Source organism: Candidatus Edwardsbacteria bacterium, from assembly GCA_018821925.1.
In the GTDB taxonomy this organism is placed as follows: Bacteria; Edwardsbacteria; AC1; order AC1; family EtOH8; genus UBA2226.
On sequence record JAHJLF010000072.1, the window covers coordinates 57672 to 98469 of the forward strand.

42 protein-coding genes and 1 riboswitch (1 of these 43 running past the window's edge) are annotated in these 40798 nt (G+C 53.0%); of the genes, 41 read left to right on the forward strand and 1 reads right to left on the reverse strand.

Going from position 1 to position 40798, the window contains the following annotated elements:
- The 38 genes from KJ869_08835 to KJ869_09020 form a co-directional block, all read left to right on the forward strand.
- Window positions 1-1985 carry the 3' portion of a TonB-dependent receptor gene (locus tag KJ869_08835; GenBank protein ID MBU1577296.1) on the forward strand. The gene continues 724 nt to the left of window position 1, outside the view, so the window shows 1985 of its 2709 coding nt (coding positions 725-2709); its start codon lies beyond the left edge, outside the window; it ends in the stop codon at window positions 1983-1985.
- Between the two features lie 11 nt (window positions 1986-1996).
- Window positions 1997-3232: a PEGA domain-containing protein gene (locus KJ869_08840; GenBank protein ID MBU1577297.1), complete on the forward strand. Its 1236-nt coding sequence runs from the start codon at window positions 1997-1999 to the stop codon at window positions 3230-3232.
- Window positions 3233-3395: 163 nt separating this feature from the next.
- Window positions 3396-6920: a chromosome segregation protein SMC gene (gene smc / locus KJ869_08845; protein ID MBU1577298.1), complete on the forward strand. Its 3525-nt coding sequence runs from the start codon at window positions 3396-3398 to the stop codon at window positions 6918-6920.
- A gap of 17 nt (window positions 6921-6937) precedes the next feature.
- Complete coding sequence (locus KJ869_08850) at window positions 6938-7852, forward strand: magnesium transporter CorA family protein (protein ID MBU1577299.1); 915 nt, start codon at window positions 6938-6940, stop codon at window positions 7850-7852.
- Between the two features lie 2 nt (window positions 7853-7854).
- Window positions 7855-8760 carry a signal recognition particle-docking protein FtsY gene (gene ftsY / locus KJ869_08855; GenBank protein ID MBU1577300.1) on the forward strand — a complete coding sequence of 302 codons (906 nt, stop codon included), beginning with the start codon at window positions 7855-7857 and terminating at the stop codon, window positions 8758-8760.
- A 177-nt stretch (window positions 8761-8937) separates the two neighbouring features.
- Window positions 8938-9133, forward strand: a riboswitch (FMN riboswitch).
- Window positions 9134-9233: 100 nt separating this feature from the next.
- The gene (gene ribD / locus KJ869_08860; GenBank protein MBU1577301.1) at window positions 9234-10349 is read left to right on the forward strand and encodes a bifunctional diaminohydroxyphosphoribosylaminopyrimidine deaminase/5-amino-6-(5-phosphoribosylamino)uracil reductase RibD; all 1116 of its coding nucleotides are present in this window, start codon (window positions 9234-9236) and stop codon (window positions 10347-10349) included.
- Window position 10350: 1 nt separating this feature from the next.
- Window positions 10351-10941, forward strand: a complete 591-nt coding sequence (locus tag KJ869_08865) for a riboflavin synthase (GenBank protein ID MBU1577302.1) — start codon at window positions 10351-10353, stop codon at window positions 10939-10941.
- Window positions 10938-12164, forward strand: a complete 1227-nt coding sequence (locus KJ869_08870; GenBank protein ID MBU1577303.1) for a bifunctional 3,4-dihydroxy-2-butanone-4-phosphate synthase/GTP cyclohydrolase II — start codon at window positions 10938-10940, stop codon at window positions 12162-12164. The genes KJ869_08865 and KJ869_08870 overlap by 4 nt, the downstream gene beginning before the upstream one ends.
- Before the next feature lie 37 nt (window positions 12165-12201).
- Window positions 12202-12666 carry a 6,7-dimethyl-8-ribityllumazine synthase gene (ribH, locus tag KJ869_08875; GenBank protein MBU1577304.1) on the forward strand — a complete coding sequence of 155 codons (465 nt, stop codon included), beginning with the start codon at window positions 12202-12204 and terminating at the stop codon, window positions 12664-12666.
- 7 nt (window positions 12667-12673) lie between these two features.
- Window positions 12674-13093: a transcription antitermination factor NusB gene (nusB, locus tag KJ869_08880; protein ID MBU1577305.1), complete on the forward strand. Its 420-nt coding sequence runs from the start codon at window positions 12674-12676 to the stop codon at window positions 13091-13093.
- Window position 13094: 1 nt separating this feature from the next.
- The gene (locus KJ869_08885; GenBank protein MBU1577306.1) at window positions 13095-13835 is read left to right on the forward strand and encodes a metallophosphatase family protein; all 741 of its coding nucleotides are present in this window, start codon (window positions 13095-13097) and stop codon (window positions 13833-13835) included.
- Between the two features lie 17 nt (window positions 13836-13852).
- On the forward strand, window positions 13853-14881 hold the full coding sequence (locus tag KJ869_08890; protein MBU1577307.1) for a glycosyltransferase family 2 protein: 1029 nt from the start codon (window positions 13853-13855) through the stop codon (window positions 14879-14881).
- Between the two features lie 6 nt (window positions 14882-14887).
- Window positions 14888-15877, forward strand: a complete 990-nt coding sequence (locus KJ869_08895; protein MBU1577308.1) for a flippase-like domain-containing protein — start codon at window positions 14888-14890, stop codon at window positions 15875-15877.
- A complete protein-coding gene (gene fmt / locus KJ869_08900) occupies window positions 15868-16812 on the forward strand; it encodes a methionyl-tRNA formyltransferase (protein MBU1577309.1) in 945 nt (314 codons plus the stop codon). The genes KJ869_08895 and fmt overlap by 10 nt, the downstream gene beginning before the upstream one ends.
- A complete protein-coding gene (locus KJ869_08905) occupies window positions 16809-17564 on the forward strand; it encodes a DUF116 domain-containing protein (protein ID MBU1577310.1) in 756 nt (251 codons plus the stop codon). The genes fmt and KJ869_08905 overlap by 4 nt, the downstream gene beginning before the upstream one ends.
- Complete coding sequence (gene rsmB, locus KJ869_08910) at window positions 17565-18893, forward strand: 16S rRNA (cytosine(967)-C(5))-methyltransferase RsmB (GenBank protein MBU1577311.1); 1329 nt, start codon at window positions 17565-17567, stop codon at window positions 18891-18893.
- A 20-nt stretch (window positions 18894-18913) separates the two neighbouring features.
- Entirely contained in the window at window positions 18914-19648 is a 735-nt protein-coding gene (locus tag KJ869_08915; protein MBU1577312.1) for a PASTA domain-containing protein, read from the forward strand.
- A gap of 3 nt (window positions 19649-19651) precedes the next feature.
- A complete protein-coding gene (locus tag KJ869_08920) occupies window positions 19652-20389 on the forward strand; it encodes a PASTA domain-containing protein (GenBank protein MBU1577313.1) in 738 nt (245 codons plus the stop codon).
- 12 nt (window positions 20390-20401) lie between these two features.
- Window positions 20402-21049 carry a ribulose-phosphate 3-epimerase gene (locus KJ869_08925; GenBank protein MBU1577314.1) on the forward strand — a complete coding sequence of 216 codons (648 nt, stop codon included), beginning with the start codon at window positions 20402-20404 and terminating at the stop codon, window positions 21047-21049.
- A complete protein-coding gene (locus KJ869_08930; GenBank protein MBU1577315.1) occupies window positions 21049-21555 on the forward strand; it encodes a flavin reductase family protein in 507 nt (168 codons plus the stop codon). Before KJ869_08925 ends, KJ869_08930 begins: the two co-directional genes overlap by 1 nt.
- A gap of 40 nt (window positions 21556-21595) precedes the next feature.
- Window positions 21596-21757: a rubredoxin gene (locus tag KJ869_08935; protein ID MBU1577316.1), complete on the forward strand. Its 162-nt coding sequence runs from the start codon at window positions 21596-21598 to the stop codon at window positions 21755-21757.
- A gap of 113 nt (window positions 21758-21870) precedes the next feature.
- Window positions 21871-23049: an FprA family A-type flavoprotein gene (locus KJ869_08940; protein ID MBU1577317.1), complete on the forward strand. Its 1179-nt coding sequence runs from the start codon at window positions 21871-21873 to the stop codon at window positions 23047-23049.
- 160 nt (window positions 23050-23209) lie between these two features.
- Window positions 23210-24064, forward strand: coding sequence for a hypothetical protein (locus KJ869_08945; protein ID MBU1577318.1), 855 nt, complete (start codon window positions 23210-23212; stop codon window positions 24062-24064).
- Window positions 24065-24070: 6 nt separating this feature from the next.
- A complete protein-coding gene (ffh, locus tag KJ869_08950) occupies window positions 24071-25393 on the forward strand; it encodes a signal recognition particle protein (GenBank protein ID MBU1577319.1) in 1323 nt (440 codons plus the stop codon).
- A gap of 191 nt (window positions 25394-25584) precedes the next feature.
- Window positions 25585-26310, forward strand: a complete 726-nt coding sequence (locus KJ869_08955; protein ID MBU1577320.1) for a hypothetical protein — start codon at window positions 25585-25587, stop codon at window positions 26308-26310.
- A gap of 48 nt (window positions 26311-26358) precedes the next feature.
- Window positions 26359-26706, forward strand: a complete 348-nt coding sequence (rpsP, locus tag KJ869_08960) for a 30S ribosomal protein S16 (protein ID MBU1577321.1) — start codon at window positions 26359-26361, stop codon at window positions 26704-26706.
- Between the two features lie 6 nt (window positions 26707-26712).
- Window positions 26713-26946 (forward strand): KH domain-containing protein, encoded by a 234-nt coding sequence (locus KJ869_08965; GenBank protein MBU1577322.1) that lies wholly within the window; start codon window positions 26713-26715, stop codon window positions 26944-26946.
- A gap of 42 nt (window positions 26947-26988) precedes the next feature.
- Window positions 26989-27513 carry a ribosome maturation factor RimM gene (gene rimM, locus KJ869_08970; protein MBU1577323.1) on the forward strand — a complete coding sequence of 175 codons (525 nt, stop codon included), beginning with the start codon at window positions 26989-26991 and terminating at the stop codon, window positions 27511-27513.
- A complete protein-coding gene (gene trmD / locus KJ869_08975; GenBank protein MBU1577324.1) occupies window positions 27510-28229 on the forward strand; it encodes a tRNA (guanosine(37)-N1)-methyltransferase TrmD in 720 nt (239 codons plus the stop codon). The genes rimM and trmD overlap by 4 nt, the downstream gene beginning before the upstream one ends.
- Before the next feature lie 47 nt (window positions 28230-28276).
- Window positions 28277-28675, forward strand: coding sequence for a 50S ribosomal protein L19 (rplS, locus tag KJ869_08980; GenBank protein MBU1577325.1), 399 nt, complete (start codon window positions 28277-28279; stop codon window positions 28673-28675).
- The gene (locus tag KJ869_08985; protein MBU1577326.1) at window positions 28659-29306 is read left to right on the forward strand and encodes a ribonuclease HII; all 648 of its coding nucleotides are present in this window, start codon (window positions 28659-28661) and stop codon (window positions 29304-29306) included. The genes rplS and KJ869_08985 overlap by 17 nt, the downstream gene beginning before the upstream one ends.
- A 1-nt stretch (window position 29307) precedes the next feature.
- Complete coding sequence (locus KJ869_08990) at window positions 29308-29682, forward strand: YraN family protein (protein MBU1577327.1); 375 nt, start codon at window positions 29308-29310, stop codon at window positions 29680-29682.
- Between the two features lie 9 nt (window positions 29683-29691).
- The gene (locus KJ869_08995; protein ID MBU1577328.1) at window positions 29692-30426 is read left to right on the forward strand and encodes a glycosyltransferase family 2 protein; all 735 of its coding nucleotides are present in this window, start codon (window positions 29692-29694) and stop codon (window positions 30424-30426) included.
- The gene (locus KJ869_09000) at window positions 30411-31949 is read left to right on the forward strand and encodes a YifB family Mg chelatase-like AAA ATPase (protein ID MBU1577329.1); all 1539 of its coding nucleotides are present in this window, start codon (window positions 30411-30413) and stop codon (window positions 31947-31949) included. Before KJ869_08995 ends, KJ869_09000 begins: the two co-directional genes overlap by 16 nt.
- A 33-nt stretch (window positions 31950-31982) precedes the next feature.
- Complete coding sequence (gene bamD, locus KJ869_09005; protein ID MBU1577330.1) at window positions 31983-32690, forward strand: outer membrane protein assembly factor BamD; 708 nt, start codon at window positions 31983-31985, stop codon at window positions 32688-32690.
- A 9-nt stretch (window positions 32691-32699) separates the two neighbouring features.
- A complete protein-coding gene (nadD, locus tag KJ869_09010; protein MBU1577331.1) occupies window positions 32700-33308 on the forward strand; it encodes a nicotinate-nucleotide adenylyltransferase in 609 nt (202 codons plus the stop codon).
- Entirely contained in the window at window positions 33305-36547 is a 3243-nt protein-coding gene (locus KJ869_09015; GenBank protein ID MBU1577332.1) for a cyclic nucleotide-binding domain-containing protein, read from the forward strand. Before nadD ends, KJ869_09015 begins: the two co-directional genes overlap by 4 nt.
- Before the next feature lie 96 nt (window positions 36548-36643).
- Entirely contained in the window at window positions 36644-37351 is a 708-nt protein-coding gene (locus KJ869_09020) for a hypothetical protein (protein ID MBU1577333.1), read from the forward strand.
- Here KJ869_09020 and KJ869_09025 read toward each other — a convergent pair.
- Window positions 37340-37798, reverse strand: coding sequence for a cyclic nucleotide-binding domain-containing protein (locus tag KJ869_09025; protein ID MBU1577334.1), 459 nt, complete (start codon window positions 37796-37798; stop codon window positions 37340-37342). The genes KJ869_09020 and KJ869_09025 overlap by 12 nt on opposite strands.
- Before the next feature lie 38 nt (window positions 37799-37836).
- Between KJ869_09025 and KJ869_09030 the strand changes: the two genes are divergently transcribed.
- The 3 genes from KJ869_09030 to KJ869_09040 form a co-directional block, all read left to right on the forward strand.
- The gene (locus tag KJ869_09030) at window positions 37837-38289 is read left to right on the forward strand and encodes a cyclic nucleotide-binding domain-containing protein (protein MBU1577335.1); all 453 of its coding nucleotides are present in this window, start codon (window positions 37837-37839) and stop codon (window positions 38287-38289) included.
- 80 nt (window positions 38290-38369) lie between these two features.
- Window positions 38370-38696, forward strand: a complete 327-nt coding sequence (locus KJ869_09035) for a hypothetical protein (GenBank protein ID MBU1577336.1) — start codon at window positions 38370-38372, stop codon at window positions 38694-38696.
- Between the two features lie 26 nt (window positions 38697-38722).
- The coding region (locus KJ869_09040; GenBank protein MBU1577337.1) for an AAA family ATPase at window positions 38723-40798 on the forward strand (2076 nt) is incomplete at its 3' end.

The following is a 40798-nucleotide window of genomic DNA, read 5'->3' on the forward strand; positions in this document are numbered from 1 at the left end:
TGTTCAGCCAGCAGTGGGGAAGGGGCTATCAAAACTACCAGATGGATTACGGGCGCACGTTATATGACGGCAAAGTTAAAGTTTTCGGTGCAGCCGACCTGGCGCTAACGGACGATTGGCAGCCCCACCGGGAGCTGGTGCCGAACCAGGGCCGCCAGGATTACTCCGGCCTGATCAAGGCGATATACGCCGCACCTCTGGGAATCAGGCTGACCGCCCTGGGAGCCCAGTCCCGGAGCCAGTATGGCTATTACGGACACGACTGGTATTTTTTTCCGGGGAGCTACCGGTCAGATTTTCGCAAGGGCCGGCTGGGATCCCTGAACATCAACCAGTCATTAAGCAACTCCACCTTTTATAATCTTAACCTGGGCTGGTTCTGGAACACCGGAAAGTTCGGGGTGCGGGACACCTTCTGGGACATCGGGCGCCACTGGTGGGAGGACATCAGATTCTTTGACTACCAGGACAACCAGATATACTATGACGAAAACGGAGTGGCCCATTTCACCGCCGGCTATAATCCCTATGGATACGACAGGATGCTGTTCTACCGGTACGGCAGCTACTGGAAATTTCGGGACCGGGCCACCGATCAGCGCTTTGCAAAATTCGATATCACCTCTCAGGTTAACAACATCCACCAGTTAAAGCTGGGGGCCGATCTCAAGTTCTACCGGATAAACAATTTTTACCTTTATCCCACCGCCAACGGAGTTCCGATATTTGACGCATATGAAAAAAAGCCCTCCACCCAGGCAGTCTATCTGCAGGACAAAATAGAATACCAGGGGCTGGTGGTCAACCTTGGTCTGCGTTATGAACGGATAGACCCGCAGGTGTCGGCCACCGCTCTGGGGTTATGGGCCCAGGACCTGGATAACATCGATTTAAGTTCCAAGAGCATATACAGCCCCAGAATAGGCCTGTCTTATATCATCTCACCGGTTACCACCTTTCATCTGGGCTACGGCAAATATTTTCAGCAACCCCAGTTCCAGCATTTCTACCAGTATCTGGGGGCCTATAATGCCATCGAGCTCAAGGGGAACATCCTGGGCAACCCGGCGCTGCGGCCCCCCACCACCACCAGCCTGGAGTTCGGCACCGTTACCGAGGTCGGCAAAGAATGGAGTTTTGATTTCACCATATATAGCAAGGACATCCGCCACTTGATAGGGGTGGAATATGTCCCCTCTATCCCTGAGGCCTATTACCAGTACCGCAATATAGACAACGCCACTTCCAAGGGTTTTGAGGTGACCCTTAAGAAGCACCTGGGACAGCATTTTACCGGGCTGGTGCAGTACAGTTACGCCAAGGCTGAGGGCTCCGGCTCCAGCCCCCAGGCAGTATGGGAAAAATACCTGTCCACCGTCAAGGGCGAATCGCTGGGCACCCTGCCCCAGGAATCCATCCCCCTGGACTTTGACCAGCGCAACAAAGTTTCCCTGGAAGCCTCAATTTTCAGCAAAGAGGCTCAAGGAGCAGGGTTCCTTGACAATTGGGTGAAGTCGGAGAACACCCTCAACCTGATATTCCAGTACGGCAGCGGACTGCCGTCCACCATCGCCCCGGTGGATACGGTCGCCCGCGACGCAGAATCGCTCAGCGACGACCGCAGCAGCGCCACCAAACAACTGGACCTGAAATTTTCCAAAAAGATAAAACTTGGCCGACTGGCCGGCTACTTAAGCCTGGAGATACTGAATCTTTTCAACTGGGAGAATTTCAATTATTCCTATCAGCGGGAGATCGGTCCCTACGAGATATACACCAGGGACTGGCAGCCCCGCTCACCCACTTCGGATTATTCCTCGGCATCGCCCTATTACGACCAGGACGGAGACCTGAATCATAATGGGGTCTTTGAAGTATCCGAGCAATGGGACCGGTGGGATTATTTTAACAATCTGTATAATTCCAATCCGGCCCTAAGTTCCATGCCCCGCCTGATGCGGCTGGGTTTCAGGGTCAGTTTTTAAGGAGCCGACAGATGAAGATATTAAAATTCCTGGCATTGCCGGCGGCCATAATTATGGCCGGCAGTTGCAGTCACGATCCGGTCTATCCCTCCATCGGCTCGTTATACGTTTCTACCGACCCGGCGGGGGCAGAGATCCTGATAGACGGCCAGACCAAAAACAGATTAACCCCGGCCAAGATAGACGGCATTACGGTAGGCTGGCATACCGTAAGCCTGCGGTATTACCGATGCAAGGAATGGAAACAGCAGGTGGAGATCAAACCAGCGCAGACCCGGACTTTGATAATAAAGATGACCAATATCGCTCCTGCTGTCATCCAAACGGTCAACCTTACTTATTTCGGGGTGGACATGGACTACGCCCCCGAGGCCCGGAAGCTGTTCATTGCCAACAAGTCCAGCTTTTACTTGACCGAGCTGACCCTGGGCGATTCCACCATTATCTCCTCGACCGACCGGCTGGTCGGTTCCTGGCAGTATTTGGTGGCTGCCAGTGAAAAGGCAAACCGGATCTACGCCAAGATAACCGGGGACAGCCTGGCGGTGATGGAGCTTACTTCCGGAACTTTGCTTAAGAAGATCCCACCGCCCCGCCATCTGGGGGTAAAAAACTTGACCTTCTCCCCGGACGGACAATATCTTTATGCTGTCAACTCGGCCGACAGCAGCATCTTTATCTATCAGACCGGCGCAGACACCATAGTTAAAATCCTAAAACTCAAAGGTGAACCCAATGAAGTGGTCGGCAACCTGTCAAACGATAATTTATATGTTACTTTTGACAAAGAAAACCGGCTGGCCAGGGTAGACGCCAGCACCGGAGACGAACTGGCCGGCACGGCTACCGGAACCGATCCCATGGGGCTGTTCTGGGATCTGGATTACCAGAACATCGGAGTCTGCAATTCCGCCAACCGCACCCTGATGCTGGCCGATGCCTTGGGGCTAGGCGGGCCTACCAGCCCGGTCTTCCCGTATGGTAGCATTGTTTGCGATGCCTGTTACTCGGCCAACGGGACCCACCTATGGGTGCTGCAATCCTACCCCCCCAGCACCGGCGGCGACCCCCCGCCTCCCCCCGGTCGGCTGGCTCTGATATATAAACCCACCTGGCAGTTCGTGGGCCATTACGATCTGGGGTTGATTCCCTTAAAGATCGCGCAATCTCCGGACGGCAGGTTCATTTATGTTTTAAACTATCTGGGCAAAGACGTGAGGGTGTTCAGGACAGACCTGATGAACTAAGTATTGGGAACCATATAGAATGGCTTATATATAGCCAAACAAAGCTTTCTCAGAAGCGGGAAAGCTTTGTTTTTTGCCGGATATTTATATTGACGACACCGGCTATATCTGTTAAACTTATTGGTTAAAACAAGTTAATAAAGACAATAAATCAGGGATAAAAATGTATCTATCCAGATTAGAACTGTACGGATTCAAATCCTTTCCCCAGAAGATAACCCTGGAAATAGGTTCGGGGATAACCTGCATCGTCGGCCCCAACGGTTGCGGCAAGACCAACGTCATCGACGCCATCCGCTGGTGTCTGGGAGAGCAGAGCACCAAGATGCTGCGCTCCGACAAGATGGAGGATGTGATCTTCAGCGGGGCCCGGGACGAGAAGCCCCTCTCCATGGCCGAGGTAAGTCTGGTATTCTCCAACGAGGACGGCCATCTGCCGGTAGAATACAATGAGGTGTCGGTCACCCGCCGGCTGTTCCGTTCCGGGGAAAGCGAATACCTGATGAACAACCAGGTCTGCCGCTTAAAAGATATTGTGGATCTTTTTCTGAACACCGGACTGGGGGCCGACAGCTATTCCCTGATAGAATCCAAGATGATAGACACCATCCTGTCGGAGGACCCCTCCATCAGGCGCAGCCTGTTCGAGGAAGCGGCCGGGGTGGCCAAGTACCGACTGCAAAAGAGGACTGCCCAGCGCCGGATGGAGGCCACCACCGAGGACCTGTTGCGCCTGCAGGATATCGTCAGCGAGGTGGAGAAGAGGCTGCGATCATTAAAGCGCCAGGCCAGCAAGGCCAAGGTCTACGATAAGTTCAACCAGGAGCTGAAGGATATCGACCTGAAGGTGGCGGCCATCGACCGCGACCGGTTGAATGTCCAGGCTCTGGAACTTAAGGAAAATATATCGCAGTGGCAGGGCGCCCGCAGCGAACTGTCGGCCAAACTGGAGATGCAGGAGGGTGAGATATCATCCGCCAGGGAGGCCCTGGAGTTGAACGAGGGGAAGATAGAGGAACTGCAGGGGGAGATATCACTCATCAGCGAGCAGTTGCAATTACGCGAGAACAACCAGGCGGTGATCAAGGAAAGGCGTTCCGGCATTGAGCAATCCATGGAGCGCCGCGAGAAGGAAATAAAACTGCTGATGGCCTCGATAGGCGAACACGAGGGCCAGATCAAAACGGTCCAGGAGAGCCTACAAATGTCGTCCGGGGATATCGTGGCCAAAACCGAGCAGTTGAAGATAAAGGAATCGGGACTGGCCGGGCTGGAATCGGAGCTTACTTCGGCCAAGCTGGCCCTGAGTGAAGCCCGGAAAGAATTGTTCGAGTCCCTGAAGCAGGAGGCCGACGGCAAGGAACAGCTGGCCCTGCTGGAGAACCGCTACGGGAACACGGTGGCCGAGCAGGACAAGGCCCAAAAGGAGGGACAATCCCTGCGGCGGAAGCTGGAGGAAGGGAATTTGAAACTGACCGAACTCAACGACAGGATGGATTCCCAGAAAAAGGCCCTCCAGGTGCTGACCGAGGAAAAGATAAGACTTAAGCAGAAGAGCGGGGAATGGCAGAAACAGCTGTTAAGCGCCAACGACAGCCTGAGGGAACTGTCTTCAAGCCTTTCCGGCCTGCAGAAAGAAAAGGAACTGCTGTCCGAACTGCAGCAGAAGTATGAGGGATACGGCCAGGGGGCCCAGCACCTGCTCTCCCGGCGACAGGATTTCACCGGCAGCATAGCGCCCCTGGCCGAGAGGATAGAAGCGGAACCCGGCTATCAGGCGGCGATAGAGGCCGCTCTGGCCGAAAAATTGCAATGGCTGGCGGTGGATGATCTGGACAACATCAAAAAAGCCATAGCCATCTTAAAATCCGAAAAAACTGGCAAGGCCACATTGATAGCCCTTTCGGCACCGGTCGAAAATACCGGCAGCCGGGAGATCTCCGGGCCGGGGATAAGGGGAGCCGCCTTCAAATTCGTCCGCTGCGACCAGAAGATTCAAAATATCATCAATATTCTGTTGAAGGATGTGGTGATAGTAGAGAATCTGGATAATTTCTGGGAATATTCAAGCAGATATCCCGGGGTGCGCCTGGTCAGCCTGGACGGGGAGGTGCTGCATTCGGCCGGAGCCATCGAAGCCGGAGAGCTTCCCCAGGGCCAGATAGGGCTGCTGCAGAGGAAGGAGAGGATTGAAAAATTAGGCATAGAGATATCCTCTTTTGAAGAAAAAATAAAGCAGGAGATTGGCGGCATCCAGAGCTTGAAGGGCAAGCTGGAGGAGCAGGACAAACAGTTGGAAAATGTCGACCGGGAAACGGAAAAATACCAGAAGGAGATCACGATCTCGGAGGGCTCCCTGGCCAAGAGCAAATCCTCCCTGGAAATGAACAACCACCGGTTAAACGAATTGGAGCAACAGTCCCAAGCCCTGCAGGGGAACATCTCCCGCCTGGAATCGGAATTGAACCAGGCCCGGGGATCTTTCCAGGAGATAAGCGAAAGCAACAAGGACGAAAGCGGTTTGCTGGGGCAGCGGGATCAGGATATGTCGCAGAAGGAGGAGAAGCGCAATCAGGCGGCCCAAGAGGTGAACCGTCTGAGGATCGCATTGTCCGAGGCCCAGTCGGAAAGGGAACGGTTGCGGCAGGAATCGGCCAATATGGAACAGCGGAAGAACGAGGCGCTGGAGAGGATCCAAAACTTCCGGGCCGAGGATCAGGCCGGGTATGCCGCCATCGCCGGGCTTCAGGAGGAGGCGGAAAAGCTGAGCATCGAGATCGAAGGAAGCGCGGCTCACCGCAAGACATTTCTGGTCAAGCGGGAGGAGATGCAGAGACAGAGCCAGGGCTCGCTCAACCGCCTGAAACAGGCCGAGTCGGTGATGCACCGCAGCCGCCTGGAGAGCGACGAGCTTCAGAGCAAGCTTTCCCAGGCTCAGATAGAACTGGGCTCGGTGCGGAACGATCTGGACAACATCACCAACCGGCTGAGGAGCGAATACGAGGTCGATATCCAGGCCCTGGCGGCCTCCGAAGAAATAAACCTGGAGGAGAGCCGCAGCCGGATCGACGACCTCCGGCATCGCTTGAAGAAACTGGGCCCGGTCAATTTTGCCGCCTTCCAGGAGCTGCAGCAGGATGAGGAGCGGTACGGCTTTCTGGTCAAACAGCGGGACGACCTGCTGTCGGCCAAGGAGGATCTGGCCAGCACCATCAGGAAAATAGACGAAACCGCCAGGGCCATGTTCCTGGAAACATTCGAGGCCATCAAGAAAGGCTTCTCCCAGATCTTCCAGCGGCTGTTCATCGGCGGAGAGGCCGATCTGAAACTGACCGGCAACGATGATCCGCTGGAGGCGGAGATTGAGATACTGGCCACCCCGGAGGGCAAGAGCATGAAGTCCATCCGGCTGCTGTCGGGCGGGGAGAAGGCCATGACCGCCACCGCCCTGCTGTTCGGGATCTACCTGGTGAAACCGGCCCCCTTCTGCGTGCTGGACGAGCTGGACGCCCCGCTGGACGACGCCAATGTCCAGCGCTTCTGCGCCATGCTCAGGGATTTTGCCAGCGGCACCCAATTCCTGGTGATAACTCACAACAAGCGGACCATGGAGGTGGCCGACCGGCTTTACGGGGTGACCATGGAGAAGCCCGGCATCTCAAAGGTGGTCTCGGTAAAATTCGATTGAGGTCGGAGTAAAAACGCATGTTAAAAAAACATCAAATAGAAAATTGCAGGATAATTGACGGCCTGAATGGAATCGGGACGATATGGGTTTATATCAGCCCCAATGAGCAAGAAAAAAAATATTTAATTGATGATCTGAAGATAGACGAGCATACCCTGGCTTCGGCCCTGGACCCCGATGAGCTGTCGCGGCTGGAATTCGAGCCGGATCATGCGGCCCTGATCTTCAAGCGGCCCAAGAACTACTCCTCCCAGGACGAACTTCTGTTCAAGGTATCATCGGTAGGCATATTCCTTTTTAAGGACAGGTTGATTGTGGTTATGCCGGAAGAGACTCCGCTGTTTGAGGGAAAACAGTTCCAGCGGGTGGCATCCCTGAACGACCTGTTGCTTAAGTTGATCTACCGATCCATCTTTCATTATCTGGAACACCTGAAAATAATAAACATGATAACCGATTCTTTGGAGGATAAGATCAGCTCCTCCATGGAGAATAAATACCTGCTTAACCTGTTCACCCTGGAGAAGAGCCTGGTCTATTACCTGAATGCCATCAACTCAAATTCCATGCTGATAGAAAAACTCAAGACCAGTGCCGCCAAGATCGGCTTCTCGCCCGAGGGGCTGGAATTCCTGGACGACATCATCATTGAAAATAACCAGTGTTACCGGCAAGCCGAGATATATTCCAACATCCTGGCCAGCATGATGGACGCCAGGGCTTCCATCGTCAGCAACAACCTCAACGTGCTGATGAAGACCCTGAACATCATCACCATCGGCATCATGGTTCCCACCTTCGTGGTCAGCGCCTTCTCCATGAACGTTGGCATCCCCTTCTCCTGGCATCCGTCGGCCTTTTGGATGGTGATGGGGCTGGCCCTGGTCTCGGTGGTGGCCTTCATGTTATTCTGGCGCTTCAAGAAGTGGTAGCCGTGCCCCTGATCAAAGCCGTCAAGGACGGCCTGGGTAAGACCAGAAACGGTTTCTGGCAAAAGGCGGTCAGCCTGATCTCCGGCAAAGGATCCCTGTCTTCCCAAGAGCAGTCCGAACTGGAGGAATTGCTGATACTATCCGATGTGGGGGTGGCGGCCAGCGAAAGACTGATGAAGGCCATAAAGCAGGGCTCATCCGGGAAGTCGGCCGGGGAACGGCTTAAGGAAGAGATACTGGGCATCCTCTCCATGAATTCAGAATTCAGAATTCAGAATTCAGAATCGGCCGTAAGGCCGCAGGTGTGGCTGATAATCGGGGTCAACGGATCGGGCAAGACCACCTCCATCGCCAAATTGGCGCATTACCTGAAAGGGCAGGGGCAGCAAATAATGCTAGCGGCCGGGGACACCTACCGGGCGGCCGCCATTGAGCAGCTTAAAAAATGGGCCGACCGGCTGGAGGTCGAGTTCATCGGCAGTAAAACCGGGGCCGACCCGGCCAGCGTAGCCTACGATGCGGTGGAATCGGCCATAGCCAAAAATGTCAGCCATCTTTTGATTGATACCGCCGGCAGGCTGCATACCCAAAAGCATCTGCGGGACGAGTTGGGCAAGATATACTCCACCATAGGCAAGAAGATGCCCGGGGCCCCGCAGCTGACCCTTTTGGTGCTGGATGCCACCACCGGACAGAACGCCGTCAGCCAGGTAAAATTATTTTCCCAGGCGGCCAAGATAGACGGCATAATTCTCACCAAGCTGGACGGCACCGCCAAGGGCGGCATAGTGCTGGCCATCGCCCAGGAGCTGGGGATCCCGGTGTTTTTTACCGGCATCGGGGAGGGCCTGAATGACTTGCTGCCTTTCGATCCGACTGCTTTTGTGAACAGCCTGCTGGAGAGATAGTCGGCCCTTTGTTGCTTCGGTATTTAAATAGGTCAATAACCCATATTGTCATGCCATTGAAGAATGGCATCCAGAGCTGGATTCCCGCCTTCGCGGGAATGACATATTGTTGTATTTGGTTGGCGGAGTAATAAAGCATTTGAATATTGACATTATCTTGATAATAGGATATATTTACTATACCTTCGGGGCGGGGTGAGATTCCCCGATCGGCGGTAGGTCCGCAAAATAAGCCTGGCGGACAAAGCCCGCAAATCCATCATGGATTGACCCGGTGAAATACCGGGGCCGACGGTCCCTCCACAATACCCATAATTAACTGCTCTTTCAATGGTTGAGCGGAGGGGGAAAGTCCGGATGAAAGAAGGTTAACAGGGCCTGGATGCAAGTGCTGTTCTTGCGTAAGGGCTGTCTGTTTTGATTTCCCCGAAGGAGTCTTTTAGGCTTATTCGGGGTTTTTATTTATCATTCCAATGAGTAACATAGAAGAACATAAAAGATATATAGGTCTAGCCCTGGAGCTGGCCGGCAAAGCCAAAGGCCGCACCTGGCCCAACCCTATGGTGGGTGCGGTGGTATTGAAGGATGGCCGGATCGTGGGGCAGGGTTATCATAAAAAAGCCGGACTGATGCATGCAGAGATTGAGGCCCTGGCTCAGGCCGGGCCACAGGCCGGGGGGGCCACCCTGTATGTCAACCTGGAGCCCTGCTGCCATAGCGGGAAAAGAACCCCTCCCTGCACCCAGGCCATCATTGGGGCCGGAATCAAAACAGTAGTGTACGGAATGGATGATCCCAACCCCAATGTCAAGGGAAAGGGGGCAGAAGAACTCATAAAAGCCGGAATAGAAGTGATAGGAAAAGTGATGGAAAAAGAAGCCCAAGGATTAAACGAAGTTTACCGGAAATACATGACCACCGGATATCCCTTTACCGTTCTGAAACTAGCGTTAAGCTTAGACGGCAGGATCGCCGCCCCAAACGGGGAATCGCGGGGGCTGTCGTCGGAGGAATCACTCAAATTAGTGCATAAGATGAGGCTGGAATCGGAGGCTATCATGGTGGGCAGCGGCACGGTGATCAAGGACGACCCCCAGCTGACCGTCCGCTTGATCGATAACCCAGACAAAAAACAGCCCACCCGATTCATAATTGACAGCACCCTTAAAAGCCCGTTTCATTCCAAGGTTTTCGATCAGACCGTGGCTAAAACGGTGCTGATCACCACCGACAAGGCCGATCAGGCCAAAAGATCCGAACTGGAAAAGAAAGAAATAGAGATCTGGACCATCCGGGCCCTGCCGGATGGGATGGTGGACATAAAAGAATTATTGCGCCAGATGGGACTTCATGAATACTGCAACCTCCTGGTCGAGGGCGGCAGCGGCCTGGCGACATCATTTTTAAAAGCAGGATTGGTTGACAAGCTGAGCTTCTTTTATACGCCGAGAATCATTGGAGCGGAGGGGGTGCCGGCCTGCGGGCAGATGGATTTTAAAAACATCACTGAGGCCTTTAAGCTTTGCGATCTGAAGGCCCGGCCGGTAGGCGATGATATTTTAATCGAAGCCTATCCGGCGAAGGATTGATATGTTCACCGGACTGATAGAGCAGATAGGCACCATCAAGGCCCTTAAAAATGCTGGGCATTCGGCCCAGATCGATATTGCGGCCGAGTGGTCCGACCTGGTTTTGGGCGAAAGCATTGCCGTCAACGGGGCCTGCCTGACCGCAGCCAGGATGATCGCCGGGGGCTTTTCAGCCGACCTCAGCCGGGAGACCATGGCCCGGACCACTTTTGGCCACAGTAAAACCGGTAGCCGGGTCAACCTGGAAAGGGCTTTGAAAGTTGGTGACAGACTGGGCGGCCATTTTGTGTCCGGCCATATCGACTGCGTATCAAAGATATTGAAGATGATCAAACGGCCCGGCGGCACTGAAGTTAAAATACTGCTGGAGCCGGAATATTTCAAATATATCATAGACCGGGGATCGGTGGCGGTGGACGGCATCAGCCTGACCGTATCGCGAAAAGAGCATGATGGATTCTGGATAGCCGTCATCCCCCATACCATGGAACAAACCAATCTGAAATTCCGAAAAACCGGGGACAGAGTAAACCTGGAGTTCGATATGATGGTCAAATATACCGAATCACTTTTAGGCAAGGACCGACGATGAAGCAGGGCTTTAAATTCAACTCAATTCCCGAGGCTATCCGCGACATTCGGGCCGGCAAAATGATCATTGTGGTGGATGATGAGAACCGCGAGAACGAAGGCGACCTGGTGATGGCCGCGGCCAGGGTGACCCCGGCAGCGGTAAATTTCATGGCCAAGGAGGGGCGGGGCCTGGTCTGCGCCTCGCTCTCCCAGCAGAGGCTGGAGACGCTGGACCTGGGGCCGATGGTGGAGCGCAACACCGCCAAGCTGGGCACCAACTTTGCCATTTCGGTGGATGCCGTAAAGGGCACCACCACCGGCATCTCTGCCCATGACCGGGCGGCCACCATCAAAACCCTGATCCACCCCAAGACCAAACCGTCCGACCTGGCCCGGCCCGGCCATGTGTTTCCCCTGATGTCGGCCGAGGGCGGGGTGCTGCGCCGGACCGGACATACCGAAGCGGCCCTGGACCTGGCCCGGCTGGCCGGACTGTATCCGGCCGGGGTGATCTGCGAGATCATCTCCGACGACGGCACCATGGCCCGGGGCGCAAAACTGTTTGCCTTCGCCTCCAAGCATAAACTTAAGATCATCACCATCAAAGACCTGATAGAATACCGCCGGAAGAAGGAAAAGTTAGTGATGCCGGTGCTGGAGACCAAGCTGCCCACCAAATACGGCCAGTTCCGGCTGGTGGTCTACGAGGATCTGATAGAGAATTACCATCATCTGGCCCTGATCAAGGGAGCGGTCAAGAACCGGAAAAATATCCTGGTGCGGGTGCATTCCCAGTGCCTGACCGGGGATATTTTGGGCTCCAGCCGCTGCGACTGCGGCGACCAGCTGGCGGCGGCTATGAAAATGATCGACCAGGAGGGACAGGGGGTCTTTTTATACATGAGGCAGGAGGGGCGGGGCATCGGGCTGTTCAACAAGCTGAAGGCCTATAAACTGCAGGATCAGGGGATGGACACCATCGAGGCCAACCTGGCCCTGGGCTTTGCCGCCGACGAAAGGGACTACGGCATCGGGGCCCAGATCCTGGCCGACCTGGGCCTGTCCAGCATCAGGCTGATAACCAACAATCCCGACAAGATAGCCGGGCTGGAGGGCTACGGCTTGAAGATAGTAAAGCGGATCGCCATCCAGGTGCCCTGCACCCCGGCCAACGCCCGGTATATGAAAACCAAGCGCGACAAGATGGGGCATCTGCTGGACAAGGATTTCTGTCTCAATTGATCCTTTAACGGAACATTCATTTTTAAGGAGGGATAAAATGCCAAAGATAATCGAGGGCCATTTAAGCGCGGCCGACAAAAAATTCTGCCTGGTGGTGTCACGGTTCAACGACCTGGTGAGCCAGCGTCTGGTGGACGGGGCCCTGGACTGCATAATCAGACACGGCGGGAGCGATGCCAACGTGGAGCTGGTCTGGGTGCCGGGCTCCTTTGAGATCCCCGGCGTGGCCGCCAGGGTGGCCGCTTCAAAAAAATACCAGGCGGTAATCTGCCTGGGTGCCGTCATCCGCGGCGATACCCCGCATTTCGACTACATAGCGGCCGAGGTGGCCAAGGGGGTGGCCCAGGTTTCCATGAATTCGGGGGTGCCTACGATATTCGGAGTGATCACCACCGACAACCTTGACCAGGCCCTGGACCGGGCTGGCAGCAAGGCCGGCAACAAGGGATGGCAGGCGGCCCTGTCGGCCATCGAGCTGACCGACCTCTACCGGAAGATATAAGGAACCGATGGGCTCCCGAAGAAAATCAAGAGAGCTGGCGCTGCAGGCCCTGTACCAGATAGACCTGGCCGGGGATCAGCCGGAAAAGGCGCTGTATGACCTTAAGCACCGGAACCCAGATGACCCTGAAATGGTCGAGTTTTCAGGGGTTCTGGTCAATGCCGTGGTCACCAATCTGGATAGCATCGACCAGGCCATCATGAAGGCCGCCCAGAACTGGACCATAAACCGGATGGCCCTGATAGACCGGAACATCATCCGCTTGGGGGTGGCCCAGCTGCAGTATCTCGATGAGCAGGTGCCTCCCAAGGTGGCCATCGACGAATCCATCGAGCTGGCCAAAAAATTCGGGGACGAGGAATCCGGTCGCTTCATCAACGGGGTGCTGGATAAGATTTTCAAGGATATGAAAAAAAAGGAAAAGTAAGATGCGATGCGCCTTAATATCCGATATACATGGCAATCATGAAGCCCTGACCGCGGTACTGGCCGATATTAAACAAAAAGGCATCAAGGACCTTTTTTGTCTGGGCGACACCGTAGGTTATGGAGCCGATCCGGCCAGATGCCTGGCGGAGATAGGCGGACTTACCGACCAGATCATTGCCGGCAATCACGATCATGGGGCGGTGGGACTGCTGGATCTTTCCAGCTTCAATTTTAATGCCCGCAAAGCGGCGGAATGGACGGGGAAAAAACTAACGGCAGGGGAAAGAGACCTCCTCAAAAAGCTTCCCCTGCACCTAAAGGGTAGCATCCATGAAAACGAAATATTGATAGTTCATTCCACTCCCAATAAGCCGGATGACTGGCATTATATCCTGTCGCTGGATGAGGCCGAGTATCAGTTCGAAAAATTTACCGAAAGACTTTGTTTTGTCGGCCATTCCCACCAGCCCATATTCTGGGAATGCGATGCCCATGGCAAGTGCAGCATCGCCGGTAAGGAGTACGTTCATCTGGAAAAAGATAGGAGATACATAATCAACACGGGCAGCGTGGGACAGCCCAGGGACGGCGACCCCAGGGCCACCTATGCCATCTACGACGGGGAAAGAATGGAAGTGGCGATACGGCGGGTGGAGTATGATATCAAATCCGCCCAGGAAAAGATAATCCGGGCCGGCCTGCCGGTCCGCCTGGCCGAACGCCTGTCAACCGGGATCTAACGGGGGATATCACAGCCATGCCAACCGCAATAGCCATAATCATACCGCACCACAACGGCCAACAGATGCTGGCCGACTGCCTGTGGTCCCTGGTCAAGACCGAGTATGATAATTTTCGGATCTACCTGGTGGACAACGCTTCGTCGGACGGAAGCCCCCAATGGGCCAAGCAGAACTATCCACAGATAGAATTGATTTCCTCCCAACAGAACCTGGGATATGCCGGAGGCTGTAACCTGGGCATTCGTTCCACGACCGAGGAATATGTCGTTCTGTTAAACAACGATACCGAGGTCAAACCGGACTGGCTGAGCAAGCTGGCCTCCGAACTGGATAGGGACGATACGGTGGCTGCGGCCCAGCCCAAGATACTATGGCTTAAGGATCGTAGCCTGTTCGATTATTCCGGCGGGGCCGGAGGCATGATGGATATCTTCGGCTTTCCCTACTGCCTGGGCCGTCTGTTCGATGCCAAGGAAAAGGACCTGGGACAATACGATGGCGGGGTAAAGGATATCTTCTGGGCCTCGGGCTCGGCCTCGATATACCGCCGGAGCGTGTTGGATAAGGTCGGCCTGCTGGACCAGGATTTTTTCATGCATATGGAGGAGATAGACCTGGCTTGGCGGATGCACCTGGCCGGGCATCGGGTGATAGCCGTCCCCGAATCGGTGATCTATCACTTATCCGGCGGATCCCTGCCTGCCGGCAATTTCCGCAAGATGTACCTTAATCACCGCAACAGCCTGCTGATGCTGTGGAAGAATTATTCGCCGGTCAGCCTGATGTGGATCTGGCCCCTGCGGCTTTCCCTGGAGATGACGGCTTTTATGAAGGCTCTCTTCTCCGGGAATCTGGAGTGGGTCCGGGCCATTGTTCAGGCGGGTTTATGGATGGCGGAAAACCCCCGGCTGGTCTGGAAAAAACACCGGGAGACCCAGAAGCTAAGAGCCGCCAGCGACAGCATGATCAGGGCTAAAATGTACCAGGGCAGCATCGCTGTCAAGTATTTTCTTCAGGGTAAACGCACTGCCAACGAGTTATAATAAGAAATGAGAGAAAAGATAAAGAAGACCTCACTGCTGATTCTGAGGATATTGGTCAGCCTGGGCTTGATCAGTTGGATCATGCTGAAAGTTGATAAGCAACAATTGCTGGAATCATTCCGGTCCCTGAACATCTGGCTGTTGCTGTCATCGCTGGCCGCCTATTTCGTGGTCAATGCCATCTGCGCCTGGCGTTGGCAGTTTTTGCTGGCGGCCCGGGGGATAAAAAGCGGATACTGGAAACTTCTGCGATACTTTTTGAACGGCCTGTTCTTCGGCAACTTTCTGCCCACCACTGTGGGGGGCGACCTGGCCCGGGCCTACCTGGTGGCCGACGACTGCAAGAGCAAGTCCGAGGCGTTAGCCTCGGTGCTGGTGGACCGTTTCATCGGTCTTTTTGGGGTGATCATCACCGGCATCGTGGGGCTGATCCTGGTGGCCAAGGGGGGACAGGAAATCAGCCTGCTCAATGGCATGTTGATCGGCATCGCGGCGGCGCTGTTATTCGTGGTTTTATTTTTGAACAAATCATTGGTGAAAAAATTCCGCTGGCTTTTCAAACTTCCCCTGATGGAAAAAGTAGAGCACCAACTGATAGATTTTTATCATGCCATCTATGCCTACCGCACCCATAAGCGGGAGGTGTTTCTGGCCCTCTTTCTGTCCCTGATGGTTCAGGTCTTTGTGGTGATAACCGCCTACCTGATAGCCCTGTCGCTGGGAATAGGGATATCCGTAATACCTTTCTTTCTGTATATGCCGGTGATCGCCGCGGTCAGCATGATCCCCCTGTCCATCAACGGCTGGGGGCTCCAGGAAGGGGCTTTCATTGTGTTCTTCGGCCGGGCGGGAATAGCCCAACCCCTGGCCCTGTCGCTGGGATTTTTATATCACTTGGTGGCCGTCGGCATCTCCCTGCTGGGCGGCCTGCTGTGGCTGATGTTCGGGGGGCGTAAACCGGCCAATAACAATAAAGACAGTTCAAAGTGCGGATAGTATTCATGGGTACTCCGGGATTTGCCGTGCCGACCCTGGAGGCCATTAATCAAAAAGGACACGATATCCTGGCGGTCTTTACCCAGCCGGACCGGCCGTCGGGCCGGGGCCGCAGCATTGCCTTTTCCCCGGTCAAGCAGAAGGCCATGGAGCTTGGCATATCGATTCAACAGCCAGATACTCTGAAACAGAATCAAACAATTCAAGCTGTTTCAAACCTTGAACCTGAAATAGTAGTGGTAGTGGCTTATGGACTCAAACTCCCCAACGATATCCTGGACATCCCGAAATACGGCGCGGTTAACCTGCACCCTTCGCTGCTTCCCAAATACCGCGGAGCGGCACCCATCAATCATGCCTTGCTCAACGGAGAGAAGACGACCGGGATCACCAGTGTTTTGATGAACAGCAGAATGGATGCCGGGGACATCATCCTGCAGGAGGAAGTGCCGATCACTGACGAAGAAAACGCCGGGGAACTGGAAGGGCGGTTGGCAAAGCTGGGGGCCGATCTTATTATCCGAAGTTTAGATGTTTTGAAGGCGGGAGATTCTGAATTCAAGAAGCAGGATGAGTCCATGGTTACTTTGGCATCGAAACTTTCTTCTCAAGACGGACATATCACCTGGAGCAGGTCGACCGACGAAGTCCAAAACCAGATCCGGGGGCTGACCCCCAAGCCTGGGGCTTTTGCCATGTTCAAAGGGAAAAGGCTGGAGATCCTGAATATACTGATGAATTACGAATTACAAATTAAAAATCATGAATATTTGCCGGGACAGGTGGTAGCGGTGGATAAAGATAAAGGACCGGTGATCAAAACCCTGGACGGGGTGGTCATCTTGACAGAAGTAAAACCGCAGGGGAAAAAGGCAATGGGCGGCGACGAATTCCTGCGAGGCTATAAGCCGGCAGTGGGGGACAAGTTATTATGAATGGCGGCAAGAGATTGTTTTTGGCCCTGTCCTTCGTCAGTCTAGCCATCCTGGGCACTGGAGTGATACTGCTTTTCTGGCTAGTGATGCCGCGCCTACAGATGCTGGCGGAATGGCTGTTCTATGCGGCCGGGGCCGCAGTATCATTATTCCTGCTGGTGGTAAGCGGCGGACTATTGCTTCTTTTCCTGTCGGCCATAACCGAAAAGGATTTTCTGTTCCCCCATGGCAAAAAACAGGTGACGGTAAAGATCCTCTACCCCATAAACCTTTTCCTGGGGTTTCTGCTGGGCATCGGCCGGGAGAGGGTGGGAGAATCTTTCGTGGAATTCAACAATGCCCTGGTCCGGGCCACCAGAAAGCGGATCGATTCCACCCGGATAATGATATTGCTGCCGCACTGCCTGCAGCTGAGCGACTGTCAATATAGGGTGACATCGGATGTCGGGAACTGCCAAAGATGCGGAAAATGCGCCATCTCCGAACTGGCCGGGTTTTCCGAAAAAATAAAGGCCAGGATCGCAGTGGCCACCGGAGGGACCCTGGCCCGGCGGCTGATTGTGGAGATCAAGCCTACCCTGATCCTGGCGGTGGCCTGCGAGCGGGACCTGGTCTCGGGAATTCTGGATGCCTACCCCATCCCCGTTTATGGCATTTTGAACCAACGTCCCCACGGCCCCTGCAACAACACCACGGTGGATCTGGAGAAGGTTAGGGCTGGCTTTGTTTCCCTGCTGGGAAAGGAAATTTAAGTGACGGCCAGGGAGACAGCGCTTAAAATCCTGTCGGATGTAGAAAAGAACACCGAATTCAGCGACAGCGTATTAAGAAGATATTTCAACCAGGCAGAGCTTTCCCGGGTCGACCAAAACCTGGCCCGGGAATTGGTCTCCGGGGTGCTTAGGCAAAGGGCCAAACTGGACTGGCTGCTGGATGGGTCCCTTAAAAGGGGCCTTAAATCACTGAATACATTGGAAGCCAATATATTACGGTTGGGGCTGTATCAGGTTGCATTTTTGGATAAAATCCCGGCGTTTGCAGCGGTAAATGAAAGCGTTGAACTGGTTAAACGCTTTGGCCGGAAAGAGATAATTGGCTTGACAAACGCCGTCCTGCGGGATATAATTAGGAACAAAAAGTATCTAAAAAAACCCGATACCGGGGATAAAGTTAAAGATGCCGGCATTGAGTATTCCCATCCGGAATGGCTGATCGAAAGATGGGCCAAACAATTGGGCTGGGATGATACTTTAAAAATATTGGAATTCAACAATTCTCCGGCCCCGGTGATCATAAGGGCCAACCGGCTGAAGCCCTCGGCCGAAATTTTATTTGAACAACTTGAGGCCGGCGGGTTTGAACCGAAGTTCTCAGAAATTCTTCCCCAGGCCATAGAGATAAATAACCCTTCCGGACTGGTTGATAATGAGTTGTTTGTCCGGGGGCATTTCTATTTTCAGGATTCCAGCGCCCAGGCGGCGGGAATGCTTTTTGGGGCCAAAGCCGGCGACAGTATTTTAGATCTCTGCGCCGCTCCGGGGGGCAAGGCCGGACTGGCTATAGAGCAGGCCGGCGGCCGGGCGGATATGTTCGCCCTTGACCGGAGCCTCCGGAAGTTGCCCAGGGTCAGAGAAAATTTTATTCGTCTGGGCTTGGATTCATGGTATTTGATCAACGGCGATGCCGTTGATATAAAATTCAAAACCCCTTTCGATCTGGTCCTGGCCGATGTGCCCTGCACCGGGCTGGGCGTCATCCGGCGGCGGTTGGACCTGCGCTGGCGGATCAGGGAGGCCGATATCCAGCGGATGGCCGGGCTGCAGAGCCGGATCCTGGAAAATGCCGCGGGGCTGGTCAAGCCTGGCGGAGCGCTGGTATACAGCACCTGCACCCTGACCCCGGAGGAGAACCAGGATCAGATAATGGGATTTTTAAACCGTCATCCTGAGTTTTTCCTGGACCCGGCCGAAAAATATCTTCCGGCAATGCTGGTCCAAAATAAATTTATGGCCACCTGGCCGCAGATCCATCAAATGGACGGGGCTTTTGCCGTTCGCTTAATAAAAAATAAAAATATATAAAATCAATCCAGGAGAAAGTTATGCCGATATATGAGCAGACCAGCAACAAGAAGAACGTATGGGTAGCGATCCTATCAGGGGCCCTATCCGGCCTGATCACCACCATTTTATTCTGGGCCTTTATCCAGCCGATACTGGAGATGTCCGAAGTGCCGGACGTCACCGGCAAGAAGGTCGAGATCGCCAAATCGCTGTTGGAGGGCCGTGGGTTCCGGGTGTACGAGGAGACGACCATCAGCGATCCCTCCGTGCCGGACGGGACGGTCAGCAAGCAGGATCCGCCGCCGGGCAGCAAGGTCCGAAAAGGGTGGACAGTCAAGGTGTGGCCCAACAGCGCCGGAGCCGAGGTGCCCAATATGAAGGGCCTTCCGATGGCCCAGGCCACGGTGGTGCTGCAGCAGGCCGGGCTTAAGCTGGGACAGGTGATGATGCAGCCCTCCGACTCGGTGGAGAAGGACGGGGTGATATCCAGCAATCCGGTGTTCGGCCTGAAGGTATCCAAGGACAGCGCGGTGGACCTGGTGGTCAGCGCCGGGGCCGGAGAGGTGGCGGTGCCTTCGGTGCGCGGCTGGGGCCGGTCCAGGGCCCAGGCAATGGTCAAGCAGGCCGGGCTGAACGTGGGCGGCGTCCGGTATGTCTATGACGAAGAACAGGATCCGGGCCTGGTGATAAGGCAGGATCCTTCGCCGGGATCCAAGGTTGCCAAGGGATCCAATGTCAACCTCTGGATAAGCACCGACGTCGAACCGGACTAATAAATGGCCAATTATTTTAAAAAACTTCCCCGGCTGTGGCGCAATGTTATCTGGGTGCTGCTGGTCTTTCTGGCTGGATTTCTGCTGGCTAACTTCGTGCTGATGCCGCTGATCGTCCGCCAGGGTTCGGTGGTCGAGGTGCCCGATATCCGCGGTATGAATATTAAACAAGCTCAGGAGACATTACAGGCCCGGGAGCTGGAATTAGTGAATGCCGGCTGGCGCTATGATGCCGGTCTGCCCGACAGTTCCATCATCTCCCAGGATCCCGAGCCCAGGATGATGGTCAAGAAAAGGCGCAAGGTGCGGGTGATCATCAACCGGGGGGAGGAGAAGGTCTCGGTGCCTTATCTGGCCGGACTCTCCTCTGTGCGGGCCATCAACCTGATCGACCGGCTGGGGCTGTCGGTGACCGAGGTGGACAGCATCTCCAGCGATTCCATTGCCATGGATTGCGTGGTGTCCTCCACCCCGGCGGCCGGGACCCTGCTGGCCAAGAGGAGCGCCATCAAGCTCACCTTAAGCAAGGGCTCTACCGGCAAGATGCTGATGCCCGATCTGGTGGGCCGCAAGCTGGCCGAGGTGCAGGGCCAGCTGGTGGGACAGGGCCTGGTGATAGGCCAGATCAAATACATCTCCGGCCAGGCTTTGGAGCCGGGGACCATCATGTTGCAGGCTCCCCAGCCCGGGTTCGTGATCAAGCAGGGCGACACCATCAATATTGCGGTCAGCACACAGTAGGGAATGACAGATATGATTAAGATCGCAGCGTCACTGTTGTCGGCGGACTTCGCGGATCTGAAAAGCGAGATCAGATCAATAGAACAAGGCGGGGCCGACTGGCTGCACCTGGATGTGATGGATGGGCACTTCGTGCCCAATATCACTTTCGGGCCGCTGCTGGTGGAGGCGGTCAAGCGGATATCCAAACTGCCGCTGGATGTCCACCTGATGATCTCCGACCCAATGAAATATGCCCCGGCGTTTGCCAAGGCCGGAGCCGACTGGCTGACCATTCATTCGGAGACCATGCCCGATCTTAAACCGGCCCTGGAGCAGATAAGAAAACTGGGGGCCAAGGCAGGGGTTTCTTTAAATCCCGATACGCCTTTGGCGCAGATATCATCAGTTATCCCGGAAGTGGATCTGATATTAGTAATGAGTGTGAATCCGGGATTCGGCGGGCAGTCCTTTATGCCGGAGGTGCTGGACAAGGTTCGGCAGTTGTCGGTCCTAAAAAAGCAGGGAAAGACCAAAGCAATAATATCCATCGACGGCGGGATCAATCCCGAGACCTCGCATCAGGCCAGGGAGGCCGGAGCCGAAGTCTTAGTGGCCGGAGCGGCCATTTTTAAGCACCAGGACCGGGCGTCGCAGATTAAAGCCATCAGGGGGATATAATGGATCCGAAAGCTTTCCGGCTGATCAGCTACGGGATGTACGTGGTCTCCAGTTTCAGGGAGGGAAAGCTGAACGGCCAGATAGCCAACACCGTCTTTCAGGTGACGGCCGAGCCTCCGCTGATGGCGGTCAGCCTCAACTGCCAGAACCTGACCAACGAGTTTATCAAGAGTTCGAAAAAATTCTCGATCGCGGTGCTCTCCCAGGAGACGCCGCTCACCACCATCGGCACCTTCGGCTTCAAGTGCGGACGCCAGGTGGACAAGTTCAGCGGGGTCAACTACCAGCTCTGCTCCAGCGGCAACCCCAAGATACTGGATTACAGCCTGGCCCATTTCGACCTGGAGGTTGTTCAATCGATAGAATTGGGTAGCCACACCCTGTTCATCGGAAAGGTGGTGGAATCGGAGATCCTGGCCGAGGGCCAGCCCATGACCTACGATTACTATCATCGGATAAAAGGCGGAAAGACCCAGAAGAACGCCCCGTCGTATATCGCAAAGTAAGGGCAATTCATGAATTGCCCCAACAGAGAGGAGAACCAAGATGAAGAAGTACACCTGCACTGTCTGCGGATACACCTACGATCCGGCTATCGGCGATCCCGATAACGGGATACAGCCCGGCACCAGCTTTGAATCCCTGCCCGACGATTGGGTCTGCCCGGTCTGTGGCGCCGCCAAGGATGCCTTTGAGCCCGAAGATTAAATCGGGGATTTTTACCACCAAGACACCAAGGCACAAAGAGAACAAAATCAACCTTGGCAACATATCGGTGATTTGACATTGGGTTTTGTTTAGCGTTTAGAATTTAAATTAAGATGATAAGAGAGTTAAAGAAGAACATTTATGCTGTCGGAGTGCAGGATTGGGACCGCAGGCTTTTCGATGAGCTGATCCCCCTGCCCCACGGCACCAGCTATAATTCCTACCTGATAAAAGGCAGTGATAAGACCGCGCTGGTGGATTCGGTGGATCCGGCCAAGTACGATGAATTGCTGGCCAACCTGGCCGAGCATGGGGTCAAGAACCTCGATTACATAGTCTGCAACCACGCCGAGCAGGATCACTCCGGCTCCATCGGATTTCTAACGGAGAAATTCCCTAAGGCGGTGGTGGTGACCAACGAAAAGTGCAAAGGGTTTTTAATGGACCTGCTGCACATCCAGGAGGGACGTTTCCAGGTGGTCAAGGACGGCGAGACGCTTTCGCTGGGCGACAAGACCGTTGAATTCATACTGGCTCCCTGGGTGCACTGGCCGGAGACCATGTTCAGCTATCTGCGAGAGGACAAGGTCCTCATCTCCGGTGACTTTTTGGGCTCGCATCTGGCCACCACCGACATCTTCGCCTGCGACGACATGGTGCTGGAGGGCGCCAAGCGATATTTTGCCGAGATCATGATGCCCTTCCGCCCCTCCATCGTCAAGCACCTGCAGAAGCTGGATACCATGGACATCGAACTTATCGCCCCCACCCACGGTCCGGTATATAAAAAGCCGTTCTACATCGTGGATGCCTACAAGGACTGGAGCTCGGAGAACGCCAAGAACGAGGTGGTGATCCCCTGGGTCTCCATGCACGGCAGCACCGAGGCCATGGTCAAGCATCTTACCGAGGCCCTGGTCAAAAAAGGCATCGCCGTCAAGCCGTTCAATCTGAACAAGACCGATATCGGCGAACTGGCAACCTCTCTGGTGGATGCCGCCACGGTCATTTTGGCAACCTCCACCGCACTGGTGGGGCCGCACCCGCAGGGTTTGTATGCCGCGGCGCTGGTGGGGGCCTTAAGGCCCAAGACCAAGTTTCTGGGCATCATCGGGTCCTACGGCTGGGGCAGCAAGGCAGTGGAGACCATCAAGTCGCTGCTGACCAACCTGAAGGCCGAGGTGCTGGAGCCGGTCTACATCAAGGGCGCGCCGAAAAAAGAGGACTTTGAGGCTTTGGACAAGCTGGCGGAAGCTGTCTTCGAAAAGCATAAATCTTTAGGTCTGTTATAAGTGGTTGACTGCTACTGAGACAAGGAGACCCAGAGAAAAACTCTGTGCCTCTGTGGTAAAAAGGGAACATGAAAGCCGTGCAACGCCAAATTCCTGGCGGAACCTGAGGAATTATTGCAGTACAACTGACGGCGTTTTGTATTTATAAATGATCGCAAATATGGATGTCTACAGCAAAATATTTTCTAACAAGTATTTTGACAAATTAAAGACAATAGCTAATCAAGAATCGGAGAGTTTGATTGGGTTTCATAGAGAAGACAATCCATATTTAAATGAATTTAAAGAGTATCTAATATTTGCAAAAGAACAAAGCGCTTTAACAAAGAAAAGAATCGGTGACTTAAAGGCTTTTGATTGGGCACATTTTGTTCAAACAAAAAATGAATTATTAGTTGCATATTTTATTCACGAGTATCTTGGCTACGAAAATATAACATTTGATCCGCGGAGTTATTTGGGGAATGGGAAAGGTGATCTAGAAATAACCATTGGAAATGGAAAAAAGATTTTTATCGAAATAACGTCACCATATAGACGATTCCCGCCAAGTAATTATATGGTAGGTGATTATTCGGGGACTATAAAACAATCAATGATAAAAAAATATCCAACTCTTCCAAATGACGAGAGAATAACATTAATAATTTTTGGACATGGATTAGGGGACTCACGTCCTTACAAAGATACAATGGTTAAAGCATTATACGGAGAAGTTAAAAAACAAATCCCTTGGAAAATAGTAGGTCAAGAACTGGACGAGGAAAAGGCGTATGATGTATTTAAACCCAATGGGTTTTTCCAAAAAGATATTGTAAACTTATCAGCTGTTGGTGTAATTGATTTTGCTTATTGTTTTGGCGGTGTAAAGGAATATATATGTGAGATATTCCATAATCCTTATGCACAGCATGCAATGCCAGTAGAAATATTTAATAAGTACGATAAAACAGAGCAATATTTAGACGCTGCAGAGTGGTTCAAAAAACAGTATGACAAAATAGAAAACATTTAGTCAACAATGTTCGACTCATTATCAGAAAAACTCACAGGTCTGTTCAAAGATCTCACCGGAAAGGGCAAACTTTCCGAGGATAATATAAAGGAAGCCTCGCAGAAGGTCAAACGGGCGCTTTTAGAGGCCGATGTCAATTATAAGGTGGTCAAGGATTTCGTCGCGGCGATAGAAGAAAAGGCCCTGGGGGCCGAGGTGCTTAACAGCATAACCCCCGGCCAGCAGTTCATTAAAATAGTCCACGAACAGCTTTCCACTACTTTGGGCACCAAAAACGAGCCGTTGCGGATGGCCTCCCAGCCGCCCACGGTGGTCATGGTCTGCGGCCTGCAGGGCTCCGGCAAGACCACCACCTGCGCCAAGCTGGCCAAGAGCCTGCTGCAGCCCGGCCGCCGGGTGATGCTGGCCGCGGCCGATGTATACCGCCCGGCCGCCATTGAACAGCTGGAGATACTGTCCCAGCAGGTGGGCTGTGACTTCTTCAAGAAGGACACTACCGACGTGGTGGACATTTGCAAGTCCGCCCATCACGAGGCCGTCAAGCGGCTGGCTGACTGGCTGATATTGGACACCGCCGGGCGCCTGCACATAAATCAGCCGATGATGGAGGAGCTCAAGGCGGTCCAGGCCGCGGTCAAGCCCCACGAAATCCTTTTGGTGGTGGACGGAATGACCGGGCAGGATGCGGTCAACATCGCCACCGAGTTCAGCCAGTGGCTAAATCTTTCCGGGGTGATAATGACCAAGCTGGACGGCGATGCCCGGGGCGGAGCGGCCCTATCTTTGAGAGCCGTCACCGGAAAGCCCATCAAGTACATCGGGCTGGGCGAGAAGCTCAACGCCCTGGAGGCCTTTCATCCCGAACGGATGGCCTCGCGGATCCTGGGCCTGGGCGACGTGGTGGGCCTGGTGGAGAAGGCTCAGAGCGTCTTCGACCAGAAGCAGGCCGCCAAGATGGAGGAGAAGGTCCGCAAGCAGAGCTTCACCCTGGAGGACTTCTCCCAGCAGATGAAACAGATCAAGAAGATGGGCTCCATGTCGGAGATAATGGCCATGATTCCCGGAGCGGCGGCCAAGCTCCCCCAGAATGCCGAGATAGACGACCAGGCCCTAAGCAGGATAGAGGCCATCATCAGTTCCATGACCCCGCAGGAGAAAAGCCGTCCCCAGGTCATTAACGGCAGCCGGCGCAAGCGCATCGCCCTGGGCAGCGGGACCAGCGTCCAGGAGGTCAACCGGCTATTGAACCAGTTTGAGATGAGTCAGAAGATGATGAAGCAGATGATGAATTCAAAAGGCCGGGGATTCAAGATGCCCAAGGGATTTTGACAGCTGCCCGCGAAACACGCGAAACCACTTAGCAAATTTAGGTAAATAAAGAATATAAGCGATGGTAGTAAATGAATATTTTCTCTGAATTTATTAAAACGAGAAAGTATCTCCATCTAATCCAGTTCAAGAAAAGCTGGGCTGGTGCATTATTTTTAACCTTGATTGTGTTGATGTTGGTTAAAGTGCAATTGCCCAAGAATATCAAAGTGGAAGACTATGGCGATAGTTTTGAAAATGTAATACAAAAACTTAACTTTGATGATAACATTGGAGTAATAAAAGCGTACATTAAAATAGCCGAGACAGTTGAAAGAGAAATTTACGCTAACAATGTTATATATAAAAAATATTTTTTGCCACGGTCATGGCTTGACTTTGCTTTAACTATTCTTTATCTATTAATATTCTTAAAATCCCTGACGTTACAATTATTTAAACCCCAAATAAAGCCAATTGTAATTTCTTCGTTATTATTACTCGTTTATACGGTTATTGACCTAACCAGGTTATTGCTAAAGGTACCTTTTATTTACAATACTACCTTCATCACCTTTTACGGGATGGGGAACATCCTGATATTCATTTATGGATTAGTAGTGTTGGCAAGCTGGAAGTATAAAATAACATTCACAAAAGCAGTTGCAAAAAATAGTTTATTGTTCGGGGCTTTATCGATTTTATTCCTATTGTATTATTCCTTGCCATTGATGCTGTTCAAAATTATAGGATTATTTGTTTTGCCCATATTTGATAAAATGGCTTGTGCTTATGGGATTAAATTAACAATTCTTCTTATGACATTACCTTACTTGGAAATATTTTTTAAGGCATACTTAATTTTCAAAGTGTTTTCCGCAGTAGGGAATAAATTCCCAATTTTCTTTATGAAAGATAAAATAATAGTAAACCAGTAGAAAACAAATAAACAACAATCACTACAACCAAGGGAGGTGTCAAACCAAATGTCGGTATCAATCAGAATGGCCAGGGGCGGAAGCAACAAATTAGCCGCCTACAGAATCGTGGTCTCTACCACCAGGTCCAAGCTCAACGGGGCCCAGTTGGATACTTTGGGATACTATCGCCCGGCTGCCAAGCCGATAGAGGCCCGGGTTGATCTGGAAAAGGCCCGGGAGTGGATCAAGAAAGGCGCCATTGTCTCCAGCACGGCCATGCGGGTGATCAAGCTGGCCGAAAAGCAGGCCACCGATGACGGAGTGGATTTAAAGAAGGTTCTGGTCACTTTTTCGTCAACCAAAACCAAAAAGACCCACAAGGAACGGTTGGCTGCCAAAAAGAAAAAGGATTAATGAATTATGTTGAAGGATTTAGTGGAATTCCTTTCCAAGTCCCTGGTTGACCAGCCCGAAAAGGTCAGCGTCAGCGAAGTAACCAAGAACAGCGTTACCGTGTTTGAACTGAGGGTGGCCAAGGAGGATATCGGAAAGGTGATCGGCAAGAAGGGCAGGACCGCCCAGTCTCTGAGGACCCTGCTGGCAGCCGCCGGAACCAAACTGGGCAAGCGAACCTCCCTGGAGATAATCGAGTGACCGGGATGGGCTGCTCCGTCTGCAAAAAAGCGTCGGGATAAAGTGCTCTCCAAGGACATAAATAAGGACGACCTGATAGTGGTGGCGACGGTGATGAAGAGCCACGGACTGAAGGGCATGTTCAAGGTCAGGGTGGAGACGGACAATCCCAAAAGGTTCCTGCCCGGCGAATCCCTGCTGCTGGTTCTGGCAAACAGGATCCAGGAAGCGACGGTGGAGAGTTTTACGCCCCAGAACAAGTACGGACTGCTTAAGCTGGCCGAAATATCCAGCATCGAGCAGACCGAGCCTTGGCGGGGGGCGGAGCTGGCAATACCGGACTCCCGCCTGGAGTCGCTGGAGCCGGGACGATATTACACTTTTCAGCTGTTGGGGCTTAATGTGGTCTCCCAGGACAACAAGCAACTGGGGGTGCTGTCGCAGATCGAGGATATGCCCTCCGGTGACATCTACCTGGTCAAGGGACCGGAGGGGGAATTCTATATCCCGTCTCAGGGCGACATCATCCAGCAGATAGACCTGGATAAAAAGGTGATGGTCATCAGGGATGCGGAAGGTCTAAGGTGAAGATAGACGTATTGACCTTGTTTCCCGAGATGTTCCCTACGGTGTTGGGGCAGAGCATCATCGGGCAGGCCCAGAAGAAGGGTATCGTAAACTTCAACATCGTCAATATCCGGGATTTCGCCCACGACAAGCACCGGGTCTGCGACGACGTTCCCTACGGCGGCGGCCCAGGCATGGTGATGAAGCCGGAGCCGATATTCGAAGCGGTGGAAAAGGTAAAAACCGATCCCGACGCCAAGCTGGTCCTGCTGTCTCCCCGGGGAAAGGTATTCAACCAGGAGACGGCCCGACGGCTGGCCGGAGAGAAGCACCTGGTATTCCTTTGCGGGCATTACAAGGACATTGACGAAAGGAACAGGAGCCTGGTGGACCTGGACATCTCCCTGGGCGACTATATCCTGTCCGGGGGGGAGCCGGCGGCCCTGGTGGTGATTGACGCCATAGTCAGGCTGCTGCCTGGGGCCATCTCCGACCCGGAGTCGGCCAACTGTGATTCCTTCGAGACCGGACTGCTGGACCATCCCCATTACACCAGGCCCGAGGAATACCGGGGGATGAAGGTGCCGGAGGTGCTGCGTTCCGGAAACCATGCCCAGATAAAGCAGTGGCGCAGGCAGCAGGCTTTGAAATTGACCCAAAGACACCGGCCCGATCTTCTGGATAAGGCCGATCTGAGCGACCAGGACGCCGCCTTTTTAAATGAATGCGAACAATAAATAATAATACTAAATAAAAAATAATCAGGAGGTTTAAATCAACCATTATGAACAAGCAAGCTGTGATCAAAAGCATAGAGGCCGAGCAGACCAAGAGCGATCTTCAGGAGTTCCGGGCCGGGGACACGGTAAAGGTGCAGGTCAGGGTCATCGAGGGAGACAAGGAAAGATTGCAGGCCTTCCAGGGCGTGGTACTTCAGAAGCGGGGCCGGGGAATAGGCGCTTCTTTCACCGTCAGGAAGATCTCCGGCGGAGTGGGGGTGGAGAGGATCTTTCCGCTTCATTCTCCGAATATCGCCGCCGTTGACGTGATCAAGAGGGGCGATGTCCGAAGGGCCAAGCTGTTCTACCTGCGTAAACTGACCGGCAAGGCCGCCAAGGTGGCCCAAAAGAGGGAAGTTGCAGCCCCGGCGGTAAAAATAGCTTCAAATGACCAGCCGGCCTAAAGGCAATAAATTATACCTGTTCGACAATTCATATCGCCAGCAGGGTTATAAGCTGATTGCCGGAGTGGACGAGGCCGGGCGGGGGCCGCTGGCCGGGCCGGTAGTGGCCGCCGCAGTGATCCTGGAAGAAAAGGCCGAACTGCCGGGCGTCGACGATTCCAAGAAGCTTACCCAAAAGCAGCGGGAGAGGGCTTTTAAACTGGTGATCGAAAGCTCACTGGCGGTGGGCGTAGGGATCGTTGCCCCCGAGGAGATCGACCGGATCAATATCCTGCAGGCCTCGCTTAAGGCCATGAATTACGCCCTATGTTGCCTTAATCTCAGGCCCGACCTGGTCCTGATTGACGGCAACAGGATTCCGCGGGGATTGCCCAAGGGCCTTAGCCCCACAGAGGCCCGGGCGGTGGTAGCCGGGGATTCCCTTAGCCTGGCCATCGCCTCGGCATCGATAATCGCCAAATGCCTGCGTGATTCGCTGATGAGGGGCTATCATAATGATTTCCCCGGTTACGGTTTTGACAAGCACAAGGGCTATGGCACCAGGCAGCACATTGCCGCCCTGAACAAATACGGCCCCTGTGCCATCCACCGGAGGAGTTTCGAGCCAGTCAAATCTTTACTGGGAGCCTGAAATGAAAGAGACGCCGTCCGCCGGTAAATGGGGGGAGGAACTGGCAGTCTCTTTTTTGTCGGAAAAAGGTTATATTATAGATGAGAGAAACTGGCATTCCGGACGGGACGGAGAGATCGACATAATCGCCCGGGACGGGCCGATCATAGTATTCATAGAGGTCAAGACCCGGTTCTCTGAAAAATACGGCCAGCCCGTCCAGGCTGTCGGAATAAGCAAACAGAGGCAGATCGGCCGCCTGGCCAAGAAGTATCTATACCTGAAAAATCTTTATGGAAAAGCCGACTGCCGTTTCGACGTAGTATCCATAAAATTTACCGGCGGGAAAAAGTTAATGGAGCATATTGAAGATGCCTTTCGTATCAACCCGAGGTGATTTATAAAGATGGTAGTTGTAGTTCTTCCGGCCTATAATGCCTCCAGGACCTTGGCCGGCACATACCGGGAGATCCCGTTATCGGTGGTGGACAAGGTCATCCTGGTGGACGATGCCAGCAACGACCAAACTGTGGCGGTGGCCCAGAAGCTGGGCATCGAGACCCACCTCCACCAGAGGAACAAAGGCTACGGGGGCAACCAGAAGACCTGCTACCTAAAGGCCCTGGAGATGGGGGCCGACATCATCATCATGCTGCACCCCGACTACCAGTACACCCCCAAGCTGATACCGGCCATGATCGACCTGATAGAATCCGGCGAATACGACGTGGTGCTGGGCTCCCGGATACTGGGAGGCAAAGCCATCAAAGGCGGCATGCCCCGCTATAAGTACTATGCCAACCGGATACTGACCATGATTCAGAACATCCTGATGGGACAGAAGCTTTCGGAATACCATACCGGGTACCGGGCCTTCAGCCGGGGGGTGCTGCAGAGGATCGGCTGGCAGGATAACAGCGACGACTTTGTGTTCGACAACCAGATGCTGTCCCAGATACTATTCCATGATTTCAGGGTGGCCGAGGTGACCTGCCCCACCAAATATTTCAAGGAGGCCTCCTCGATAAACTTCCGCCGGAGCCTGATGTATGGAGCGGGATGCCTAAAAACGGCGGTGCTGTACCGCCTAAATAAATGGAATATCATCCGATCGGATCTATTCAAATGCTGTCAAAACTGATTTCATCAGCCGTACTGGGCATCGACGCCTATCCGGTGGAGATCGAGACCGATCTGGGCTCCAACATTCCCGGATTTGCCATGGTGGGCCTGCCGGATAATGCGGTGAAGGAATCCCGGGAGCGGGTGGAGAGCGCCATAAAAAACTCCAGCTTTGTCTTTCCCCTGAAGAGGATCACCGTCAACCTGGCGCCGGCCGATATTAAAAAAGAGGGCTCGGCTTTCGATCTTCCCATTGCCCTGGGGATCCTGGCGGCCCACGAGCAGGTGCTGTGCGATGACTTTGACAAGATCGCCATACTGGGCGAGCTTTCCCTGGATGGTAGTTTGCGGCCGGTGCGGGGCAGTCTGCCGATAGCAGCGGCCATGAGGGATGCCGGATTTAAAGGACTGATGCTGCCGGCCGCAAATGCCCAGGAGGCAGCCATCGTGGAGGGAATAAATATCTATCCGGTGACCACCCTGAAACAGGCGGTTGCTTTTTTCAATAAGGAGACCGTGATAGAGGCCCACCGGGTCGACCTGGACAGGATATTCAGCGACAGCGCAGTTTACCCGGTGGATTTCTCTGATGTCAAGGGGCAGGCCCATGTCAAGAGGGCCCTGGAGGTGGCGGCCGCCGGCGGCCACAATATTCTGATGATCGGACCGCCGGGCTCCGGCAAGACCATGCTGGCCAGGAGACTGCCCACCATTCTGCCCAAGATGTCCCTGGCCGAAGCCCTGGACACCACCAAGATCCACAGCGTGGCCGGCCTGCTGCCAGTCAATTCGGCCCTGGTGGCCACCAGGCCTTTCCGGACCCCGCACCACACCATCAGCGACGCCGGACTGATTGGCGGGGGCGCCCATCCCCGGCCGGGCGAGGTCTCCCTGGCTCATCACGGGGTGCTGTTTCTAGACGAACTGCCGGAATTCAATAAAAATGTTTTGGAAGTGATGCGCCAGCCGCTGGAGGATGGGAAGGTGACCATATCGCGGGCGGCCATGTCCCTGACCTTTCCGGCCTCGTTCATGCTGGCCGCCGCCATGAACCCCTGTCCCTGCGGGTATTACACCGATCCCAACCACGAGTGCAACTGCAGTTCCCAGAGCATTCAAAAATACATGTCCAAGGTCTCCGGCCCGCTACTCGACAGGATAGACATCCATATAGAGGTGCCGGCTCTCAAGTACCAGGAGCTGACCCAAAAAGAACCCGGGGAATGCTCCTCGGCCATTCAAACCAGGGTTGACAAGGCCCGGGACGTACAGCTGAAAAGGTTTCAGGGCCGAAAGAACATCTTCTGCAATGCCCATATGCAGTCAAAAGATATCCGTAAATTCTGCACCATTGATGAATCCAGCGACGAACTGCTGCGTAATGCCATCACCAAATTCGGCCTGTCGGCCAGGGCCTATGACAGGATCCTCAAGGTGTCACGCACCATTGCCGATCTGGACGGGTCGGAAAATATCTCCCAGGCCCAGATTGCCGAGGCCATACAATATCGCAGTCTGGACCGGAACGTATGGGGCCAGTGAAAATATTCAATCTCATAATACAAGGAGCAATAAATGCAAAAAGGTATCCTATCCATAACGGCGGCGTTGTTGATTATGTTGTCAATGATCTCCTGCGGCGGGAAAAAGACAATAGCCAAACTTGATGCCGAGGACACTTTTGCCAGGGGCATGGAATATTTCAACCAGAAAAAATATGTGGATGCCATAGACGATTTCAAAGAGATCGTTTATAACTACTCCGGCACCAGGGTGGCCGCCGAAGCTTCATATTACCTGGGGGAATGTTATTTTAACACCAAGGATTATGCCACTGCGGTTGACGAGTACCAGCATCTGACCTCCGACTATCCTTCCAGCCCCATGGCTGAAAAGGGTCTGTATCGCATGGCTTACGCTTATTACAAAATGTCGCCCAACTATGCCCTGGACCAGACCGAGACCGCCGAAAAAGCCAAAAGCACTTTGCAGTTGTATTTTGAACGCTACCCGGAGGGCCAGGAGGATGCCAGAAAGCTACTTCTTCAGGTAAATGAAAAGCTGGCCCGCAAGGATTACGAGTCGGGCTTGATATATTTCAAGATGAAACAATATTCCCCGGCCCAGATATATTTCCAGGGCGTCATCAAAGATTATCCCGGCACTCCCTGGGCCGAGAAATCGGGCCAGATGCTGGTGCAGATCGAACCGTTGTTGAAAAAAATGGCCCCGGCAAAACCGGAACCGACAGCTGACAGCACTAAAACCGACGAGACCAACTAGATAAGCTGCATGGCGGTGATCAAAAATAAAATAAAGAAAATCGGGATCTTCGGAGGCACCTTCGATCCCATCCATTACGGGCATTTGATAGCCGCCCAGAACGCCCTGGAGATCCTGGGGCTGGATAGGCTGATATTTGTCCCGGCCGGGAAGCCGCCTCATAAATGCAGCGGGAAGATATCCCCGCCCGTTATAAGATATAAAATGGTCAAGCTCGGCATTTTGGGCAATAAATATTTTGCGGCTTCAGATATCGAGCTGGCGTCTGATTGCGCCTCATATACCGTAGAAAGCCTGAGGAAGATCAAAAAATTATTTCCCAGTTCAGAATTATATCTGCTGATCGGCCTGGATCAGGCTTTGGCCCTTTCCACCTGGAGGAAGCCCGAGGAGATATTAAAAATATGCAAAGTAGTGGTTATGGCCCGGCCCGGCTACAGGACGGCGGATGTTGAGAACAAATGGAAAAAGAAGATAGTTTTCCTGCCGGTCCCGCTTATTGAGATCAGCGCTTCAAATATCCGGGAGAGAACCTTTCGCGGGGCCAGTATAGAATACCTGGTGCCGGCCAGGGTCCGGCAATACATCCAGCAGCAGGGGCTCTATAAAGATAAATGACGGATTTATGCGATAAAACGATGGACCCCCAGAATAGCAACTCTCCAGTATCAATTTCATTCTGGCAAAAACTGACCGACAAGATGGATTTTGCCAAGAGCCGCCCGGCTATCCGGCCGGGATGCGAGGAGGCCCATTTTGTCAGCCGCGACGGCAAAGAGTTTTACGTCCTGAAGTCCCCCGGCGGAGACGGCTATATCCGCCTTTCGGCCAAGGATCATTTCCTATTTACACTGCTCGACGGCAGCCGGATGGTCCAGGAGGTCCTGGTGGAGTATTTCAGGAAATACGGCGCCCTGGCCTTCTCCCGGTTGGGGACCCTGGTGCAGGAGCTTTTCAAAGGGGGCTTTCTTTCCGAAAGCCCAAAATCTTTCTACGGCAGGCTTCTCAAGAAGATCAAGCTGGATAAACCGCTGGTTAAACTTATTGATTTCGCAAAATCTTTACCCCGGCGGCAGTGGCCGATTGCAAATATTGACAACGGCATCACCGGGCTGTATGAAAAAGGCTTCAAACTGTTCTATTTTCGGCCGGTACAGATGGTTGCGGCCGTGTTTTCCTTAGCGGGATTTTTTATGTTTGCCCATCTATTCAGGACCGGAGAATACAGCCTGCTTAAATCGTCCGGCTCGGTTGTTTTGGGGTTGGCGGTACTGGTGCTCCTCAATTATGTTTCCATTGTGGCCCATGAGCTATCGCACGCCCTGGCCTGCAAACATTACGGAAGGCGCATCAACAGCGGCGGGGTGATAATAAATACCATCTTTCCATCTTTCTATGTTGATATCACGGACACCTGGCTGCTGCCCAAGCGAAAAAGGATATTGATATCCCTGATAGGGCCATTCTCCCAGGCTTTTATTGCCGGAATCATGTCGGCGGTAATAATACTGTTCCCCAATCTTTTCATCAATCCGCTGCTTTATAAATTTGCTTTCCTATCTTACCTAACAGTGTTCCTCAACCTCAATCCGCTGCTGGAGCTGGACGGATATTACGTTCTGATAGACTGGTTAGAGATCCCGGGCCTTAAGGCCAAGGCCTCCAATTTTGTCAAAAAACAGCTATGGCCTAAAATCAAGGCAAAAGAGCCGTTTAGCTGGCAGGACAAGGTCTTCACGGCCTACGGCCTGGGCGCCATTGCTTGGTCGGTATTAGCCCTGGTTATAGTCGGGTATTTCTGGCGGATAAGGGCTCAGCAGATAGGGAGCCATTTTTTCAACGCCACCAGCCAGCAGTTGCGCCTGATGCTTCTATTGGGGGTTGGTGTGATTATCTTGGCGGCAATGGGCGCAGCTTATAAAAAGATAAGACTTATGGCTGTCAACCTCTTGAAGGCTTTTACCGATCTGATATACCGCAGGCCGGCCATCATGGCTGGGGTTTTATTTCTGCTTTGTTTGTTAAGCTCGTTTGGTTACAGCTATATTCGGGGATGGTCGGCAATCGTTATCGCAATCATTTTTGCCTTGGCGCTGGGAGCTCTTTCCCAGAGGGTTTATTCATATTACAAAGGATCCTCATTGTGGCTGGTGCTGCTGGGGCTTCTTCTGGCGGCTTTGGGAAGCCTATTCATAAAGATATTTCCGGTTGGCCTCAGGCCGGCCATTTGGTTGACGGGATCAGTGGCATTGTTTGCCGCCACCTATACCCAATTCTCCTTCTCTAGCCTTCGCCGCTGGCGGCAGTGGCAGAGGATATTGTGGGGCGGGCTGTGGTTCGGAATTCTGGTATTAGTGGGGTATTTCCACGGGATGTCCACTTCGCGGACCCTGTCCATAATGCTTTCCTCCACGGCCTTTTTGATGTTGTTGTCGTTAGTGTGGCACAATATGGGATCCTCGCTGGAATATTTCTGGATATATTTTTTACTGGGGATCATTTCCTGGAACATTATCCTTTTGTTCTCCCTATACAATTTTGGTTTTCTGGCCGCCCTGCTGCTGGTGTTTGCCGTATTTTGGCTGTATTTGATCATAAAAAGCGCCCGTTGGCTGCCGGAGAACGCAACCTTTGAACCGGCATCGTCCGAAAAAAGAAGAATGCGCCAGGCAGCCATAAAGATATACCGCATGTCCCGCAGTTATTTTGCCTCGTTCTTCGGAGAGGGGCAGGCCCGGGCGATGGACGACCGCCTTAATCTGATCATGATAGAAAGGAACTGGCCGATTCGCCTTTACGGCAACGGAAGCGAGGAACGATTTGAGCGCAGCGCCGGCATAGTCGACCGGAGCCGGGCCTTTAGGGGCATGCTGGATGAAGTGTTGAATTACCTTTCGCATGAGGTGGGCGATTATTTTGCCAGGAATACGATAAAAACGGCCTATCAAAGCCTTTACTGGGAGGAACGGGAGATAGCCCAGCAGTATATAATGAAGGATTCGCAGTGGGCCAAGGACCTGGCCGTGGCCAACCTCAAACAAGAGAAACGTGACGCCCAGAACGTCATTGCCGGAGTGGCAAGATTTTGGGAACTGAGCGAAGAGGAAACAACCTTATTCTATTCCCACCTCAAGGAAGAAAGGGTCCGTTCCGGAGAGATGATCATACGGCAGGGCGAGCAGGGCGATAAGTTCTATATCGTCAAATCCGGCCAGGTGGAGGTGACAATCTCCCGTAAAGGCGAGCCCGATCTGATGGCGGCCAAACTTTCCCGCGGAGATTATTTCGGAGAGATTGCCCTGATCAAGAACGTCCCCCGAACCGCATCGGTAAAAGCCGTGGCCGATTGCTCCCTGCTGGTACTGGAACGGAAGGATTTCGAATCGCTGATGGCCAGAAAGGTGGATCTGGCGGTCCGGATCGATCGGCTGATAGAGAACCGGGGTTTTTTGATAAGGCTGCCGCTGTTTGCCGAGTTTGCCCCGGCTCAGGTGGCGATGGCCGCCTCCCGGCTGGTTCCTGAAAGATACCACCCCGGACAACCGGTAATAACTCAAGGGGAAATAGGCGACAGTTTCTTCATCATCAAAGAGGGCCGTTTGGATGTACTGGTAACGAAGGGCGGGCAGAAGAACAAGGTGGCCGAGCTGGGCCCCGGCGAGTATTTTGGCGAGATAGCATTGCTGCTTGATGTTCCTCGCACGGCTGATGTTGTGGCCGGGACTGAATGTCTGGTGCTCCGGCTCCATAAGGACGACTTTAAAAGCCTTTTAGGCGAGCAGTTGTATTTTGCCAAAAGTTTAGAGCGAACGTCAAGCCGGAGGATGAGCGATACCAGGCACAAGGTCAGTTCATAGCAAGGAAAATAACCGGCGCCGGGATCTAAATTTATCTGATTTTCAATTGACAACCGACAAGCATAAATAATACAATAGAAAAGCGGGTCCGATAGCTTGATTATCAAAGACCTTCACACCCACACAATATTTTCTGACGGGAAACTTACTCCGGAAGAAGTATGCTCCATAGCCAATGCCAAGGGATACCTAGTGGGTATCTCCGATCACTGCGGCGAAGGGAGCTTCCAGATAAATAGCGATGATCAATTCAGGCAGTATCTTCAGGCTTTGGAAGGGCTCTCGGTGTTCAAATCGGCCGAGTTAGATCTGGGCACCCAAATCGGAATATCTCAGCCACTGCTGGGCAAATGCGATTATCTCATCGGAGGTGTGCATTCGATAGGCGATTTGAATTTTTTCGACAACCAGGCACGATTGCCGGCGTACCAGGCAATCGTTGAACAGATGCTGGATCTGATCGAAACAAAGGCCCAGCAGTACAGGTTTCAAATACTGGCCCATCCCGGGCTGCTTCCTTTAAAACTCAGGCCGGAGTCAGGCAGTATCCTTGGCAATAAATGGAGCCAGCGCCTGGTGGAGCTGGCTCTGAAATACGGTTTTGCTTTGGAGATAAATACCCGGTGGGAACTCCCGGCATATGAAACGATCCAAACTGCTTTGGAGGCCGGGGTAAGGTTCTCATTGGGATCGGACGGCCACGGCCGGGATACCGTCTGCCGTCTGGACTACTCATTGGAAATGGTGGGAAAAGCGGGAATCTGCCCGGACAGGATATTTGATGCCGGAATGTTATCCGGCTGAAAGGATGCCCTCGATCCGTTCATTTAAAACCCGGATCCTGGCAGAAAGCACCCGGGCCAGTGACAGCATCATTTTGGCGGCAATCTTGGGATCCTTTTCCACCAGGTAGGCGATGTGCTTTCTGGTCAATATAAAGATCTCGGTCTGCTCTAGGGCTACCACATTGGCCGATCGGGGAGCTTTGTCTAAAAGAGACATCTCGCCGAAAAACTTTCCGGTTCCCAGCTCGGCCAGGATAATATCCGTCTGATCGGAGGGAAGGCTTATCTGTACCTTGCCGCTTTTTACCATATAAAGGCTGTCCCCAGGGGCGTCCTTTTGACAGATCAATGCTCCGGGCATGAAGCTTTCGGCATCGGTGGACATGATCTGAGTAATCTTCATAAATTCTTCATCGGTCAATTCCTGAAAAAGCAGGCATTGACGCAGGCCGGTAATCTCGTCCATGTAAATATCCTTTCTTTTATTTTTAGGAGGAAGCCACAATGACTAATATTGTTGACATACTTAAAGGTAACAACCTGTTCAGCGCCCTTACCCCTGAGGAGTTGGAGAGGATATCCCGGCTGATCTTCGTAAGGGCCTACCGGGCCGGCAGAACCCTGTTTTTTGAGGGCACTCCGGGGGAGGTAATGTACCTGATCCATTCCGGCAAGGTCGGGATATACAAGACCGTAAAAGATAAGGACGAACTGTTGCTGGCCACCCTTGGCCCCGGCAGTTATTTCGGGGAGATGTCGCTGCTGGATTCCCAGCCCCGTTCAGCCACCGCCAGAATAGCCGAGGACGGAGAGTTGGTGGTAATCACCAAGAAGGTCTTTGAACAGATGCTGGAAACCGACCCCAGGATAACGTCAAAACTCCTGATCACCCTGGTAAAGGTGGCATTGCATCGCTTAAGGACGACAGACGAAAAATTCAAGGATCAGAATAACTGATGTCAATCACTATATAGCATAGCAAAAGAAGACTTTGCTGTCAAGAAATAATGAATCTTTTTAAACCGGGAGAACTGGATATGAACAAACCTCCACCGAAAACCGACAAGGCTACCCCCATCCAAAAAAAGAACTACGCATATTACCTTAAGCTGGTTGTCTTTTTGGAAAAATTAAAAAGGGAAAGCGATATGGAACTGGGGCCGAAACTGCTGGATAAGATCATTGATGCCCAGAGGGAGGGGGAATTGGCTTCCGAACAGGTGATGGAGCTTTCGGAGAGGATCCAGCGTTGGGTGGAAAAGCAGCTCGAGTATTTTGCCAGCCAGGAATTCGAGATGAAAAAGCTGCTTAGGGCCATGGAACTCGGCGATCGCAGGTTAAGAAAATCCAAAAGTTCCGCTTAGCGAGTGATATAAAAAAGGAGCCAGTAATGGAACAACATGAATTGATAAAAAAAATACTAGAGAAGCTGGATAATATAACCGGCAGGAAAAGCAGCTTGTTGCAGGGAGACCTGGAACAGGCTGTTTTTGACAAACTGGGCCAGGTGGAGAAGATAATATCCTCCATTCAGAAATACCTGCCCAAAAGAGTGATAGACAAGATCCTGCTCAACCCCGATGGGGTCAAGGTGGAAGGGGAGCGCCGACAGGTCACCGTTTTGTTTGGAGATCTTTCTGGCTTTACCGCCATGTCCGAGACCATGGATCCTGAACAGGTGGTGGAGGTGGTCAATCAGTATTTCGACACCATGGTGGAGATAGCTTCCCGCTATGGCGGACATATCGATAAATTCATGGGCGACGCCCTGATGGTGCTTTTCGGCGCTCCGGTAGCCCATGAGGATGACCCTTTAAGAGCCTGTATGGCGGCCATCGAAATGCTGGAGGCCATGGACCGTTTCAGCGCCGAGAGAAAAATGGATTTGGCCATGAGCATCGGTCTGAACACCGGAGAGGTAGTGGCCCTCAACGTTGGCTCCAAGGAAAGGATGGAATACACCGTCATCGGCGACGGAGTCAACCTGGCGGCCCGGCTGGAGAAGGTGGCCACCGCCCGGGAATGCGTTATCGGGGAAAATACCTACCGGCAGGTAAAAGGCAAGATCAAGCTGAAGAAACTCAAACCGGTGATGGTCAAAGGAAAGTCCAAGCCCCAAAATGTCTATCTTATCCAGGGACGGATGGAGGAGGCCGGCCAGAGTAGCGCCCTGCGTTCGGGTAGTATCAAGCTGGTGGGTCGCATGGCCGAGATGGAGGGGATAAAGCAGGCCATCGAGAAGGCCAAGAACGCCAAAGGGCAAATGGTGGCCATAACCGGAGAATCCGGAGTGGGAAAATCAAGGATCGCCAAGGAACTGGAATTGCTGGCCAGGGATCAGGGGTTCAAATTCACCAAAGGGAAGTGTTATTCCTACTCCAGCAATGTGGCCTACCAGCCGTTCATCCGGCAGTTGAATGTGATCTTTAATATCGAAGAGAAGGACAACGGCGAAAGAAAACATGAAAAGATTCAGGAAGCGCTGCATATGCTGGATCTGAGCGATTTTGAGCCATTTTTGGGATCGCTTCTGGGGATCACCTACGGCGAGATAGAGGGCCTGGATCCCGAAAAACGCAAGAGAAAGACCTTCGAGGGGATTAGGGAGCTTTATCTGCGCCAATCGAAAAAACAGCCGTTGGCTGTGGCCTTTGAAGATTTACAGTGGGCTGATACCCTAAGCCTTGAATTGTTGGAACACCTGGTGGATATCCTTCCCAACGAATCAATACTGATCTGTGCCGATTTTCGCCCGGAACTGGCCCTTCCCTTCATAGCAAAACCATATTGTTTGAATATAAATCTAAAACCGCTGAAGAAGCAGGAAACCTGGCAGATGGTTTCGGCCCTGGCCTCGGTCTCCGATGTGGACGACCTGGTTCTGGACAAGCTTATCGAAAGGACCGAAGGGAATCCGCTTTTCATAGAGGAAGTGATCAGGCATCTGATATCCCGCCGCCTGGTAAAACGGGAGGGGGAGAGCCTGGTTGCCACCAAGCGGTTAGGCAAGATGGCCCTGCCCAACACAGTGGCTTCCGTGGTGCTGGGTCGGATCGACAAGCTGGGAGAGGAACTAAGGAGGTTGTTGCAGTATTCCGCAGTGATAGGGAAGGAATTTGACAGAGCGGTTCTGGCAAAACTGTTGAAAGAACCGGAGGAAAAGATACAGGGGCTATTGGACAACCTGGAGCACTTTGAAGGTCTTCTATATTCCAAAATGGTGGATACCAAGCGGGTATACGAATTTCATTCCACCACCACCCATGAGGCGGCCTATTCTACCCTGCTAAAACAGCGCAGAAAAGAGCTGCACGGCAATGTGGCCCGCACCTTAGAGAATGAATTTAAGGATAATTTGTTCCTGCATTTGGAGGATCTGGCCCACCATTATTACAACAGCAGCCACCAGGATAAAGCTGTTACGTACCTACATCGGGCAGGAGACAAATCACGCGGGCTTTATGCC

Coding starts and splice junctions, on each gene's coding strand:
- ffh (MBU1577319.1), top strand. CDS start 24,071: ATGTTCGACTCATTATCAGAAAAACTCACAGGTCTGTTCAAAGATCTC.
- KJ869_08870 (MBU1577303.1), top strand. CDS start 10,938: ATGAAGCAGGGCTTTAAATTCAACTCAATTCCCGAGGCTATCCGCGAC.
- ribD (MBU1577301.1), top strand. CDS start 9,234: ATGAGTAACATAGAAGAACATAAAAGATATATAGGTCTAGCCCTGGAG.
- KJ869_08915 (MBU1577312.1), top strand. CDS start 18,914: ATGCCGATATATGAGCAGACCAGCAACAAGAAGAACGTATGGGTAGCG.
- KJ869_08895 (MBU1577308.1), top strand. CDS start 14,888: ATGAGAGAAAAGATAAAGAAGACCTCACTGCTGATTCTGAGGATATTG.
- KJ869_09000 (MBU1577329.1), top strand. CDS start 30,411: ATGCTGTCAAAACTGATTTCATCAGCCGTACTGGGCATCGACGCCTAT.
- KJ869_08905 (MBU1577310.1), top strand. CDS start 16,809: ATGAATGGCGGCAAGAGATTGTTTTTGGCCCTGTCCTTCGTCAGTCTA.
- rpsP (MBU1577321.1), top strand. CDS start 26,359: ATGTCGGTATCAATCAGAATGGCCAGGGGCGGAAGCAACAAATTAGCC.
- KJ869_09015 (MBU1577332.1), top strand. CDS start 33,305: ATGACGGATTTATGCGATAAAACGATGGACCCCCAGAATAGCAACTCT.
- bamD (MBU1577330.1), top strand. CDS start 31,983: ATGCAAAAAGGTATCCTATCCATAACGGCGGCGTTGTTGATTATGTTG.
- KJ869_08920 (MBU1577313.1), top strand. CDS start 19,652: ATGGCCAATTATTTTAAAAAACTTCCCCGGCTGTGGCGCAATGTTATC.
- KJ869_08995 (MBU1577328.1), top strand. CDS start 29,692: ATGGTAGTTGTAGTTCTTCCGGCCTATAATGCCTCCAGGACCTTGGCC.
- ribH (MBU1577304.1), top strand. CDS start 12,202: ATGCCAAAGATAATCGAGGGCCATTTAAGCGCGGCCGACAAAAAATTC.
- KJ869_08885 (MBU1577306.1), top strand. CDS start 13,095: ATGCGATGCGCCTTAATATCCGATATACATGGCAATCATGAAGCCCTG.
- KJ869_09025 (MBU1577334.1), bottom strand. CDS start 37,798: ATGGACGAGATTACCGGCCTGCGTCAATGCCTGCTTTTTCAGGAATTG.
- rplS (MBU1577325.1), top strand. CDS start 28,277: ATGAACAAGCAAGCTGTGATCAAAAGCATAGAGGCCGAGCAGACCAAG.
- KJ869_08890 (MBU1577307.1), top strand. CDS start 13,853: ATGCCAACCGCAATAGCCATAATCATACCGCACCACAACGGCCAACAG.
- KJ869_08945 (MBU1577318.1), top strand. CDS start 23,210: ATGGATGTCTACAGCAAAATATTTTCTAACAAGTATTTTGACAAATTA.
- smc (MBU1577298.1), top strand. CDS start 3,396: ATGTATCTATCCAGATTAGAACTGTACGGATTCAAATCCTTTCCCCAG.
- nusB (MBU1577305.1), top strand. CDS start 12,674: ATGGGCTCCCGAAGAAAATCAAGAGAGCTGGCGCTGCAGGCCCTGTAC.
- KJ869_08850 (MBU1577299.1), top strand. CDS start 6,938: ATGTTAAAAAAACATCAAATAGAAAATTGCAGGATAATTGACGGCCTG.
- KJ869_08865 (MBU1577302.1), top strand. CDS start 10,351: ATGTTCACCGGACTGATAGAGCAGATAGGCACCATCAAGGCCCTTAAA.
- nadD (MBU1577331.1), top strand. CDS start 32,700: ATGGCGGTGATCAAAAATAAAATAAAGAAAATCGGGATCTTCGGAGGC.
- KJ869_08990 (MBU1577327.1), top strand. CDS start 29,308: ATGAAAGAGACGCCGTCCGCCGGTAAATGGGGGGAGGAACTGGCAGTC.
- KJ869_08965 (MBU1577322.1), top strand. CDS start 26,713: ATGTTGAAGGATTTAGTGGAATTCCTTTCCAAGTCCCTGGTTGACCAG.
- KJ869_08840 (MBU1577297.1), top strand. CDS start 1,997: ATGAAGATATTAAAATTCCTGGCATTGCCGGCGGCCATAATTATGGCC.
- KJ869_08930 (MBU1577315.1), top strand. CDS start 21,049: ATGGATCCGAAAGCTTTCCGGCTGATCAGCTACGGGATGTACGTGGTC.
- KJ869_08985 (MBU1577326.1), top strand. CDS start 28,659: ATGACCAGCCGGCCTAAAGGCAATAAATTATACCTGTTCGACAATTCA.
- KJ869_08925 (MBU1577314.1), top strand. CDS start 20,402: ATGATTAAGATCGCAGCGTCACTGTTGTCGGCGGACTTCGCGGATCTG.
- KJ869_09030 (MBU1577335.1), top strand. CDS start 37,837: ATGACTAATATTGTTGACATACTTAAAGGTAACAACCTGTTCAGCGCC.
- KJ869_08935 (MBU1577316.1), top strand. CDS start 21,596: ATGAAGAAGTACACCTGCACTGTCTGCGGATACACCTACGATCCGGCT.
- KJ869_09035 (MBU1577336.1), top strand. CDS start 38,370: ATGAACAAACCTCCACCGAAAACCGACAAGGCTACCCCCATCCAAAAA.
- KJ869_08940 (MBU1577317.1), top strand. CDS start 21,871: ATGATAAGAGAGTTAAAGAAGAACATTTATGCTGTCGGAGTGCAGGAT.